At 51.2% G+C, this 56805-nt stretch carries 56 protein-coding genes and 1 tRNA gene (1 of these 57 only partly in view); 30 read left to right on the forward strand and 27 right to left on the reverse strand.

Annotated elements, in window-relative coordinates; all coding sequences use genetic code 11:
- Positions 1 to 530 precede the first annotated feature (530 nt).
- From pepN to zapC, 3 genes are all read left to right on the forward strand, one after another.
- On the forward strand, positions 531 to 3143 hold the full coding sequence (gene pepN / locus J4613_RS00005; RefSeq protein ID WP_023241234.1) for an aminopeptidase N: 2613 nt from the start codon (positions 531 to 533) through the stop codon (positions 3141 to 3143).
- 207 nt (positions 3144 to 3350) lie between these two features.
- Positions 3351 to 4361: a quinone-dependent dihydroorotate dehydrogenase gene (gene pyrD, locus J4613_RS00010; protein WP_000291723.1), complete on the forward strand. Its 1011-nt coding sequence runs from the start codon at positions 3351 to 3353 to the stop codon at positions 4359 to 4361.
- A 165-nt stretch (positions 4362 to 4526) separates the two neighbouring features.
- A complete protein-coding gene (gene zapC, locus J4613_RS00015) occupies positions 4527 to 5069 on the forward strand; it encodes a cell division protein ZapC (protein ID WP_001220671.1) in 543 nt (180 codons plus the stop codon).
- On the opposite strand, the gene J4613_RS00020 is transcribed toward zapC, so the two are convergent.
- Complete coding sequence (locus J4613_RS00020; RefSeq protein WP_000224073.1) at positions 5066 to 6175, reverse strand: YcbX family protein; 1110 nt, start codon at positions 6173 to 6175, stop codon at positions 5066 to 5068. The genes zapC and J4613_RS00020 overlap by 4 nt on opposite strands.
- 98 nt (positions 6176 to 6273) lie before the next feature.
- On the opposite strand from J4613_RS00020, the gene rlmKL reads away from it, so the two are divergent.
- From rlmKL to rmf, 6 genes are all read left to right on the forward strand, one after another.
- Positions 6274 to 8382 carry a bifunctional 23S rRNA (guanine(2069)-N(7))-methyltransferase RlmK/23S rRNA (guanine(2445)-N(2))-methyltransferase RlmL gene (rlmKL, locus tag J4613_RS00025; RefSeq protein WP_111742387.1) on the forward strand — a complete coding sequence of 703 codons (2109 nt, stop codon included), beginning with the start codon at positions 6274 to 6276 and terminating at the stop codon, positions 8380 to 8382.
- A gap of 12 nt (positions 8383 to 8394) precedes the next feature.
- Entirely contained in the window at positions 8395 to 10302 is a 1908-nt protein-coding gene (locus tag J4613_RS00030; protein WP_000053051.1) for an ABC transporter ATP-binding protein, read from the forward strand.
- Positions 10303 to 10316: 14 nt separating this feature from the next.
- Positions 10317 to 11570: a membrane integrity-associated transporter subunit PqiA gene (gene pqiA / locus J4613_RS00035; protein WP_000333153.1), complete on the forward strand. Its 1254-nt coding sequence runs from the start codon at positions 10317 to 10319 to the stop codon at positions 11568 to 11570.
- Between the two features lie 4 nt (positions 11571 to 11574).
- Positions 11575 to 13215 (forward strand): intermembrane transport protein PqiB, encoded by a 1641-nt coding sequence (pqiB, locus tag J4613_RS00040; protein WP_000433416.1) that lies wholly within the window; start codon positions 11575 to 11577, stop codon positions 13213 to 13215.
- Positions 13212 to 13775, forward strand: coding sequence for a membrane integrity-associated transporter subunit PqiC (pqiC, locus tag J4613_RS00045; RefSeq protein WP_111742386.1), 564 nt, complete (start codon positions 13212 to 13214; stop codon positions 13773 to 13775). The genes pqiB and pqiC overlap by 4 nt, the downstream gene beginning before the upstream one ends.
- Before the next feature lie 255 nt (positions 13776 to 14030).
- The gene (gene rmf, locus J4613_RS00050; RefSeq protein ID WP_001537784.1) at positions 14031 to 14198 is read left to right on the forward strand and encodes a ribosome modulation factor; all 168 of its coding nucleotides are present in this window, start codon (positions 14031 to 14033) and stop codon (positions 14196 to 14198) included.
- A gap of 99 nt (positions 14199 to 14297) precedes the next feature.
- Here the strand turns inward: rmf and fabA are convergent, their stop codons facing one another.
- Positions 14298 to 14816, reverse strand: a complete 519-nt coding sequence (gene fabA / locus J4613_RS00055) for a bifunctional 3-hydroxydecanoyl-ACP dehydratase/trans-2-decenoyl-ACP isomerase (protein WP_000227928.1) — start codon at positions 14814 to 14816, stop codon at positions 14298 to 14300.
- A gap of 68 nt (positions 14817 to 14884) precedes the next feature.
- On the reverse strand, positions 14885 to 16645 hold the full coding sequence (locus J4613_RS00060) for a Lon protease family protein (protein ID WP_000156448.1): 1761 nt from the start codon (positions 16643 to 16645) through the stop codon (positions 14885 to 14887).
- A 185-nt stretch (positions 16646 to 16830) separates the two neighbouring features.
- Here J4613_RS00060 and matP point away from each other — a divergent pair, with 185 nt between their 5' ends.
- Positions 16831 to 17283 carry a macrodomain Ter protein MatP gene (gene matP / locus J4613_RS00065; protein WP_000877172.1) on the forward strand — a complete coding sequence of 151 codons (453 nt, stop codon included), beginning with the start codon at positions 16831 to 16833 and terminating at the stop codon, positions 17281 to 17283.
- A 71-nt stretch (positions 17284 to 17354) separates the two neighbouring features.
- Here the strand turns inward: matP and ompA are convergent, their stop codons facing one another.
- Together ompA and sulA are read right to left on the reverse strand one after the other, a co-directional pair.
- Positions 17355 to 18407, reverse strand: coding sequence for a porin OmpA (gene ompA, locus J4613_RS00070; RefSeq protein WP_001670727.1), 1053 nt, complete (start codon positions 18405 to 18407; stop codon positions 17355 to 17357).
- A gap of 356 nt (positions 18408 to 18763) precedes the next feature.
- Positions 18764 to 19273, reverse strand: coding sequence for an SOS-induced cell division inhibitor SulA (sulA, locus tag J4613_RS00075; RefSeq protein ID WP_000288732.1), 510 nt, complete (start codon positions 19271 to 19273; stop codon positions 18764 to 18766).
- 216 nt (positions 19274 to 19489) lie between these two features.
- Between sulA and J4613_RS00080 the strand changes: the two genes are divergently transcribed.
- Complete coding sequence (locus J4613_RS00080) at positions 19490 to 20095, forward strand: TfoX/Sxy family DNA transformation protein (RefSeq protein ID WP_001202375.1); 606 nt, start codon at positions 19490 to 19492, stop codon at positions 20093 to 20095.
- Here J4613_RS00080 and yccS read toward each other — a convergent pair.
- Complete coding sequence (gene yccS / locus J4613_RS00085) at positions 20082 to 22235, reverse strand: YccS family putative transporter (RefSeq protein ID WP_000950876.1); 2154 nt, start codon at positions 22233 to 22235, stop codon at positions 20082 to 20084. The genes J4613_RS00080 and yccS overlap by 14 nt on opposite strands.
- Positions 22236 to 22253: 18 nt before the next feature.
- Positions 22254 to 22700, reverse strand: a complete 447-nt coding sequence (locus J4613_RS00090) for a YccF domain-containing protein (RefSeq protein WP_001617378.1) — start codon at positions 22698 to 22700, stop codon at positions 22254 to 22256.
- A gap of 123 nt (positions 22701 to 22823) precedes the next feature.
- On the opposite strand from J4613_RS00090, the gene helD reads away from it, so the two are divergent.
- Positions 22824 to 24878, forward strand: a complete 2055-nt coding sequence (gene helD, locus J4613_RS00095) for a DNA helicase IV (RefSeq protein WP_058107044.1) — start codon at positions 22824 to 22826, stop codon at positions 24876 to 24878.
- A 35-nt stretch (positions 24879 to 24913) separates the two neighbouring features.
- Here helD and mgsA read toward each other — a convergent pair whose 3' ends face one another.
- Together mgsA and J4613_RS00105 are read right to left on the reverse strand one after the other, a co-directional pair.
- Positions 24914 to 25372 (reverse strand): methylglyoxal synthase, encoded by a 459-nt coding sequence (gene mgsA, locus J4613_RS00100; protein WP_000424187.1) that lies wholly within the window; start codon positions 25370 to 25372, stop codon positions 24914 to 24916.
- 94 nt (positions 25373 to 25466) lie between these two features.
- Positions 25467 to 26129, reverse strand: coding sequence for a DUF2057 family protein (locus J4613_RS00105; protein WP_000847719.1), 663 nt, complete (start codon positions 26127 to 26129; stop codon positions 25467 to 25469).
- A 173-nt stretch (positions 26130 to 26302) separates the two neighbouring features.
- On the opposite strand from J4613_RS00105, the gene J4613_RS00110 reads away from it, so the two are divergent.
- Positions 26303 to 26716 (forward strand): CoA-binding protein, encoded by a 414-nt coding sequence (locus tag J4613_RS00110; protein ID WP_001537782.1) that lies wholly within the window; start codon positions 26303 to 26305, stop codon positions 26714 to 26716.
- A gap of 44 nt (positions 26717 to 26760) precedes the next feature.
- Here the strand turns inward: J4613_RS00110 and hspQ are convergent, their stop codons facing one another.
- Together hspQ and rlmI are read right to left on the reverse strand one after the other, a co-directional pair.
- Complete coding sequence (hspQ, locus tag J4613_RS00115) at positions 26761 to 27078, reverse strand: heat shock protein HspQ (protein WP_000561983.1); 318 nt, start codon at positions 27076 to 27078, stop codon at positions 26761 to 26763.
- 57 nt (positions 27079 to 27135) lie between these two features.
- On the reverse strand, positions 27136 to 28347 hold the full coding sequence (gene rlmI, locus J4613_RS00120; protein ID WP_000140480.1) for a 23S rRNA (cytosine(1962)-C(5))-methyltransferase RlmI: 1212 nt from the start codon (positions 28345 to 28347) through the stop codon (positions 27136 to 27138).
- Between the two features lie 214 nt (positions 28348 to 28561).
- Here rlmI and J4613_RS00125 point away from each other — a divergent pair, with 214 nt between their 5' ends.
- From J4613_RS00125 to yccX, 3 genes are read left to right on the forward strand one after another with little or no spacing between them, the layout of a single operon-like run.
- The gene (locus J4613_RS00125; RefSeq protein ID WP_000859414.1) at positions 28562 to 29110 is read left to right on the forward strand and encodes a YbhB/YbcL family Raf kinase inhibitor-like protein; all 549 of its coding nucleotides are present in this window, start codon (positions 28562 to 28564) and stop codon (positions 29108 to 29110) included.
- Between the two features lie 25 nt (positions 29111 to 29135).
- On the forward strand, positions 29136 to 29915 hold the full coding sequence (locus tag J4613_RS00130; protein ID WP_058145154.1) for a helix-turn-helix transcriptional regulator: 780 nt from the start codon (positions 29136 to 29138) through the stop codon (positions 29913 to 29915).
- Positions 29916 to 29963: 48 nt separating this feature from the next.
- A complete protein-coding gene (yccX, locus tag J4613_RS00135) occupies positions 29964 to 30245 on the forward strand; it encodes an acylphosphatase (protein ID WP_000072884.1) in 282 nt (93 codons plus the stop codon).
- Here the strand turns inward: yccX and tusE are convergent.
- Together tusE and yccA are read right to left on the reverse strand one after the other, a co-directional pair.
- Positions 30242 to 30571 (reverse strand): sulfurtransferase TusE, encoded by a 330-nt coding sequence (gene tusE, locus J4613_RS00140; RefSeq protein ID WP_000904446.1) that lies wholly within the window; start codon positions 30569 to 30571, stop codon positions 30242 to 30244. The genes yccX and tusE overlap by 4 nt on opposite strands.
- Before the next feature lie 86 nt (positions 30572 to 30657).
- Positions 30658 to 31317: an FtsH protease modulator YccA gene (yccA, locus tag J4613_RS00145; protein WP_000374046.1), complete on the reverse strand. Its 660-nt coding sequence runs from the start codon at positions 31315 to 31317 to the stop codon at positions 30658 to 30660.
- A gap of 394 nt (positions 31318 to 31711) precedes the next feature.
- On the opposite strand from yccA, the gene J4613_RS00150 reads away from it, so the two are divergent.
- Positions 31712 to 31799: transfer RNA gene (locus tag J4613_RS00150), tRNA-Ser, on the forward strand.
- 136 nt (positions 31800 to 31935) lie between these two features.
- Here J4613_RS00150 and pipA read toward each other — a convergent pair.
- Together pipA and pipB are read right to left on the reverse strand one after the other, a co-directional pair.
- Complete coding sequence (gene pipA / locus J4613_RS00155) at positions 31936 to 32616, reverse strand: type III secretion system effector protease PipA (protein ID WP_111742385.1); 681 nt, start codon at positions 32614 to 32616, stop codon at positions 31936 to 31938.
- Positions 32617 to 32837: 221 nt separating this feature from the next.
- Positions 32838 to 33713, reverse strand: coding sequence for an SPI-2 type III secretion system effector PipB (gene pipB / locus J4613_RS00160; RefSeq protein WP_023250827.1), 876 nt, complete (start codon positions 33711 to 33713; stop codon positions 32838 to 32840).
- A gap of 217 nt (positions 33714 to 33930) precedes the next feature.
- Here pipB and J4613_RS00165 point away from each other — a divergent pair, with 217 nt between their 5' ends.
- Complete coding sequence (locus J4613_RS00165) at positions 33931 to 34251, forward strand: membrane protein (protein WP_010989012.1); 321 nt, start codon at positions 33931 to 33933, stop codon at positions 34249 to 34251.
- Positions 34252 to 34260: 9 nt separating this feature from the next.
- Here J4613_RS00165 and sigE read toward each other — a convergent pair whose 3' ends face one another.
- Together sigE and sopB are read right to left on the reverse strand one after the other, a co-directional pair.
- On the reverse strand, positions 34261 to 34602 hold the full coding sequence (sigE, locus tag J4613_RS00170) for a type III secretion system chaperone SigE (protein WP_111742384.1): 342 nt from the start codon (positions 34600 to 34602) through the stop codon (positions 34261 to 34263).
- Between the two features lie 16 nt (positions 34603 to 34618).
- Complete coding sequence (gene sopB / locus J4613_RS00175; RefSeq protein ID WP_001166962.1) at positions 34619 to 36304, reverse strand: SPI-1 type III secretion system effector inositol phosphate phosphatase SopB; 1686 nt, start codon at positions 36302 to 36304, stop codon at positions 34619 to 34621.
- A gap of 331 nt (positions 36305 to 36635) precedes the next feature.
- Here sopB and J4613_RS00180 point away from each other — a divergent pair, with 331 nt between their 5' ends.
- Positions 36636 to 36806: a YlcI/YnfO family protein gene (locus J4613_RS00180; RefSeq protein ID WP_001111006.1), complete on the forward strand. Its 171-nt coding sequence runs from the start codon at positions 36636 to 36638 to the stop codon at positions 36804 to 36806.
- Here J4613_RS00180 and J4613_RS00185 read toward each other — a convergent pair whose 3' ends face one another.
- From J4613_RS00185 to hprR, 4 genes are all read right to left on the reverse strand, one after another.
- A complete protein-coding gene (locus J4613_RS00185) occupies positions 36807 to 36917 on the reverse strand; it encodes a hypothetical protein (RefSeq protein ID WP_000174813.1) in 111 nt (36 codons plus the stop codon).
- A gap of 108 nt (positions 36918 to 37025) precedes the next feature.
- Entirely contained in the window at positions 37026 to 38495 is a 1470-nt protein-coding gene (locus J4613_RS00190; RefSeq protein WP_000760235.1) for a C69 family dipeptidase, read from the reverse strand.
- A gap of 172 nt (positions 38496 to 38667) precedes the next feature.
- Entirely contained in the window at positions 38668 to 40032 is a 1365-nt protein-coding gene (locus J4613_RS00195; protein WP_000240033.1) for a heavy metal sensor histidine kinase, read from the reverse strand.
- Positions 40025 to 40705, reverse strand: a complete 681-nt coding sequence (gene hprR, locus J4613_RS00200) for a response regulator transcription factor HprR (RefSeq protein ID WP_000698205.1) — start codon at positions 40703 to 40705, stop codon at positions 40025 to 40027. Before hprR ends, J4613_RS00195 begins: the two co-directional genes overlap by 8 nt.
- A 135-nt stretch (positions 40706 to 40840) precedes the next feature.
- Here hprR and hiuH point away from each other — a divergent pair, with 135 nt between their 5' ends.
- Positions 40841 to 41251 carry a hydroxyisourate hydrolase gene (gene hiuH / locus J4613_RS00205; protein ID WP_000833188.1) on the forward strand — a complete coding sequence of 137 codons (411 nt, stop codon included), beginning with the start codon at positions 40841 to 40843 and terminating at the stop codon, positions 41249 to 41251.
- Positions 41252 to 41583: 332 nt separating this feature from the next.
- Here hiuH and J4613_RS00210 read toward each other — a convergent pair whose 3' ends face one another.
- From J4613_RS00210 to hpaR, 3 genes are all read right to left on the reverse strand, one after another.
- Entirely contained in the window at positions 41584 to 42096 is a 513-nt protein-coding gene (locus tag J4613_RS00210) for a 4-hydroxyphenylacetate 3-monooxygenase reductase subunit (RefSeq protein ID WP_001195556.1), read from the reverse strand.
- A gap of 17 nt (positions 42097 to 42113) precedes the next feature.
- The gene (gene hpaB, locus J4613_RS00215) at positions 42114 to 43676 is read right to left on the reverse strand and encodes a 4-hydroxyphenylacetate 3-monooxygenase, oxygenase component (protein WP_000801496.1); all 1563 of its coding nucleotides are present in this window, start codon (positions 43674 to 43676) and stop codon (positions 42114 to 42116) included.
- A 217-nt stretch (positions 43677 to 43893) separates the two neighbouring features.
- Positions 43894 to 44334 (reverse strand): homoprotocatechuate degradation operon regulator HpaR, encoded by a 441-nt coding sequence (gene hpaR / locus J4613_RS00220; RefSeq protein ID WP_000543922.1) that lies wholly within the window; start codon positions 44332 to 44334, stop codon positions 43894 to 43896.
- A gap of 274 nt (positions 44335 to 44608) precedes the next feature.
- On the opposite strand from hpaR, the gene hpaG reads away from it, so the two are divergent.
- The 9 genes from hpaG to J4613_RS00265 all read left to right on the forward strand — a co-directional run bounded on the left by hpaG (position 44609) and on the right by J4613_RS00265 (position 53659).
- Positions 44609 to 45898 carry a 4-hydroxyphenylacetate degradation bifunctional isomerase/decarboxylase gene (hpaG, locus tag J4613_RS00225; RefSeq protein WP_000679207.1) on the forward strand — a complete coding sequence of 430 codons (1290 nt, stop codon included), beginning with the start codon at positions 44609 to 44611 and terminating at the stop codon, positions 45896 to 45898.
- A complete protein-coding gene (hpaE, locus tag J4613_RS00230) occupies positions 45895 to 47361 on the forward strand; it encodes a 5-carboxymethyl-2-hydroxymuconate semialdehyde dehydrogenase (RefSeq protein ID WP_000723526.1) in 1467 nt (488 codons plus the stop codon). Before hpaG ends, hpaE begins: the two co-directional genes overlap by 4 nt.
- Position 47362: 1 nt before the next feature.
- On the forward strand, positions 47363 to 48214 hold the full coding sequence (hpaD, locus tag J4613_RS00235; RefSeq protein WP_000516978.1) for a 3,4-dihydroxyphenylacetate 2,3-dioxygenase: 852 nt from the start codon (positions 47363 to 47365) through the stop codon (positions 48212 to 48214).
- A gap of 9 nt (positions 48215 to 48223) precedes the next feature.
- Positions 48224 to 48604 (forward strand): 5-carboxymethyl-2-hydroxymuconate Delta-isomerase, encoded by a 381-nt coding sequence (locus J4613_RS00240; protein WP_001119849.1) that lies wholly within the window; start codon positions 48224 to 48226, stop codon positions 48602 to 48604.
- A gap of 143 nt (positions 48605 to 48747) precedes the next feature.
- Positions 48748 to 49551 carry a 2-oxo-hept-4-ene-1,7-dioate hydratase gene (gene hpaH / locus J4613_RS00245; RefSeq protein WP_000884795.1) on the forward strand — a complete coding sequence of 268 codons (804 nt, stop codon included), beginning with the start codon at positions 48748 to 48750 and terminating at the stop codon, positions 49549 to 49551.
- 10 nt (positions 49552 to 49561) lie between these two features.
- A complete protein-coding gene (gene hpaI / locus J4613_RS00250) occupies positions 49562 to 50353 on the forward strand; it encodes a 4-hydroxy-2-oxoheptanedioate aldolase (RefSeq protein WP_023261944.1) in 792 nt (263 codons plus the stop codon).
- Between the two features lie 71 nt (positions 50354 to 50424).
- Positions 50425 to 51801 carry a 4-hydroxyphenylacetate permease gene (hpaX, locus tag J4613_RS00255; protein ID WP_001285804.1) on the forward strand — a complete coding sequence of 459 codons (1377 nt, stop codon included), beginning with the start codon at positions 50425 to 50427 and terminating at the stop codon, positions 51799 to 51801.
- A 9-nt stretch (positions 51802 to 51810) separates the two neighbouring features.
- Positions 51811 to 52707, forward strand: coding sequence for a 4-hydroxyphenylacetate catabolism regulatory protein HpaA (gene hpaA, locus J4613_RS00260; protein ID WP_000336602.1), 897 nt, complete (start codon positions 51811 to 51813; stop codon positions 52705 to 52707).
- A 13-nt stretch (positions 52708 to 52720) separates the two neighbouring features.
- Complete coding sequence (locus J4613_RS00265; RefSeq protein WP_000976562.1) at positions 52721 to 53659, forward strand: MBL fold metallo-hydrolase; 939 nt, start codon at positions 52721 to 52723, stop codon at positions 53657 to 53659.
- Positions 53660 to 54066: 407 nt separating this feature from the next.
- Here the strand turns inward: J4613_RS00265 and J4613_RS00270 are convergent, their stop codons facing one another.
- The 3 genes from J4613_RS00270 to cbpA all read right to left on the reverse strand — a co-directional run bounded on the left by J4613_RS00270 (position 54067) and on the right by cbpA (position 56308).
- Positions 54067 to 54429 carry an anti-adapter protein IraM gene (locus J4613_RS00270; RefSeq protein WP_001537781.1) on the reverse strand — a complete coding sequence of 121 codons (363 nt, stop codon included), beginning with the start codon at positions 54427 to 54429 and terminating at the stop codon, positions 54067 to 54069.
- Between the two features lie 653 nt (positions 54430 to 55082).
- A complete protein-coding gene (cbpM, locus tag J4613_RS00275) occupies positions 55083 to 55388 on the reverse strand; it encodes a chaperone modulator CbpM (protein ID WP_001284251.1) in 306 nt (101 codons plus the stop codon).
- Positions 55388 to 56308 (reverse strand): curved DNA-binding protein, encoded by a 921-nt coding sequence (gene cbpA / locus J4613_RS00280; protein ID WP_000420603.1) that lies wholly within the window; start codon positions 56306 to 56308, stop codon positions 55388 to 55390. The genes cbpM and cbpA overlap by 1 nt, the downstream gene beginning before the upstream one ends.
- A gap of 235 nt (positions 56309 to 56543) precedes the next feature.
- Here cbpA and J4613_RS00285 point away from each other — a divergent pair, with 235 nt between their 5' ends.
- Positions 56544 to 56805 carry the 5' portion of a hypothetical protein gene (locus J4613_RS00285; RefSeq protein WP_001118897.1) on the forward strand. 98 nt of this gene lie beyond the right edge of the window, so only the first 262 of its 360 coding nucleotides appear in the window; it begins with the start codon at positions 56544 to 56546; its stop codon lies beyond the right edge, outside the window.

Consider the following 56805-nt stretch of genomic DNA (forward strand, 5'->3'; position numbering starts at 1 on the left):
AGGGTTGTTATGAATTGTAAACATGTTGTCCTCCCAGACAGAACTAAAGGTACGCCTTTGGCAAGGGATACTTATAATCCCTAAAATCTCAATTATACACGAACTTCACCACAACAGGGGAAGACCCTTGTATACAGTATTTTTGCTTTGGCGGTTTTGTCTGTCAAGGCATGAACCACTTGTTTTTAAATTTTGGGGAACATACTGCGGGCGTGTTTGTTATCGATTTTCCCTGCAGGGCTGATGGGGTCTGGCGTTGACTAAAATTATGTGTGGGGCATGGATGGGGCAAAAGTGGTCTGTGAAGTTCGTTAAAGTTCGTTAATCAAGCTTCATCTCGATCTCGCTCATCCCTTGTTTAAAGCGCTCCTGGACGATCTTTATCGATTTTAAAAACTATGAGTACATGTTATAAAAATGTAGCAAATAGGCCGTTTGTGCCTGAAAAGATGAACATTCTGCGTAGCGCGATTTGCGCAACAGGAATAGACTGGAGTCGACACTCTACACAAAGATGCGAAAGGTTTTTTATGACACAACAGCCACAAGCCAAATACCGCCATGACTATCGCGCGCCGGATTACCAGATTACTGATATTGACTTGACCTTTGACCTCGATGCCGAAAAAACCGTGGTCACCGCAATAAGCCAGGCTGTTCGTCATAGCGCGCCTGATGCGCCTCTTCGCCTTGATGGGGAAGATTTAACGCTGGTATCTATCCACGTCAACGATGCGCCGTGGACAGCATATAAGGAAGAAGAGGGCGCGCTTATCATCAGCGACCTGCCAGAGCGTTTTACGTTACGCATTGTCAACGAGATAAGTCCGGCGGCGAATACGGCGCTGGAAGGATTGTACCAGTCCGGCGATGCGCTCTGTACCCAGTGTGAAGCGGAGGGCTTCCGCCATATTACCTGGTATCTTGACCGCCCGGACGTACTGGCGCGATTTACCACCAAAATTATTGCCGATAAAAGCAAATATCCGTTCCTGCTTTCCAATGGCAACCGTGTTGCGCAGGGTGAACTGGAGAATGGCCGTCACTGGGTTCAGTGGCAAGATCCGTTCCCGAAACCGTGTTATCTGTTTGCGCTGGTGGCCGGTGATTTTGACGTGCTGCGCGATACCTTTACCACCCGCTCCGGGCGTGAAGTCGCATTAGAACTGTACGTTGACCGTGGCAATCTGGATCGCGCGCCGTGGGCAATGACTTCGCTGAAAAATTCCATGAAATGGGATGAAACGCGTTTTGGGCTCGAATATGACCTCGACATCTATATGATTGTCGCGGTGGATTTCTTTAATATGGGCGCGATGGAGAATAAAGGTCTCAATATCTTTAACTCCAAATACGTGCTGGCGCGAACCGATACCGCGACGGATAAAGATTATCTCGATATTGAGCGCGTGATAGGTCATGAGTATTTCCACAACTGGACCGGCAACCGCGTCACCTGCCGCGACTGGTTCCAGTTGAGCCTGAAAGAGGGGCTAACCGTGTTCCGCGATCAGGAGTTTAGCTCTGATTTGGGGTCACGCGCGGTGAACCGCATCAGTAACGTGCGTACCATGCGCGGTTTACAATTCGCGGAAGACGCCAGCCCGATGGCGCATCCTATCCGCCCGGATAAAGTAATCGAAATGAATAACTTCTACACCCTCACCGTTTATGAAAAGGGTGCGGAAGTCATTCGCATGATCCACACGTTGCTGGGTGAGGAAAATTTCCAGAAGGGGATGCAGCTTTATTTTGAGCGCCATGACGGCAGCGCCGCGACGTGTGATGACTTCGTACAGGCGATGGAAGATGCTTCTAATGTCGATTTGTCCCATTTCCGCCGCTGGTACAGTCAGTCCGGCACGCCGATTGTAACGGTAAAAGATGATTATAATCCGGAAACCGAGCAGTACACGTTGACCATCAGCCAGCGCACTCCGGCGACGGCGGATCAGGCGGAGAAGCAGCCGCTGCATATTCCATTCGCCATCGAACTGTACGATAACGAAGGCAACGTCATTCCGTTGCAAAAAGGCGGTCACCCGGTCAACGCCGTGCTGAACGTCACGCAGGCGGAGCAGACGTTTACCTTCGATAATGTTTACTTCCAGCCTGTTCCGGCCTTGCTGTGCGAGTTTTCAGCGCCGGTGAAACTGGAATATAAATGGAGCGATCAGCAGTTGACGTTCCTGATGCGCCATGCGCGCAATGATTTCTCCCGTTGGGATGCGGCGCAAAGTCTGCTGGCCACATACATTAAACTGAATGTGGCGCGTCATCAGCAGGGGCAACCGCTATCGCTTCCGGTGCATGTCGCTGATGCGTTCCGCGCAGTACTGTTGGATGAGAAAATCGATCCGGCGTTGGCCGCAGAAATTTTAACGCTGCCTTCGGCCAATGAAATTGCGGAGCTGTTTGAGGTCATTGACCCGATCGCCATTGCGCAAGTTCGTGAAGCGCTAACGCGTACGCTGGCGGCAGAACTGGCGGATGAGTTCCTTGCTATCTATAACGCCAATCATCTGGATGAGTATCGTGTTGATCACGGCGATATCGGTAAGCGCACGCTGCGCAATGCTTGCCTGCGCTTCCTGGCGTTCGGCGAGACGGAGCTGGCTAATACGCTGGTCAGCAAACAGTATCGCGACGCCAATAATATGACCGATGCGCTGGCGGCCCTGTCTGCTGCGGTGGCGGCGCAGTTGCCGTGCCGAGATACGCTGATGCAGGAGTATGACGATAAGTGGCATCAGGACGGCCTGGTGATGGATAAATGGTTTATCCTGCAATCCACGAGCCCGGCGGAAAATGTACTGGAAACCGTACGCGGCCTGCTCAAACACCGTTCTTTCAGTATGAGCAACCCGAACCGCATCCGTTCATTAATTGGCGCGTTTGCTGGCAGCAACCCGGCGGCGTTCCATGCGCAAGACGGTAGCGGATACCAGTTCCTGGTCGAGATGCTGACCGATCTGAATAGCCGTAACCCGCAGGTAGCATCTCGCCTCATTGAACCGCTGATTCGTCTGAAACGTTATGATGATAAGCGTCAGGAGAAAATGCGTGCGGCGCTGGAGCAGTTAAAAGGACTGGAGAATCTTTCCGGCGATCTGTACGAGAAGATAACTAAAGCGTTAGCCTGACAGTATCCGTTATAAAGAGGTAAGACATGCCCGGTAAGCGTTAGCGCTGCCGGGCATTTTTTTGCCGGACGATGACGCTTCCTGGCGAAACGTGAAGTGAGAATGAAGGAAAACGATTGCTATTTATTGCCGTAGGTCAATTCCCTTTTGCCTTGTTATCGCCCATAATACGCCCCCGGTTTGCACACCGGGAATCCAGGAGAGTTCATGTACTATCCCTTCGTTCGTAAAGCCCTTTTCCAGCTCGATCCAGAGCGCGCTCATGAATTTACATTTCAACAATTACGCCGCATTACAGGTACGCCGCTGGAAGCGCTGGTGCGCCAGAAAGTACCGACAAAGCCGGTTACCTGCATGGGACTTACCTTTAAAAATCCACTGGGGCTGGCTGCCGGTCTGGATAAAGACGGGGAGTGCATCGACGCGTTAGGCGCGATGGGGTTTGGCTCCCTGGAAATCGGCACCGTGACGCCGCGCCCACAGCCGGGTAACGATAAGCCGCGTCTTTTTCGTCTGGTGGATGCTGAAGGTCTGATCAATCGGATGGGCTTTAATAATCTGGGCGTCGATAACCTGGTCGAGAATGTTAAAAAAGCCCATTTTGATGGTATTCTGGGAATTAACATCGGTAAAAATAAAGATACGCCTGTCGAAAATGGCAAAGATGACTACCTGATTTGTATGGAAAAAGTCTATGCTTATGCGGGTTATATCGCCATTAATATTTCTTCGCCGAATACGCCAGGGCTACGTACGCTCCAGTATGGCGATGCGCTGGACGATCTGTTAACTGCCATTAAAAATAAGCAAAACGATCTTCAGGCGATCCACCATAAATATGTGCCGGTGGCAGTAAAGATCGCGCCGGATCTTTGTGAAGAGGAATTGATCCAGGTTGCCGATAGCCTGCTTCGTCATAATATTGATGGGGTGATTGCGACAAATACCACCCTCGATCGTTCTCTGGTACAAGGAATGAAAAATTGCCAGCAAACGGGGGGATTAAGTGGCCGGCCATTACAATTAAAAAGCACAGAAATTATTCGCCGTTTATCCCAGGAGTTAAAAGGACAATTGCCTATTATCGGCGTCGGCGGCATTGACTCAGTTATCGCCGCGCGCGAGAAGATAGCGGCAGGAGCTACGCTGGTACAAATTTATTCCGGCTTTATTTTTAAAGGCCCGCCATTGATTAAAGAAATCGTAACGCACATCTAAACTTTAGCCTTTATCAGACAACCAGGGCTTTATTTCCGGCGCTGGTTGTTTTATATTTCTCCACTGTTGCTTATTTAGACATTTTAGGCTTTTATTATTGGGGTAATAAACGAAGCGGCAAAAGGACAATGCTGTTACGAGTTGCTTAAAAGCGGGAGAGAGGTAATGCGAATTAAACCTGACGATAACTGGCGCTGGTATTATGATGAAGAGCACGATCGTATGATGCTCGATCTCGCCAATGGTATGCTTTTTCGCTCGCGCTTCTCTCGTAAAATGCTTACGCCGGACGCGTTTTGCCCGACCGGTTTTTGTGTGGATGATGCCGCGCTCTATTTTTCCTTTGAAGAAAAATGCCGGGATTTCGAATTAACCAAAGAGCAACGCGCGGAGTTGGTGTTGAATGCGCTGGTGGCGATTCGCTATCTCAAACCGCAGATGCCAAAAAGCTGGCATTTTGTAGCGCATGGCGAAATGTGGACCCCGGGAACGGGCGATGCCGCAAGCGTCTGGTTAAGCGATACGGCGGAACAGGTTAATTTGCTGGTCGTTGAGCCGGGAGAAAATGCCGCGTTGTGTCTGCTGGCACAGCCGGGCGTGGTGATAGCAGGCCGAACCATGCAGCTTGGCGATGCGATTAAAATTATGAACGACAGGCTGAAACCGCAGGTTCACTGTCACAGTTTCAGCCTTGAACAAGCGGTTTAATTTTCCAGTCGTAACGCGGTCTTAGGCACGCAGCTACAGCTCAGAATCGTACCATCGTCACCCATAGCCGATTTTTTCAGCGGACTTACTTCGCCTTCCAGCAAACGTATCCGGCAGCAACCACAGATACCAGCCCGGCAAGAATACGGAATACGAATCCCCTGATTCTCCAACTGTTCAAGTAGTACCTGTTGATTATTCCCGCAGAAGGTTTGCCCCTGCCAGTCGATGGTTACACTCGCGTCCGGGTGTTTATCTGGCGTAACGCTGTCGTCGACCGTTGTGGCGCCATAAGCTTTTGCCGGAGCTGTCGCCAGAATCTCCACTTCATCGCCGACGCGAATGACGCCGCTATTGCGGGCAATCAGATTCTGACCGAAATCCACATCGCCATTGTCCTGGGCGGTACGAAAAGCTTGCAGTGTCGCCAGCGGTTCTCCGGAAGGATGTTTTTGACCCTTTTCAGGGCTGACGGTCGTAAAAATACAGCGGCTACAGGGCTTCACGACGTCAAAAATCACATCGCCAATGCGAAGCACTTTCCAGCTATCTTCCTCCCAGGCCGCTACGCCGGAAACCACTAAGTTTGGGCGAAATTGTTCCATTTGTACGCCTGCCGGACAACGCTGTTGCAGATCGCGCAGCGAGGCTTCGTTGGTCAATAAATACGGGTAGCCATCGGCAAATCCCAGCGGCACCGCGTTATGTCGTTTGACCCGGCGTGTCAACTGCGGCCCAACCCAGCGCAACTGGACATCGCGGGAGAAAAAGCCGCTCAACCATTGATTAATCGCCGTCGGGGCGACGCGAGCGGTAAAATGGTTTCCCCAGACCTCGGTCGGCGCATCCTGCGGGGTGAAATCCGTAAAGCGAACCAGCGCGCTACTGCCGTCTGGCGCGGTCAAATGGAGGCCGTCGTGTAAGGGAGAGGGGGTAAAACGTACCATTTGTGGAAACTGGCGGGCGGTAATAAATGTGCCGTCAGGCTCGGTCACCATGAAGATGCGATCAAAAGCCAGGCCGCTGATATCTGCCAGCGCATGAGTCAGGCCAATGCCGCGCATGGATTTGACCGGATGAATAAAGAGCCGTGATAACGTCGCCACCGTACAGTCCCTCAAATGAAAATAAGCCTTCAACTTTATGACATGGGCGTGAGATTAGCTATAATGCGCAACAATTTTCTTAGCGTAAAAGTGACAATATGAATTCTCTGTTTGCCAGTACGGCCCGCGGGCTGGAAGAGCTGTTAAAAACTGAACTGGAAAAACTGGGCGCCGTAGGGTGTCAGGTTGTTCAGGGTGGGGTCCATTTTCAGGGCGACACGCGGCTTATTTACCAGAGCCTGATGTGGAGCCGCCTGGCCTCGCGTATTATCCTGCCGATGGGTGAGTGCAAGGTCTACAGCGATCTCGATCTTTACCTCGGCGTTCAGGCGATAAACTGGACAGAGATTTTTAATCCTGGCGCGACGTTTGCGGTGCATTTCAGCGGCCTGAACGACACCATCCGTAATAGTCAGTATGGCGCGATGAAAGTTAAAGACGCGATTGTCGATGCGTTTACGCGGAAAAATCTTCCGCGTCCAAATGTGGACCGCGAATCGCCGGACCTCCGTATTAACGTCTGGCTGAATAAAGAAACTGCCAGCATTGCGCTGGATCTCAGTGGTGATGGCCTGCACCTGCGCGGTTATCGCGATCGCACCGGGCTGGCGCCAATTAAAGAGACGCTGGCGGCAGCGATTGTTATGCGTTCCGGCTGGCAGCCAGGTACGCCGCTGCTCGACCCTATGTGTGGTTCGGGGACACTGTTGATTGAGGCCGCGATGTGGGCGACCGATCGCGCGCCGGGCCTGCACCGTGGTCACTGGGGATTTAGCGGCTGGGCGCAGCATGACGAGGCTATCTGGCAGGAAGTGAAAGCCGAAGCGCAGACCCGGGCGCGTAAGGGACTGGCGGAGTATTCCTCTCATTTCTATGGTTCCGACAGCGATGCGCGTGTCATTGAGCGGGCGCGCAGCAACGCCCGTCGCGCCGGTATCGGGGAGCTTATCACCTTTGAAGTGAAAGATGTGGCGCAACTGAGTAATCCATTGCCGAAAGGCCCGTATGGTACGGTGATCAGTAACCCGCCTTACGGCGAACGTCTGGACAGCGAACCGGCGCTGATTGCGTTGCACAGCCTGCTGGGCCGTACCATGAAAAATCAGTTTGGCGGCTGGAACCTGTCGCTGTTCAGCGCTTCGCCCGATCTGCTGGGCAGCCTGCAATTACGTGCCGACAAACAGTTTAAAGCCAAGAATGGCCCGCTGGACTGCGTGCAGAAAAACTATCATATTGCGGAAACCACGGCGGACAGTAAGCCGGCGACGGTGGCGGAAGATTACGCTAATCGCCTGCGTAAAAATCTTAAAAAGCTGGAGAAATGGGCGCGCCAGGAAGGGATTGAATGCTATCGCTTGTATGATGCCGACCTGCCGGAATATAACGTGGCGGTAGACCGTTACGGCGACCGGGCGGTGATTCAGGAATATGCGCCGCCGAAAACGGTGGATGCGCAAAAAGCGCGGCAGCGTCTGTTCGATATTATTGCGGCAACCTTGTCAGTGCTCGGTATTCCGCCGAATAAACTGGTGTTAAAAACCCGTGAACGGCAAAAAGGAAAAAACCAGTATCAGAAAATGAGCGAGAAGGGCGAGTTCCTTGAGGTCAGCGAATATAATGCGCGCTTATGGGTAAATCTGACGGATTATCTCGACACCGGTCTGTTCCTCGATCACCGTATTGCCCGCAGAATGCTGGGAGAAATGAGCAAAGGCAAAGATTTCCTGAATCTCTTTTCTTATACCGGCAGCGCCAGCGTACATGCGGGTCTGGGCGGCGCGCGCAGCACCACAACGGTGGATATGTCCCGCACCTATCTGGAGTGGGCCGAACGTAATTTGCGTCTGAACGGACTGAGCGGCCGCGCGCATCGCCTGATTCAGGCCGACTGCCTGGGCTGGCTGCGCGAGGCGAATGAACAGTTCGATTTGATCTTTATCGATCCGCCGACGTTCTCTAACTCAAAACGTATGGAAGAGTCGTTTGATGTTCAGCGCGATCATGTCGCGTTAATGAAAGATTTAAAACGCCTGCTGCGTAAAGGCGGCACCATCATGTTCTCAAATAATAAGCGCGGATTCCGTATGGATCTGGAAGGGCTGGCGGAACTGGGGCTTACCGCACAAGAAATTACGCAAAAAACGCTCTCCCCGGATTTTGCCCGTAACCGTCAGATTCATAACTGCTGGCTGATCCGCGCCGCTTGAAAGGAAAAGTAAATGTCATTAATCAGTATGCATGGCGCATGGCTGTCGTTCAGCGACGCGCCGCTTCTCGATAACGCAGAGTTGCATATCGAAGATAACGAACGCGTCTGTCTGGTGGGGCGTAACGGCGCCGGGAAATCCACCTTGATGAAGATCCTCAACCGCGAACAGGGTCTGGACGATGGGCGTATTATTTATGAGCAGGATCTGATCGTCGCGCGTCTGCAACAGGATCCGCCCCGTAATATTGCGGGCAGCGTCTATGACTTTGTCGCCGAAGGTATCGAAGAACAAGCGGAATACCTCAAGCGCTATCATGAGATTTCCCGTCTGGTGATGACCGATCCCAGCGAGAAAAACCTCAATGAAATGGCGCGCGTACAGGAACAGCTCGATCATCATAATCTGTGGCAGCTGGAAAACCGTATTAATGAAGTGCTGGAGCAGCTTGGACTCGATCCTAACGCCGCGCTGTCGTCGCTCTCAGGCGGCTGGCTGCGTAAAGCCGCACTGGGTCGGGCGCTGGTCAGCAATCCGCGCGTATTGTTACTGGATGAACCGACTAACCATCTGGATATCGAAACTATCGACTGGTTGGAAGGGTTTCTGAAAACCTTTAACGGAACGATTATTTTTATCTCTCACGATCGTTCGTTTATTCGCAATATGGCGACCCGCATTGTCGATCTCGATCGTGGCAAACTGGTTACTTATCCGGGAAATTACGATCAATACCTGCTGGAGAAAGAAGAAGCGCTGCGCGTAGAAGAATTACAAAACGCGGAATTTGATCGCAAACTGGCGCAGGAAGAAGTCTGGATTCGCCAGGGTATCAAGGCGCGCCGCACCCGTAATGAAGGGCGCGTGCGGGCGTTAAAAGCGATGCGTCGTGAACGCAGCGAGCGCCGGGAAGTGATGGGCACGGCGAAGATGCAGGTCGAAGAGGCGACGCGCTCCGGTAAAATCGTTTTTGAGATGGAAAACGTCGATTACCAGGTAGAAGGAAAACAACTGGTAAAAGATTTCTCCGCTCAGGTACAGCGCGGTGACAAGATTGCGTTAATTGGCCCGAACGGCTGCGGTAAAACCACGCTACTGAAACTGATGCTGGGACAGCTTCAGGCTGACAGCGGGCGCATCCACGTAGGAACGAAGCTGGAAGTCGCCTACTTCGATCAGCATCGCGCCGAACTGGATCCGGAAAAAACCGTGATGGATAACCTTGCGGAAGGCAAGCAAGAGGTGATGGTAAACGGTAAGCCGCGCCATGTACTGGGCTATTTGCAGGACTTCCTGTTTCACCCCAAACGGGCGATGACACCCGTCCGCGCGCTTTCCGGCGGCGAACGTAACCGTCTGTTGCTGGCGCGACTGTTCCTCAAGCCGAGCAATCTTTTAATTCTCGATGAACCAACGAACGATCTTGACGTCGAAACGCTGGAACTATTAGAAGAATTAATTGATGGCTATCAGGGCACGGTACTACTGGTCAGCCACGATCGGCAATTTGTCGATAATACCGTGACGGAATGCTGGATTTTTGAGGGCGGCGGCAAAATCGGACGTTATATCGGCGGCTACCATGATGCGCGCGCGCAGCAAGAGCAGCATCTGGCGACGAAACAGCCGATGGCGAAAAAAAATGAGGAAGTTATTGCCCCTAAAGCAGAAATTGTAAAACGTGGCAGTAGCAAACTAAGCTATAAACTGCAGCGCGAGCTGGAGCAGTTACCCGGTCAGCTTGAAGACCTGGAAGCGAAGCTGGAAGCGCTACAGGCGCAGGTTGCGGATGCGGCCTTTTTTAGCCAACCCCATGAGCAAACGCAAAAAGTTCTGGCCGATTTAAGTCAGGCGGAGCAAGAACTTGAGCAAGCCTTCGAACGTTGGGAGTATCTTGAAGGCCTGAAAAACGGGGCATAACGAAAGGAGCGCCTATGTGTGAACATCACCATGCTGCGAAGCACATATTGTGCCCGCAATGCGACATGCTGGTGGCTTTACCCCGCCTCTCGCATGGGCAAAAAGCAGCATGTCCACGATGCGGCGCAACGTTAACGACCGAGTGGGACGCGCCCCGGCAGCGTCCTACCGCCTATGCGTTAGCGGCACTATTTATGTTGCTGCTTTCTAACCTTTTTCCCTTCGTGAATATGAATGTCGCGGGCGTCACCAGCGAAGTCACGCTTCTGGAAATCCCCGGCGTCATGTTTTCTGAAGATTACGCCAGCCTCGGCACGTTCTTTTTATTATTTGTCCAACTGGTGCCGGCATTTTGCCTGGTGACCATTCTATTACTTGTCAACCGCGCCAGTCTGCCGTTGTCGGTAAAAAAAACGCTGGCAAGGATCTTTTTCCTCCTCAAATCGTGGGGAATGGCGGAAATATTTCTCGCCGGGGTGTTGGTCAGTTTTGTTAAGCTGATGGCCTACGGCGATATCGGCATCGGCAGCAGCTTTATTCCCTGGTGCTTATTTTGTCTCGTTCAACTGCGGGCGTTCCAGTGTGTCGATCGCCGCTGGTTGTGGGATGATATCGCCCCGCAGCCTGTACTGGCGCAGCCGTTAACGCCGGGGATTACCGGTATCCGGCAGTCTTTGCGTTCTTGCGCCTGCTGTACGGCGATCCTGCCTGCGGAGAGTCTCGTCTGTCCGCGTTGCCATACGAAAGGCTATGTCCGGCGTAAAAACAGTTTGCAGTGGACGCTGGCGTTATTATTTACCTCGATCATGCTTTATCTGCCCGCCAATATTTTGCCGATTATGATTACCGACTTACTGGGCTCGAAAATGCCGTCGACCATTCTGGCTGGCGTGATTTTGCTGTGGAGCGAGGGGTCTTATCCGGTGGCGGCGGTTATCTTTCTCGCCAGTATTATGGTGCCGACGCTAAAAATGATCGCCATTGCCTGGCTTTGTTGGGATGCGAAAGGCCACGGTAAGCGCGACAGTGAACGGATGCATTTTATTTATGAAGTAGTGGAGTTTGTGGGGCGCTGGTCAATGATTGATGTCTTTGTCATTGCCGTACTCTCTGCGCTGGTGCGCATGGGAGGGTTAATGAATATTTATCCTGCGATGGGTGCGTTGATGTTTGCTTTAGTCGTCATAATGACAATGTTTTCTGCGATGACCTTTGATCCGCGTCTGTCGTGGGATCGTGAATACGAACCAGGCCATGAGGAGTCCTGATAGCATGGAACCTAAAAAAGGGGAAGCCAAAGTACAAAAGGTGAAAAATTGGTCGCCTGTCTGGATATTCCCGATTGTTACTGCGCTTATCGGAGCCTGGATTCTGTTTTATCACTACAGCCACCAGGGACCGGAAGTTACCTTAATCACCACCAATGCGGAAGGCATTGAAGGCGGAAAAACGACGATCAAAAGTCGCAGCGTGGATGTCGGCGTGGTTGAAAGCGCGACGCTGACTGACGATCTGACCCACGTACAAATCAAAGCGCGGCTCCATTCCGGTATGGAAAAGTTGCTGCATAAAGACTCGGTATTTTGGGTGGTAAAACCGCAGGTGGGGCGTGAAGGCATCAGCGGGCTTGGGACGCTGCTATCAGGCGCGTATATTGAACTACAACCAGGAAGTAAGGGCAGCCAGCCGGAAAGCTATCAGCTTCTTGACTCACCGCCGTTGGCGCCGCCCGATGCCAAAGGTATTCGTGTGATTCTGGACAGCAAAAAGGCCGGTCAGCTCAGTCCTGGCGATCCCGTTCTGTTCCGGGGTTATCGGGTAGGATCCGTTGAAACCAGCTCTTTCGATCCGCAAAAACGGACAATGAGTTATCAGTTGTTCATTAAGGCGCCAAACGATCGATTGGTCACCAGTAATGTCCGATTCTGGAAAGATAGCGGTATCGCTGTGGATCTGACATCGGCGGGAATGCGCGTGGAAATGGGATCGTTGACGACGTTGTTTGGCGGCGGCGTGAGTTTTGATGTGCCGGAAGGACTTGAGCAGGGGCAACCCGTCGCCGAAAAAACGGCGTTTAATCTCTACGACGATCAAAAAAGTATTCAGGATTCGCTGTACACCGATCATATCGATTACCTGATGTTCTTTAAAGATTCGGTGCGCGGATTACAACCCGGCGCGCCGCTGGAGTTCCGCGGTATTCGTCTGGGGACGGTAAGCAAAGTGCCTTTCTTTGCGTCTAATATGCGTCAGGTGTTTAACGACGATTACCGTATTCCTGTGCTGGTGCGCATTGAACCGGAGCGTCTGAAAGCGCAACTGGGAGAAAATGCGGATGTTGGCGCGCATTTGACGGAACTGCTTAAGCGCGGTTTACGCGCTTCGCTTAAAACCGGTAACCTGGTGACCGGGGCGCTGTATGTCGATCTGGACTTTTATCCTAAGGAGCCGCCGATTACCGGGCTACGCGAATTTGATGGTTATGAAATTATTCCCACCGTCAGCAGCGGCCTGGCGCAAATTCAACAGCGACTGGTGGAAACGTTGGATAAGATCAACAACCTGCCGTTGAATCCGATGATCGAACAAGCGACCAATACGCTGTCTGAAAGCCAGCGTACTATGCGTCGGCTGCAAACCACGCTGGATAATATGAACAAGATTACCTCCAGTCAGTCGATGCAGCAGCTTCCGGCGGATATGCAAACGACGTTACGCGAACTTAACCGCAGTATGCAAGGCTTCCAGCCTGGATCGGCGGCGTATAACAAAATGGTGGCGGATATGCAGCGTCTCGATCAGGTGCTTCGTGAGTTACAACCGGTGTTGAAAACTCTGAACGAGAAGAGCAACGCGCTGGTATTTGAAGCGAAGGATAAAAAAGATCCTGAGCCTAAGAGGGCGAAACAATGAAAAAATGGCTAGTCGTGATAATGGCGTTCTGGCTGGCGTCATGTAGCTCCGGCGGAGAGAATAAAAGCTATTATCAGCTCCCGATAGCGCAAAGCGGTGTGCAAAGCACCGCAAGCCAGGGCAACCGTCTCTTATGGGTAGAGCAGGTTTCCGTACCTGACTATCTGGCAGGTAACGGCGTGGTGTATCAAACCAGTGATGTTCAGTATGTGATTGCCAATAACAATCTGTGGGCCAGCCCGCTGGACCAGCAATTACGTAACACGCTGGTGGCGAATCTTAGCGCCCGGCTTCCTGGCTGGATCGTCGCTTCCCAGCCGTTGGGAACCACCCAGGATACGTTAAACGTTACCGTAACCGGATTCCATGGACGTTACGATGGTAAGGTTATCGTCAGCGGGGAGTGGCTATTAAACCACAACGGACAACTGATTAAGCGGCCTTTCCATATCGAAGCCAGCCAGCAGAAAGATGGCTATGATGAGATGGTCAAAGTACTGGCAAGCGCATGGAGTCAGGAAGCGGCCGCTATCGCAGATGAGATAAAGCGGCTTCCCTGAGATAAAAGTAATGTAAATTTACCCGCTTCAGGCCGTGCGCCTGAGGCGGTTTTTTTATTTTTGACGCCGGAAAAATAGTTGTTATGGCTCACATTTTTTGTACAAATGATTTACCGTATAGCTCACAAATATGACATTGGTGTGAATTTTGCGCATTGACGGGCGATCCATTTAGAGGTATTCGTGTAGTGTGATTGCACATTTTGTAATCACTGTTTTCTTTTCCACCAGATACAAATATGAGGGAAACGAGGCATGAAGAGACAAAAACGAGATCGCCTGGAACGGGCACATCAACGTGGATATCAGGCCGGCATCGCCGGACGATCAAAAGAAATGTGTCCCTATCAGACGCTGAATCAACGGTCATACTGGTTGGGAGGTTGGCGACAAGCCATGGAGGACAGGGCGGTAATGGCCTGATTCTGTCTCTTTAGAAAAAGAAACCTCCGCAGTGCGGAGGTTTCGCCTTTATTGGTTTTGCAAGCATGATACCGATAGCGCGGAATATCAATTCAACACTTAGAACGCGGAAGTATCCTGGAACAAACCGACTTTCAAATCGTGTGCGGTATAGATCAGACGACCATCCACCAGAACCTCACCGTCCGCCAGGCCCATGATCAGGCGACGGTTTACGATACGTTTGAAATGAATACGATAGGTGACTTTCCTGGCTGTCGGCAGAACCTGGCCGGTAAATTTCACTTCGCCCACGCCCAGAGCGCGGCCTTTGCCTTCGCCGCCCAACCAGCCCAGGTAGAATCCCACCAATTGCCACATAGCATCCAGACCCAGACAACCGGGCATCACCGGATCGCCGATAAAGTGGCATCCGAAGAACCATAGATCCGGATTGATATCCAGCTCGGCTTCGACATAGCCTTTGTCGAAATTGCCGCCCGTTTCGGTCATCTTAACGACGCGGTCCATCATCAGCATGTTCGGTGCAGGGAGTTGCGGCCCTTTAGCGCCAAACAGTTCACCACGACCAGAGGCAAGAAGGTCTTCTTTTGTATAGGATTCGCGTTTATCTACCATGTTTTATGTAAACCTTATTTTATTGAAGCACGCAGGATAGCTAACACGTGTACGCTGAACAAGTCCGATCAGTTCGGAATAAAAGCGTTCAGCCAACGTAATGGCCACGGGAAACGATGACGGCCTTCCTGTTGCGTCGCCTGCGCGATACGCTCCTGGATAGTCTGCATCAACGTCGTTTGACCTTCGCCATCCCACACCAGATTTAACAGTAGCGGTAAGGCGTCGGTCACGTCGTCTACCGCCCAGATAGTGAACTTCTCTTCTTTAACCGCTTGCAGCAGTTCAGATTTAAGACTGAGATGGCGGACGTTGGCGGCAGGGATAATCACGCCCTGTTTACCGTTTAATTCCCGCTGCTCGCAGATGGCGAAGAAACCTTCAATTTTTTCGTTTAGCCCGCCCACCGGTTGCGCGCGACCAAACTGATCGACCGAGCCGGTAATCGCAATATTTTGATTCACTGGCACATTGGCCAGCGCGCTGATGAGCGCACATAATTCCGCCATTGAGGCGCTATCGCCATCCACTTCGCTGTAGGACTGCTCAAAGGTTAACGAGGCAGAGAAGGGAATTTGTTGCTCCAGCTGCAACTCCGACATCAGGAAGGCCTGCATAATCATCATTCCCTTAGCGTGGATATTCCCGCCAAGTTCAGCCTTGCGCTCAATATCGTTAAATTCGCCATCGCCGATATGCACAACACAGCTAATTCGCGACGGTTCGCCAAAGGCGCGCGGATGCCCGGGAAATTCAATGACGGAAAGCGCATTGATTTGTCCAACGCGTTCGCCTTCGGTTTCAATCAGGATCTGCTCTTGCAGAATCTCATCCTGCATCCGTTCCGCCAGAAAGCCTTCTCGCCATTCGCGTCGGGCAAGCATCAGGCTGAGCGCTTCTGCGCCGCAGGTATCGCCTTCGCATAAAGGCGATGCCTCCTTAAACTGGCGGGCTATCCACAGTGGGCAAAGAGGCAGCGTATCCTGTTCGCCGGTATAGCGCACAGCCTCGCGTATCAGAACGGGCCAGGCATCCGGTGCCGGGGGCGGCAAATTATCGCGTAAAGCGATACGCGTCACCCATTGACACCACAGGGTCATAGCTTCTGCGTCCGCTATCTGTAAATTGTCTTCAAATTCACTGTAGATAGCCTGTTCCGCGAGCTCCGGTTCCATCTCCTGAAAATCAGCCAGTGATTCACGTTCGCCAACCAGAATCACCTTCAGTTTGAGCGGCATTGATGGCACGGAGACCGGTAATGGACGCGACTCGTCAAAGGCCACCCAGTCAAAACGCTCGCGGCTAACGATGGCTTTCAGACGCATCCATAGTAACGGCTGCGCCAGAAGGGTTCGTAAGGAAATAATCAGCACGCCGCCGTTCGCCTGATGAACCAGTCCCGGCTGCAGGATAATGTCGCCGTTATACTGCCGCAGGCAACCAAAGAGCTGTTCGGCTTCGACCCAGTCCGCGCTGACGACTTGTGTGACGGTGGCAAAGTTGTCTTGCGCATTCTGCGCGGCGCGGTAATGAACAGTATGCCCGGAAACGTCATAATGTCCGCCGGTTAATTGTCCGGCATCGGTTTGCAGAGCGCGGACGGCATCTGAAAGTAAAGTGAGATACTCTTGCTCTTCAGGCGCTTTAGTCAGCATAAAAGAGGATGATGCCCACGGCTGTATAAGCTGCTCAAGCGCAAATTGCAGTCGTGGCTGAGTATCACTGAGTAAGGTGTCGTTTTCGTCAGTCGCGTGTGGCTGTGCAAATATCTCCTGATAGCTTTCGCTATCCGGAACCAGATCACGCCATGCAAGTTTCGTAATGGTCAAAGTTGAGGTTTTTTAGTCTGTTGTAAAAGGGGGGATTATAGCCTAACCCGTCACGCTGCACACGCGGAAAGCGAATGCAAAGTAATATGAAGACGTGTAACCATTCACAGGTTCGAGATTCTTTTCTTCAGATGGCTAAAAAACTGATATTCTGATAACAGTTACACGGTAACATTGGGATCACAATGAAATATCAACAACTTGAAAATCTTGAAAGCGGTTGGAAATGGAAATATCTGGTGAAAAAGCACCGCGAAGGGGAGCTGATCACCCGCTACGTGGAAGCCAGTGCTGCCCAGGAAGCCGTCAATTTGTTGTTGGCCCTCGAAAATGAACCGGTGCGGGTAAATGTCTGGATAGACAGGCATATGAATCCTGCCTTGCTTAATCGGATGAAACAAACCATTCGGGCAAGACGCAAACGACACTTCAATGCGGAACATCAGCATACGCGCAAAAAATCTATCGATTTAGAGTTTATGGTCTGGCAGCGTCTGGCGGGCCTTGCGCAGCGACGCGGTAAAACATTATCCGAAACGATAGTGCAACTGATAGAAGACGCGGAGCATAAAGAGAAATATGCCACGCAAATGACCACGTTAAAGCAGGATTTACAGGCGTTATTAGGCAAGAAGTAACGCTGAAAGGCGTTGTCACCCAGACCAGAGCAAAAAACCCCGCGACGCGGGGTTTTTTATCAGACGGAAACTTAAGCCTGCGGCTGAGTTACCACGTCTTTAACGCCTTTAACTTCGATCTCTACGCGACGATCCGGAGCCAGGCAATCGATCAGGGCAGCGCGAGGTTTCACGTTGTCACAGGTGTTGCCGGTAACCGGGTTAGATTCGCCCATACCACGTGCGGAGATTTTGTCAGACGGAATACCTTTGGAGATCAGGTAATCAACAACAGACTGAGCACGTTTCTCGGACAGACCCTGGTTGTAAGCGTCAGAACCGATACGGTCAGTGAAGCCCAGAACGACAACGGAACCGTCTTTCGGATCCAGGTTGCTCAGCTGGCTGTACAGCTGATCCAGAGCCTGCTGGCCTTCCGGCTTCAGGGTAGATTTGTTGAAGTTGAACAGTACGTCAGACTTCAGAGTGAAGTGCTTGGTCTGTACTTCCGGAGCCGGTGCCGGTGCCGGAGCTACTACCGGAGCAGCTTCTTGCTGGCCGAAACGGTAGGAAACACCTACGCTCAGCAGGCCGTTGTCCGGACGGGTGCCGATGGTGTTGGCATCACCGATGTTGTTAGTCCACTGGTATTCCAGACGGGTTGCGATTTCAGGGGTGATGGCATACTCGATACCGCCCGCGAATACCGGGGAAACGCCGGTGTCGTGGTCTTTAGTAGACGGGCCGCCAGGGACGTTAGACTTGGTGTCTGCACGCCATACCATACCACCCAGACGGGTATAAACGTCCAGATCGTCAGTGATTGGATAACCCAGTTTAGCGGTCAACTGAACGCCCTGAGCTTTATAAGCGCCATTGATGTTGTCGCCTTTGTACGGCATACGGCCTAACCAGTCGTAGCCCATTTCAAAGCCAACGTACGGGTTAACCTGGTAACCACCAAAAGCACCTGCGCCCAGTTGGTTTTCATGAGTCGGGCCATCATTGTTAATGAAGCCGGTGTCATGGTACTGAGACCAGCCCAGTTTAGCACCAGCGTACCAGGTGTTATCTTTCGGAGCGGCCTGCGCTACGGTAGCGAAACCAGCCAGTGCCACTGCAATCGCGATAGCTGTCTTTTTCATTTTTTGCGCCTCGTTATCATCCAAAATACGCCATGAATATCTCCAACGAGATAACACGGTTAAATCCTTCACCGGGGGATCTGCTCAATAGTTACTCTACCGATATCTACGGCTTATGCTGAGCACCCCTGGCGATGTAAAGTCTACAACGTAGTTGGAAACTTACAAGTGTGAACTCCGTCAGACATGTGAAAAAAACATGACGGATATACACATCATTTAACAGTTTCAGATGATAAATCGTACAGCAAAAATTGCGGAAACCGCTTCTGACAAGCGTTCTCGCAAAAAAAACGTTAGCACTCAAAGGAGATACGTTCGCGTAAAAAAAAGTCCAGGATAAATCCTAATTTTACTTAATGATACAAATTAGAGTGAATTTTTAGCCCGGAATGCTGTCTCCTGGGTAAAGCGTGCGCACGTACAGGGCGCATGATAAACCCTACCGCATTACCTACCTTCGCTGCTTCAACCAGGCTGGCATGTTCTTCTTCTGTCAGTTCTTCAGTCATCCAACCAATTACCACGCTGTAATTTCCTGTACGCAAAGCGCGGATCATCGACTCCAGCGTATGACGAGGCGCAAGCTGGCTAATTTGCATCACTTTCGTTAATGGCAAACCTGAAGACTGTACCCATTCACGGCTGAGCTTTTGCTGCGGCGTGAGCCAGAGCTGCCAGCGTGATTGTTGGCCTAACTGACGGAGTAAAGGCAAAAGCAGGAGTTGCGCCATCATGGGCTGGTCTTCGTGGTAGACAACTTCACTGACCAGTCCTGCCGCGGCATTTTCCGTAGCGGTGCGCGCAGCGTTGTGGGTAGTGGTAGGAAATGACGAAGAACGATTTGCATAACCTGAAGTGTACATAATCAATCCAGCCCTGTGAGTTACTGTATATTCATACAGTACCCCTGTGGCGATGAAAGATCAACTCTATTTTCGGAAACTGTCTCGCAATTTTTATTCTTAGTGGCGTCAAAAATAAAAATCATCTTGCTCGCGGAGTATAAGTTGCCTATTTTCGTCATTAACGGATCCGTTACTGCAAATCATTCTTTTACTTTATGATTTAAAAGGAATTTTATGAGAGCACTCTCTTATGACAGGATCTATAAATCGCAAGAATATTTGGCCTCTTTGGGGACGATCCAGTATCGATCTTTATTCGGTAGCTATAGTCTGACCGTGGAGGATACCGTCTTTGCGATGGTGGCTAATGGCGAGCTTTATCTCCGCGCCTGTGAAGAAAGCGTACCCTACTGTGTGAAGCATCCTCCCGCCTGGCTCATGTTTATGAAGTGTGGACGTCCCGTTATGCTCAACTATTACCGGGTGGATGAAAGCCTGTGGCGCGATCAGCAGCAGCTGGTGCGTTTATCGAAGTATTCTCTTGACGCGGCAATGAAGGAAAAACACAGCCGTATTTTACAGCACAGACTCAAAGATCTCCCCAATATGACCTTCCATCTGGAAACATTGCTCAATGAGTCAGGGATAAAGGACGAAAATATGTTACGCATACTGGGCGCGAAAATGTGCTGGCTAAGGTTGCGACAAAGCAATCCCTTGCTGACGGTGAAAGTTTTGTATGCCCTGGAAGGCGCAATTGTCGGCGTACATGAAGCGGCGCTCCCGGCGAGTCGTCGCCAGGAGCTTGCCGACTGGGCTCATTCGCTTACGGCTGGGTAATTAATGTAGAAGTCGGCGGTGAAATTTGCCGTTGCAAGCGTCCAATCTCGGGCAGTAAGGCAATGAGCAAACCAATTTGTTGAACAACCAGAGGTTCTTTGCTGTCCGGACGTGTTTCCAGTGACTGAACTCGCTGCTTTAAACCCTCCAGCGCCTGGTGTACGCGCTGTTCGTCTTCAGGTTGATGATGAAGCGCATCATCAACGTAGCAGACCGCGTCATCCAGAAGCCCCAACACGTCCGGATTACTGAGCTTTTCGCGGTGCGCGCCGAGGGCGGAGATATAGCTGGTAAAAGTGTGATTGAGGCAAAGCAGCCTGAACGCCGCCTCCCGGGTTTCAGCCGTGACGTCGGGTTCGCTCGACATATTAGAAACCACGGATGCCAGTTCTGCATCGCGGTTGTGCGCGTCGCGTCTGGCAATGCGATAGGCCAGGCGGTTATCCCGTCCCTGGTGATATTGCTCAAGGATCGCATCAAGGTAGCGGCAATTAGCATCGGTGGCGCGCTGGAGTACCCGGGGAAGGTTGCGAAAGCGCCAGTCCGGCCAAATAAAGCTGACCGCAGCCCAGGCGATAGCGCAGCCAATTAACGTGTCGACGACGCGCGGTAACGCTACCTCAAAGCCTTCGCCCAGGAGGTTAAAGCAGAGTAATACCAGCAGGGTGATGAACATCGTTGCATGGGCATACTGCACATTACGGAATGCGAAGAAAAGCACGCCGGTAATCACCAGCAGAACTAACTGTCCTTCAAGCGAAGGAACAAACCATAAAATCGGCAGGCCGATAGCAACGCCTACCAACGTGCCGATAATCCTGAGCGCAAGGCGATGGCGGGTCGCGTTATAGTTAGGCTGGCAAACAAACAGGCTGGTGAGCAATATCCAGTACCCGTGGCGCATCCCGGTAATTTGGATGAGAGCATAACCGATGCACAATACCAGCGACATGCGTACCGCATGGCGAAAGAGAGCGGACTCCGGGGTAAAATTACGGCTCAGACGCAGCCAGATGTCGCTAAACCCGTGCAGGCTATCATCAGCCAACTGGTTTTCTGACTCATTGCGCGGCATTGCCTGGGCCTGCTCCGACTCGATCGTCGCCAGTTGCGCATCAATGGCGCGTAGGTTGGTTAATAAGAATCCAAGCGTATTCAGCAGCTCTAAAGAAGCGCCGCTGGCGCGCATACGTTCAAGCGCGGCGTCAATGTGGGTAAAGACGCGTTCAAAACGCGGATCATGCTGGTACGGCGTACGCAGTAAGATACAGCGCGCCAGCTGCGTACAGGCCTGCGCCTGCATCGACATCAGACGCTGAAAGCGGAACATGACGTCGCTATGGCGAAAATAATCGCGCAGTGTCTGGTATTGAATATGCGAAGAACTGGCGCGTTCATGAATATCCTGCGCCACAAAATAGTAATGGAGGGTGCGGCGCGTACCGCGTTGACCGCGATCGCCGCGCAGGCGACTCAATAACGACACTTTCGTTTGGTTCAGCGTCGCCATTAACTGCCCGTTCGCTAACGCTAAATCATAGAGCGGCGCCTGGCTTTCATCTTCAATATCAGGATCAAACAGACGTGATTTCAGTTCCAGATAGTGCGCTAACTGTTCGTAACTGCGTGCCAGATTATCCTGCAACGGACGGATCGGGAATAGCAGATGCCCGGTTAGCGTCAGTAGGTTATACCATACTGCGCCTGCCAGCAGGAGCAGTGGTTGCTGATACCAGTGATCGTATAAAGAGGTACCCAGCATCGTATAGATGGCAATGAGTAACGCGCCGAACGCGATGGTGGCATAGCGTTGCCCCAGTCCTCCCAACAAAATAAACCCGCTGGTGGATAACGTTAAGCCCAACGCAAATAGCCACGGCCAGGGAAAGAGCAGCTCCACAGAAGCCGACGCGATAAAAAAGCAAATTAAGGTAATGATTAAATTACGCAAGCGTCCGGCAAGGCGATCGTCGAGATCGGTTAGCGCCGCGGCAACCATACCGAGCGTGAGCGGGATGGTCAGTTTGACGTCGCCCAGCCACCAGGGCAGGGCGGTGGTGCCGCACAGAGCGATAAAAATGCGGATGTAATACAGCCAGGTACTGTTCCAGGTATAACGGCGAATCAACGGACTTAACATAAAGGCTATTTGTCCCGATCATTCAAAATGGCGGCGCGCGTTAGCTTCTCGCGCGGCGCGAGCGGTTTCTACAGAGACGACGCGGCGACCGACAGGCCAAAGCGCAATCGCGGCAATTTTAAAGTTCGCAATACCGACAGGTATCCCGATGATAGTGACACACTGCGCGATACCGGAGGCAATGTGCATCAGGCATAGCCACCAGCCGAAAAAAAGTAACCAGAAAATATTCAGCACGGTACCGCCAGTATTCATTAATACGCTTTTCGCCGCCGGATTAAGTTCGTCAACGTGAATGGCTTCATTACCGTAAGGGAACAGGGACAGTTTGGTTATCTCCCAGCAGGAGCGGGTCAACGGCAGGGTAAAAATAAGCACAATACTGACCAGCGTCGCCAGCAGCCAGGCCAGCGTAGTGGCAAAGCCGCCCAGTACAAAGTTTAAAATATTCAGAACGGTACGCATAAACCCTCAGTTCATTCCGGTTTTCTATCACTGCGGGCAATTGTAACGTTTTTTTAGACTGGAGCACGTTTTCTCTGGCGGTTACACTGATAAGCACATCTTTACGTCTGGATTCGCTGAGTCATGGAACTGAAAGCAACTTCTCTTGGAAAACGTCTGGCGCAACACCCGTATGATCGTGCCGAGATCCTCAACGCTGGGGTGAAAGTGTCTGGCGACAGGCATGAATATCTTATTCCATTCAATCAGTTATTGGCGATTCACTGTAAGCGTGGGCTGGTATGGGGCGAACTGGAGTTTGTCCTGCCGGAGGATAAAGTCGTGCGTTTGCACGGTACCGAGTGGTCGGAAACCCAGCAATTCCATCGCTATCTGGACGCGCACTGGCGTCGCTGGAGCCAGGAGATGAGTGATGTCGCCGCGCAGGCATTACAAGAGCAATGGGCGCGTATTAGTGAGCGAACGGGCGAAAACCAATGGCTTACCCGTGAACGCGTTCGGGGGCTGGAACACGAAATTCGCCAGACGTTTGCCGCTTTGCCGCTGCCGGTCTCACGTCTGGAGGAGTTTGCTCACTGTCGCGAGATATGGCGTAAGTGTCTGGCCTGGTTACAGGATAGCGAGGGAAGTCGGCAGCAGCATAATCAGGCGTATGCTGATGCCATGCTGGAAGCGCATGCCGACTTTTTTACGCAGATAGAATCTTCTCCGCTTAATCCTTCCCAGGCCAGGGCGGTGGTTAACGGCGAATCATCGTTACTGGTACTGGCGGGCGCGGGAAGCGGTAAGACCTCGGTGCTGGTGGCGCGCGCGGGTTGGCTGTTGGCGCGCGGACAAGCAGATGCGGGGCAAATTCTTTTACTGGCGTTTGGTCGCAAGGCGGCAGAGGAGATGGATGAGCGTATCCGCGAGCGCTTACATACGGAAGAGATTACTGCCCGTACGTTCCATTCGCTGGCGCTGTATATTATTCAGCAAGGCAGTAAAAAAGCGCCGGTTATCAGTAAGCTGGAAAGTGACGCCACCGCGCGGCATCAGCTATTTCTGCGCACCTGGCGTCAGCAGTGTAGCGAGAAAAAAGCGCAGGCCAAAGGCTGGCGTCAGTGGCTGGAAGAGGAGATGCAGTGGGTAGTGCCGGAAGGTAATTTCTGGGACGATGAGACATTGCAGCGGCGTCTGGCCCCTCGCCTGGATCGTTGGGTCAGTTTGATGCGTATGCACGGCGGCGCGCAGGCAGAAATGATCGCTGGCGCGCCAGAGGAGTGCCGCGAGCTGTTTGGCAAACGCATTAAGCTGATGGCGCCGCTGCTAAAGGCCTGGAAAAGCGCGTTGAAAGCGGAAAATGCCGTTGATTTCTCCGGGCTGATCCATCAGGCAATGGTGATCCTCGAAAAAGGGCGTTTTATCAGCCCGTGGAAGCATATTCTGGTCGATGAATTTCAGGATATTTCCCCGCAACGGGCGGCGCTGTTAGAGGCGTTGCGCAAGCAGAATAGCCAGACTACGCTGTTTGCCGTTGGCGATGACTGGCAGGCGATTTACCGTTTTAGCGGGGCGCAGCTCTCCTTAACGACGGCGTTTCATCAGACGTTCGGCGAGGGCGAGCATTGCCACCTGGACACCACGTACCGTTTTAACAGTCGGATTGGCGATATTGCCAATCGCTTTGTACAGCAGAATCCGCACCAGCTTAAAAAACCGTTAAATAGTCTGACCCCAGGCGATAAAAAAGCGGTGACGTTATTGGATGAAAGCCAGTTGGACGCGTTACTGGATAAATTATCCGGCTATGCGAAGGAAGATGAACGTATCCTGGTGCTGGCGCGCTATCACCATCTGAAACCCGCGAGTCTACAAAAAGCGGCGACTCGCTGGCCGAAGTTACAGATAGACTTCATGACTATCCATGCCAGCAAAGGCCAACAGGCCGATTACGTGATTCTTGTCGGATTGCAGGAGGGTAACGACGGTTTCCCCGCCCCGGCGCGAGAATCCATTATGGAAAGTGCGCTTCTTCCTCAGGTTGAGGATTTTCCGGACGCTGAAGAGCGGCGTTTGTTATATGTGGCGTTGACGCGCGCGCGTGCGCGGGTCTGGCTGCTTTTCAATAAAGATAATCCCTCGCGCTTTGTGGAGGCGCTTAAACAGCTGGAAGTGCCAGTGGCGAGGAAGCCCTAAAGCGCGGGCGGTACAGCATCCCGCCCGCGTAGCGGTTATTTCAGGCGCTCGGCCAGATAACGCGCATAATCCGGAATAAGAATATCTACAGCGTCATTAAAATGCGGGGACTGGATGATAAAGTCCGCCGTTGAGACGTTAGTGGCGACAGGGATATTCCATACGGTGGCCAGACGCAGTAGCGCTTTGACATCGGGGTCGTGCGGTACCGCGTTAAGCGGGTCCCAGAAGAAAATCAACACGTCGATTTTCCCTTCTGAAATGAGTGCGCCAACCTGCTGGTCGCCGCCCATCGGGCCGCTCAGCATCGCATTAACGTCCATACCGGTTGCGCGCTGGATCAGATTCCCCGTGGTGCCGGTTGCATAAAGAACGTGTTTTTCCAGCAACGGCTGATGGCGTTCCACCCAGTTCATTAACATCTGTTTGCAGTGGTCGTGAGCAACCAACGCGATATGTTTGCGCGTCGGCAAGGTGCGAGTCGTCAGTTCCATAATTCGATTCCGTAGTTAACCTGTCTACAGATTACTGGAAGCGCTTGATGCTGCAAGAGAAAGAGAAAAAAATTGCGCGCTGGGACAACTCATATCAAGAGGGCGGCTGTTTTTCCGCCCATTGCAGAAAATGATGGCGTGTCTGCGGGTCGGCCAGTCGGAACCAATATTTCAGCCGCTGTTCTGTCAGAGTTTGTGATTGCGGCGGTACGGTATCAAGCTCTGAGACGTCGGAAAGTAATGTGCTGTCGTCTGCCATCATCGTGGCGAACTGAGGAAGCGAGGCGCGTTTCGCCGATTTATTATAACGCTCGGTCTCTATTTCATAATCGACCACTTTAGCCGTAGAAGTAATGGCCAGAATATCGAGTTTTACCGGAATGGGCATGGCGTCGCCGTCCAAAAGCGCCAGACGCGGCGCCGCGTTAAAATGCGAGGCTTCGCGCTCGTTTTCCAGCCGCGGGAGCTGGAAATTGACCTGACTTATCAGTTGGGTATCGAAACTTATCACCAGCGGCGGAGAAATATAAAGCCGCTCTTCATTACCGGGCAGGCGGATGGTTTTTTCCACCCGGAAAACGAGTTGATGCGGCCCGTTTTCCAGTTCAATGCTCTCTGCGCCGCGTAATAAAGAGCTGGACACCTTTTTGCCGTCCAGCACCAGCAGATCAACCTCATTAGACAAACGGAGCGTTGTGGCAAAAACAGTCACCGGCAAACAGAGAGCAAGGAAGGTGGCTAGCGCGCCGGTTTTCATAAGGTTCTCCTGTCCAAAGGCCGTCTGGCTAATAATGTATCGAAATTTTTCTTAGATCATGTTTACTAACATATAGACATATTTTGGCGTTTTGCTCTCATACATCGGTATGGGATGAATGGTTGCTATGTCAGGTTTGTCGTACACTTTGCAAAACAGCCAGGAGAAAGATGATGAAAGAGACCGATATTGCTGATGTTTTGACGTCCACTCGCACTATCGCGCTGGTAGGTGCGAGCGATAAACCCGATCGTCCAAGTTATCGGGTAATGAAATACCTGCTTGAACAGGGCTACCATGTGATTCCGGTTGCGCCAAAAGTCGCGGGTAAGACATTGCTGGGGCAACAGGGGTATGCCACGCTGGCGGACATTCCCGAAAAAGTCGATATGGTGGATGTTTTTCGCAACTCTGAAGCTGCATGGGGCGTCGCGCAGGAAGCTATCGCCATCGGCGCAAAAACGCTATGGCTACAGCTTGGCGTGATCAACGAACAGGCGGCGGTGCTGGCGCGGGATGCAGGCATGACCGTGGTGATGGATCGCTGCCCGGCGATTGAGATCCCTCGCCTGGGGCTGGCGAAATAAAAGTTTAAATGGCCGGATATCGCTTTCCGGCCTTTTAAATACAATCAGTTACGTAGTCGCGGCGCCTGAAGCTGCTTGCGAATGGTACGCGCCAGTTCATCCATCGATGGCTGTTCTGGATGCTCGTCCCGCATTTCGCTTCGCAACTGGGCCTCGGCCAGATAAGTATGCACTGGCTGACCATCATCATCTTCCATTACCACGTGGTACCACGGAGCGGCGCGAAGTTCGTCGTTAACCGCCAGTTCATCAGGCGACGGCTCATCAAGCGAATATTCCGGGTCGATATCGACGACCACTCCGAGGTAACCTAACAGGGAATGGCGGACCTGTTGGCCGATACCGAATTTGCTGGCTATCATAGTCACCTCCCGGGAAATAGATACCCTTTATATGAGGATACTATTCCACTTTTCAAGTTACATGACGCGACAGGCAAACCCTTTCAGATACAGCCCTTCCGGGTAGGTGGCGATCACCGGGTGATCGGCGGCCTGACGGAACTGCTCTATAAATTGTACATCACGACCGGCATCTATTGCGGCATCGGCAATGATTTTCTGAAATAAATCGCTGGTCATCAGTCCGGAGCAAGAGAATGTCAGCAGTATGCCGCCTGGATTGAGCAGTTGAATCGCTAACATGTTAATGTCTTTATAGCCCCGGCAGGCGCCCATTAACTGGCTTTTATTTTCAACGAATTTGGGCGGGTCCATGATGATGACGTCGAATTTTTCGCCGTGTTCACGGTAAGCGCGCAGCAACTTAAACACGTCGTCGCGCACGAATTCGGCTTTGCTCAAGTCCAGTTGGTTCAGTTCAACGTTTTGCCTGGCGATATCCAGCGCATCCTGTGAGGTATCCACGCTGACAACCTGGCGACAACCGCCCATTAACGCCGACACGGCAAAACCGCCGGTATAAGAGAAGCAGTTCAGTACCCGCTGATTTTCCACGTAGCGGCGCGTCGCCAGACGACTGTCGCGCTGATCAAGATAATAACCGGTTTTGTGGCCGCCCTGGATATCGACCAGCAATTTCATACCGTGTTCTTCAATTGGCAAAAGCGCAGGCGGCAGTTCGCCAGTGACCGGACCTTGCGTCAGCGCCATCCCTTCTTTTTTCCGCACGGCGACGTCGCTGCGATCGTAAATAGCGCAATCCGGATAGCATGTTTGCAGCGCGCTAATTAATGCGGCGCGTTGATATTCGGCCCCGGCGCTGAGCAGTTGCAGCACCAAAAAATGACCAAAACGATCGATAGTGACGCCAGGCAGGCCATCGGACTCACCGGCGATCAGACGATAGCTATCCAGGCCGTCTTTTTTCGCCAGCCAGTCGCGCCACTGCTGCGCCTGGCGCAGGCGGCGGGTGAAAAACGCAATATCAATGGATTCTGCTTTATCAAATGTCCAGACGCGCGCGCGGATCTGGGAGGCTGGTGACCAGGCGCCGCGTGCTAACCACTTTCCCTGATGGTCGACGATATCGATAGTTTCACCGAGGTTGGCTTTGCCTTCCAGACGGGATACGGCGCCGGAAAAGACCCATGGGTGGCGGCGGAGTAAAGATTTTTCTCGCCCTTTGCTGAGGACTAAACGGGGATATTGCGGAAATGTAGATTCAGTCATGCGGAGTAACCTCTCACAAACAGTGACGCGGGCCGGATGATAGTTCCAGCCTGGGACCGTGAAAACGAAATGGCGCGTAGGGTAGCACAGATGAGAGGGGCAATCACCAGCGTATGGCGGTGAGCGTTTCTGCACAAAATAGAATCGTAAAGGCACAGTTTCTTCAGCGGACGCTTTTTATAGTGTTATTTCTTTACATGAAGAAGGAAATACAATGAAAACAGTCTTCTCTTTGACCGCAGCCGCAATGATGGCATTGAGTGGCGGCGTATCTGCCGCGTCGGCGTTTAGCCTCAGTAGCGCGGATATTCCGGCGGATTTTCGTTTAACGCAACAGCACGTCTTTAAAGGATTTGGTTGTAGCGGAGAAAATATTTCGCCGCAGCTGAGCTGGCGCAATCCGCCTGCCGGAACCAAAAGCTACGCTATTACCGTCTTCGATCCTGATGCGCCCACCGGAAGCGGCTGGTGGCACTGGACGATGGTGAATATTCCTGCGCAGATTCACGACCTGCCGACGGGGGCTGATAAAAAAACGTTACCCGCCGGAGTGGTGCAGGGACGTAATGATTTCGGTTATGCTGGCTTTGGCGGCGCCTGTCCGCCGCCGGGCGATAAGCCTCATCGCTATCAGTTTACTGTGTGGGCGCTGAATACGGCAACACTGCCGCTCGACAGTGAATCGAGTGGCGCGTTGGTAGGGTTTATGCTGAACGCGCATGCGATTGCGAAAGCACAATTCACGGCCACATACGGAAGATAAAACAGAGGACGGCACGGTGCAGGAGATGCATATTCGACATCAGGATCTTACGACGGCAGAGGTGCGTTCCAGTCATCTGCACCGTTTGCATCGTGTTACGCTTTTTTCCGCCGCTATCTGCCATATTACGCAGGGCAGTAAAGTCATCATTCAGGATGATAGCCGCCTTGTCGCCGGGCCGGGCGAGTTGATTATTATTCCGGTGAACACGCCGCTGGAGATTATTAATCAGCCTGCGCAGAACGGTTTTCGCTCCGACCTGTTGTTACTTTCACCGGAGATTATTGCTCGCTTTAAAACGATGTACGTTCAGGATTATCCACCGGCAAACCTGACATCGCTGTGTACCCCGATGAGCCGTAGCCTGACATTTATGTGGGAGAACGTGTTGGATGCTGTGCGCCAGGGCTTACCTGTCGGGCTACAGGAACATCAGGCGATGGGGTTACTGTTAGCGCTTTTGCATGATGGCGCGGCGGGACCGCTGCTTATTGAACGGCGTTACACCCTCACGGAGCAGGTGCGGCAACTGATTATGCTCTCACCTGCTAAGCTATGGACAGCCCAGGAGATAGCCCGCCGTCTTGCTATGGGAACATCGACGCTGCGTCGGCGTTTGCAGCGCGAATCGCAGAGTTATCGGCAAATTATTGAAGAGGTACGCATGTCCTGCGCGCTTTCTCAACTGCAATCGACGACGCTGCCGATCGGCGAAATAGCGCTACGGTGCGGCTACCTGTCGGGGTCGCGATTTACGGCCAGATTCCGCCAACATTATGGGTGTCTGCCTAGTCAGGTACGTTAAGTATGTCCTGTATGCGTCTTCACCGTTGATTATGAAAGGAGAACCATCATGTCGAACGTCTGCATTATCGCCTGGGTTTATGGTCGCGTTCAGGGCGTCGGGTTTCGCTATACCACGCAGCATGAGGCGCAGCGGCTGGGGTTAACCGGCTATGCGAAGAATATGGATGACGGAAGCGTAGAAGTGGTGGCCTGTGGCGACGCGGCGCAGGTAGAAAAGCTCATCAAGTGGCTGAAAGAGGGCGGGCCGCGCTCTGCTCGTGTGGACAAAATCCTCACTGAACCGCACAGCCCTCGCGAGACGTTAACAGGCTTCAGTATTCGGTATTAAATACATTTTACCGGCTTGGGCAGACCGGCGATTTTGGTCGCTTGCTTTGCCGGGCCTTTCGGGAACAGACGATACAGATAGCGGCTGTTGCCTTTTTCTTCGCCGAACTTATTCGCCATCGCTTTTACCAGCATTCGGATGGCGGGAGAGGTATTAAACTCCAGGTAAAATTCGCGCACGAAGCGCACGACTTCCCAGTGTTCCGCAGAGAGCTCAATGCCTTCATTGGCGGCGATAGCGACTGCCAGCGCTTCACTCCACTGCGTCGTCTCTTTCAGATAGCCTTCGCTATCAGTACTGATTTCTTTACCTTCAAAGATCAACATAACGTTTCACTGCGTAATCAACACGGACGGCAGTGTAGCAAAAAATAAAGCCCTGCATAAGCAGGGCTGGAAGAGGGGAATGTCGATTAGTCGCGGCTGGCGAAGCCCAGAATGCTGAGCAGGCTGACAAAGATGTTGTACAGCGAAACGTACAGACTGACGGTCGCACGAATATAGTTGGTTTCACCGCCGTGAATGATGTTACTGGTTTCATACAGGATAGCGCCCGAGGAAATCAGGATAAACACCGCGCTAATCGCCAGGTGCAATGCAGGCAGTTGCAGGAAAATATTCGCCACCATACCAATCAGCACGACGACGATCCCGGCCATTAACATACCGCCCAGGAAAGACATATCCTTACGGGTGGTCAGAACGTAAGCGGAGCAGCAGAAAAATACTAACGCGGTACCACCCAGCGCCAGGCCAATGACATCGCCCATGCCTGCTGACAGATAGGCGTTAAGAATCGGGCCCAGGATATAGCCGAGGAAGCCGGTAAACGCAAAAGCAGACAGGATACCGACCGGCTTATTGGCGGTTTTATAGGTCAGGAACATCAGCCCATACATACCGACCAGCGTCAGAATCAGGCCGGGGGAGGGCAGCATCAGTACCGTACTGGCTGTCGCGGTAATTGCGGAGAAAGCCAGCGTCAGGCTCAACAGAAAATAGGTATTGCGCAGTACTTTGTGCGTACTCAGTAGCGAGCTACGATCACGCGATGATGTAATGATACGATCCATTAGTCACTCTCTTATGACAGATGTAATTAATAAAGGAGAATAATAAAAACAGTCACTGTCACCCAGTGGTTTTACCCATCTTTACGCATTCGTTTACGTTTAGTTTCCTTTAGAGATTTCAGGTGATTACCGTCGTTAAAACGGTCTGCTCATGCCTGGCGCTACGCCATAAAACAGGCGGCAGCGCCAACCACGCGTTACCGATAAAAAAATCGCTAATCACAGCGGTGAAACAGTGGAGGCGATCAATACGTATTCAGCCAGTTTTGTGTTGAAGAAATGGTCAATGTGCCGCTATTTCAGGCAATTAACGAAATTTTGCCTGTTTTTCACGCAAACGAACACATTCGGTCTTTACATGACGCACCGGGATGTTTATAGTGCGCCTCATTCCGGAAGTGTGGCCGAGCGGTTGAAGGCACCGGTCTTGAAAACCGGCGACCCGAAAGGGTTCCAGAGTTCGAATCTCTGCGCTTCCGCCAGATTAAACAAGGGGTTACCGAAAGGTAGCCCCTTTGTTTTTTAGGCGCTTAGAATATAGTTAGAAAATAATGTTAGAATATTTCCCGAAAAAACGGACTACGCGAGTCTTTAGTTTCTTTTCATTTCCCGATGTGTCTATTTATTGAAGATGTAGGCCATTCTGGGAGGTGAAGAATGCCCCATCTCTTTCAGAATAATGTTGGTATATTCGACAACAGGGCCTCTTGGATAATTTTCTTCTTTATCCTGAAGATGGGTCAGTGCATGTACAACTTCATGAATAAATGAACGTTTTGTGTCAAAAAGTTGTCTTCCTTCGTTACTTTCATAATGTTCGGTATATGAATCATCAGAATCGTCCAGATTGAGACAAATAACTTTCCTGCCTTCTGAAAGTTTGAAGTGTTCCTGAGCCACGGTAGTTTCAAAGGCTTCGCCTGCCCCCAGTAGCCAGCGCTGCTCCACATCATGTAGTTCTTTTTCATATGCGTAATTCATCAGTCTGCGGAATGTTTCGCTTTGGGTATACGCATTTTGAAGTACGGAGGATAGTTCATCGTAGCATTCGTCATAAGTGTCGTCATCAATTTCTGTATCAGGGTCTATTCCACCCGCGCCTGAGATAAGGTACTCCACCACACACTCTGGCTCCAGACGGAATTCACTGTTTATGGCAAGGCTGTCATGAGCAAGGCGTAGCCATGAGGGGTTTGGTGCATGTTCGGGAATATCGGGGAAAACAGGTGTATCTGCGGTATTTAATCCATATGTGGATACTCCGCTTTGAGGTATTAATCTGTAGGTGACCGGAAGCATAACTTCTTATTTCCTGACTACAATTATGAATTATTTAAATTAAACAATAATAGTGTTTTTAGTTAATGTGCCACATACAGATAACGCTATGATTCAGACAAAGCCAACAAGTAATACGCTGAAAATGTTATTTATAATGAAACTTAGGGGCGGGGTTTATTTAATAAAACAAGGGGGCCTCTGTTTGAATACTTCTTGTTTATAAAATCCCTTTATCTCGACTAAAATATCGGATGGGGGAAAAGAGTTCTATCATTGTAATCCGGGAGTGGAGTAGGGGTATGTTGACTACCTGTCAGATCGGCTCCTGTTAATGATTTCGCTAAAGTTAGAGCTATCTTATCTAATTTCGCACCATTTAGTTTGGTGTCAGTTAAGTCTGAGCCGAATAGAATTGCAGCGGTTAAGTTTACACCGGACATATTAGCGCAAGTCAGGTCTGCGTGAGTCAGGTTTGCTTTAGTCATGTTTGAACCCATTAGATTTACAGCGTGTAGATTTGCACAACACAAATTTGCACCGACTAAATTTACATTAGATAGATTTGTTTCACGGAAATCTGCATCAGAAGCATCTATGTCTGACAAATCTTCCCCCTGGAAATCTTTATGAGCCAGGTTTACTCCGCGCAGGTTCAGAAAACCATCCTCGGTTATAAGTGAATCAGGCTGTTGTATATTATGTTTACTCATCAGTTTTAACATTCGACATACATTCCAAAATCTCTCACTATCAACTTTATCCGTTACAGTTTTTCCATTTTTGTTCACTTCAATAATGACCATGGGATCCGTATTTTCGGATGCTGCTCCACATGACAGACATATAGTACACCCGTTGACATCCTCCAGAAATATTTTATTACCATCGAAGAAAGCATCTTTATTTACATATAATAATGATGTAGTCAGTTTTCCAATTACCTCCCGAAAGCATCTTTCATTGCTTCTTCTTACTCCACCACAGGTAAAAAAATTGACAAACCATTCCAGTATACCGCGTGGTGAAGTTGCACTTTTCATTGCTTCTTTCGTACCGGTACCGGCCGCATGCAAATATCTTAATATATTTTCTGGGGACGCGTTAGTTATTGGCATTTTGATTCCTTCTTATGGAAGTGAGCCGACTCCTTATAGGTGTGAGTCAAGTCACATTTATACAAGGAATAATAAAAAAAGATATAAGGTGATTTTTGTATTTAGAGCTTTGGTTGAGTATGAGTAGGTGTCTGGCATCTGACAAGAGGCGATGATATCTGCCATAACGGTGAAGCAGAAGTAATATCACCCGTGAATAATAAGATTATCCTTGCTATTGACTTCCTTCATTTCCAGCATAGCTTACGCTTCATCATCATTGAATAAACAATTAAGTTTGTTGAGCGAAAATTTACTTAAAGAAAAAATAATAAGCACTAATATTTTTTGCAGTATTTCAACTTATACCAGAATAAATGCGCGTAGATGGCGTAAAAACCTGATGAGCAGGAATACTTACACACTAAAAATGCTCCCGCAAACAGAGCAAAATGAGAGAGATGAACGTTTGCCCCTTACATTTCCACCAAAGATTCTGGTCTTGTCTCTTGTAAAGGGCATACGTATCGCGTTTTATCTCATTAAGAAAGTATGTTGACGTATTAAATTATGCATAATGCTCTTTCAATTGCTTCACGTTTGAAATGAATAATTCAAAACCAGTGAGCGCCTCTTCTTCGGTACTGGTTTGCGGCAAGCGATAAAGCGCCACTAAAGCAGTATTGTCTGCGTCAGCGCCGATAGTGACGGCGCTGGTGTAGTTCAGACGTAAAAAATGCTGCAAAGTCAGGATGTCGTCAGGCAATGACATAAAGGGACAGCACATTTCCAGTGTATGATCGGATTCATTAAAATAAACCTGTATCCCATCATCAATGATAAGCAGTGGCTCATCTTCTGGCGCATCCAGGCCTAACGCGTCATATAAACGATTTAATAGACTTTCCATATAGTTACCTCAAGACTCAAGATGTGATTAATGAAGAAATGCCTTTTACTGACTGCCAAATATTTTCATCCCCAACTCGTTTTTGATAGGAAAGATTGAGCACCTCTGGCGATAAATTTTTCATTACTTTGTTTCCCGCCCCGCCCGTATTTTGTTTCTGAATCTCCAGGTTACCGCTATTCAGTAATACTTTTTGGAAAATTTTCTGTCCACCGCTATCCGGAAGACTACCAGGCGCACTTAACATATGGGTCTGATGTAAGGAAATGATCTCTCGCTTGATTTCTGAATCCATCATCCCTGTACGATCTTTGCCGCTTTTACAATTCCAGGCGGGTACCGCGTCAATTTCATGGGCTAACATGGCAAGGCGTTGTGCGAGTTTATAGGGTTCGCCGCCATCTTTATGATGTTGGTTATTTTTCCATATATCCTTAATCTGGCGCGCTAATGTATTGACGACCTCATAATTATCCGGGTATTGCGCCAGCCATTCGCCAACCCAGCCACCTGGTCTGGCTTCAGGGCGTAAATCATTGCCTAATAACTGATGTAGCGCCTCGGCATTATAGCTATCCGATGCCTTAAGGCCAAAGCCGAGCTTGAGCGCCAGCTCATTAACACCCACATTAAATGCGGCGACGTCCGGTTTTATTTTTACCGTCTGTAGATCGCCATCTTTATTGCGGATTTTTAAATGAATCATTTTTCCCGGCTGGGTCAACGATTGCCATGCGCGCATTTGGTCCTCGACCATCGTTCCCTCTTTGCCGAAAATATTCGACGCGGTGAGTAACCCGACGGATACCAGTTTCAGGCTTACCGCCTCGCCCGCTAAGGCTTTGTTAAGCAACTCAGGTTTACTAAAAAGTGCCGCAGTTAATACTTCTTTGGCTTTGTTTTCAGCGCCGACGTGACGCAGAAGCGGATCTTTTTCATGATAGGGGGAAAGCACGCCATGACGTATCCCGCAAAAAAGCGTTTTATCTTTACCGTCCTCATGCACACTCACCGTGGACATCCACAAATTATTGGCGTGATGAATATTCTTGGTATCCCAACTGCATACGCCCTTTCCCTCATAAGCACTGGGAAAGATATCTTTTGCGCCGATTTTCATCTCTGCTGCAGGGAGCTGCGTGTTGGTATAGTGATGCCCGTTATGCGTGAGTGTATTTTTTATGGTTTGCCAGGGCTGGTTATTAAGCTGCTTGACCTGAGCATCTCTAAACGCTACTGCCGCAAAGCGATGAGCTTCTTTTGCAGGTAAGCCATCCTGCTGCTGAGTGCGTGCTGCAATAAGTTCGATAAGATTTTTCTTCAATGCTTTTGCCGCGGCTTCTTCTTGTTTTGTTGCTGGCCGGTCCGCTTTAACTTTGGCTAACTCCATTTGGTTTGCCATTGACGTTAGAACCGGGTCTTGTTTACCCAGAACGGTTGCCGCGACGGTAAGAAGATCGCGCTGTAAGTTATAGAGGTTATGCAGCGAGTGGTTAGACGCCTTCTGATGCTGTAGATAATTCCCCCATGTCGCGCCGGGTTCTCGCAGGACAATAATTTCCGGGCGAACGTCGGACGCTTTAGCCGGTGCTTTGCCCTGGCCTGAGAGAATCTGCATTCCGTTGTATAAGGTTTTTTGTAGGCTTTTAAAAGCCTCCTGGGTTTTTAGTGAAGCTGAGTGATAGAAGCTCTGTATTTGCATAGCGTTTTTAATATTCCTGAATAGGGGAGTGGGAACATTCAACAGGGTTAACAACCCTTTAAAAGGATGTGACTTTTATGCACCAGGAACTTTAAAAAAATGTCCTTTTTAATGAGGAAACGCTTCTGATCAGGCGGGGAGGCATCCTGACGTCCATACGTAGTGGCGATCATGGGGGAGATCGGTACATCAAATGTTCATAAAATCTACAAACTTCACAATTTATGGCACAACTTTTATTGAAAACCCACCTTCTTGACTCAGATCAAATTCACCGATTTACTCCTGCGTAAAGTAACGGCGTTACATCAAATGTTATACAGGTGTGTGTATGCCAGCAAAGCCCCGGACAAGTAAGACCGTGACGAAGAATATTCGTTTTTCCTATTCCATGCTTGAACAGATAGAATTCGCGTTGAAATCTGAAAAGACGCGGAATTTTTCAGCATGGGTAAAAGAGGCCTGTCGGGAAAAGTTATGTAACACGGGACATAAGCTGTAGTTATCGTCTTATGTAAGAGGGGGCGGCCATTTTGAAAAGAACAACGTGCTTATATACCTCCTGGGTTTTTGCCGCTTTTGTCTCTCTGCTGATATTTGCCTGGAGTGTCATAAACTATCCTCTCTATGAATCCATAATAATTATTGTCTTTTATATCTGGCTAATTCTGGTACCGCTTTATCTTATTGTGTATGAGTGGCTAATAGATTGTCATTAAATTTATGGTTGCGTACTTGAAAAGTGATATTTCATATCTGTACGGTAAGTCATTGTCGTAATAATATTATTGGTCAGGCGACGGGCGAGCGTCTGCGCATTTTGCATCGTTTTATCTTCAAAATTTTGCAGTAAGCGTTGCGCTTCTTTCGGATGCGACGCATATAATCTCAGATAGCTCTGCTCCATCTTATACTGCTGCTTAGCTGTTTGCTGTTCAAATGTTTTCCAGGCGTGTTGCACATCTGGCGCAAACGCATTGTAGTCCTGCATAACCAGCGTTTGCAGCGTGCGGAATGTCCAGTAGGTAGAGTCGTTGCTCGCCCGATCGGTTCCTTTATCATCTCCGGGTTGATAATGACGCATCCCCTGATAATAGGGGAGATAGACGCTAAGAGATGGCATTCCATAGGCGATGTATTCTACGTTGCCGATAGCCTGCGGTAATTTCGGTCTGACCTGTAAAATATGTGACTCCTGGGTACGAAAAACGGATATAGGTCGCCATGGTTCTTGTGGATTATGACTGGCATAAGGGTCGTGCGACGTTCCCTGATAGTGATTGCGTAGCGCGTTTTTTACTGCCGCCACGCTGATCTTCGTTATTGGCGTTAAAAAAACAGGAAATGTTTCCCCTTCGCTAACGACCGTATCCAGATGCGGATTAAACTGGTGTTGTAGCGTCCAGACGCGCGGATAATTATAGGTGGTATCGTTTTTGTTATCCTGCGAATAGGCTTGATGAAAGTCGAATTCGCCGCGGGCCGGATCATATAATCCCTGCTTTTTCGCAAAGCTTACTAACGTTGGTGACGCCATATAATTCGCGTTATCATTCGGATCGTAATGGCGTAAACGTCCCTGATTGGCGGAAACGAAATAGCTATCTGCCGGAAGTCGTACTGCCAGCCATTGATGACCGCTTCCCGTCTCCAGATACCATATCTCTTTGCTATCAATAAACGCGACGCCGAAACCTTCGCCCGCGCCTTTTTGTTCAATAATGTCTCCCAGTAATTTGGCGCCCTGACGCGCCGATTGCGCCACTGGCAGGATCACGGACTCAATGGCGTCTTCCGTGATTCCTGTTTTTGTCACGTAAGGATCGGCAGCCAGCGCCGCTCTGCCGTTATAAATGGTTTCCGTTGCGCTCATTCCGACGCCCGCCGAATTGAAACCGGCTTCACCCATGGCGTTATCGTTAGTATCAAAGTCATGAATCGCCGTATAGCGCATCGCTGTCTCCGGAAGCGGCCAGCTAAAATTGTTGCGATGTGCTTTATACTCGCCTTGTTGATGAAACGCGACGGGATGAATAACCTTATGCTTGGCGTTATTTGCCGAGCCATCTTCGTTGCGCGCGATAATGAAGGAGCCGTCAGCCGAAGCCTGATTGCCTACCAAAAGGGTAGTACAGGCGATGACTTTACCCATACCCAGCAGCGTAACGGCGAATGCAAGATACTTTTTCATAAAGGTTCCCACTGAATAACGCGTTATGGGATGAATTGACCCTGGATTGGAAACCGAGAAAGTGATCGAGCCAGCAATATTCTTTGCCGGCATCCTTTATTTTCTCTTTATTGAGGTTGTATTGATAACCACAGCCCTGTGGCAGGGAAGGGGAACAGAACCTGTACTGACCTTAGCTATCACCGCTATCGGGCAGACGAACCGAAAAGATATTATGTTCATCGGCATAGCGGTAAGATGCCGAACCACCGTGTAATAGAGCAATCGCGTTAACTAACGATAACCCCAGGCCGAAACCGGCAGTGTGGCGGGCATTATCTCCTCGCCAAAAACGCCGGAAAAGCTTATCCGCATCGGCTGGGTGGCTGCCCGGATTAGCGACCCGAATTTCTGCAACGTTATCATCATAAGCGCTTTCAATACGTATCACGGCGTTTTCATCAGAATAACGGATGGCATTCGTCAGCAGGTTTGAGAGCACTCTTTGTAATAATATTTCGTCAGCCCATACCGTTCCCTGACATTGATTTATAAAACAGATGCGCTTCTCCTCGGCAAGGGGGCTAAGATAATCCAGCATATTTTCGACCAGCGCATTGAGCGAAACAGGCTGTTTTTTTACCGCTATATTCTGGTGCTCCGCGCGTGCCAGAAAGAGAATATTTTCTGTCAGTCGCGACAGTCCCTCCAGCTCTTCAATATTATCGACAAGGGCTTGTTGATACTCTTCGGCGCTGCGTTCCTGACTCAGCATCACCTGATTCTTCCCCAGTAAAATATTAACCGGCGTGCGCAGCTCATGCGCCAGATCGTCGGCAAATTGGTTCAGGCGTTCAAAATCGTCGGAAAGCTTCTGGCGCATGGTATTTAGCGCTTGTCCAAGCGGCCTGAGCTCAACGGGTAACGCCTGTTCCGCCAACGGCTGGCGAAGTGTGCCGCTATCTGTCGCCGCGGTGAGTCGGCTGAGCGACGTAATGGCCCGCAGCCCGTTTCTGATGACTAATGGACTGAGCGCCGAACAGACGAGGATCGCGATAAGGCTCATCAGCAAACTGTTGCGGCGATATTGCGTCAGCATTTGCCGCCTTTCCGTCGCCAGCCTGGCAATAGTAAGGGTCAGCGGGTCATCGCCGCTTCTGGCGTTTACTCGTACCGCGGTAAGTTCCGTGCCTTGTACCGCCTGGCGAAATAAGGTTTCGCGGGTGATGTTTTTAGCCAGCGGAATCTCGTTAAAGCGTTGGTCGGGGATGCCGCTATGATTAATCGCAACATTGTGGCCTGTTGCTGAATGGATCAATAAGATATCCTGCTTCGTATCCACCATCCGATTGAAATAGAGCGGCAGATTTTCCGGCCTGGCGCCATCCAGTAACAGTTGCTGCATTTGCGCCGCCCGATTTATTAGCGTCATATCATCACGATACGTTAATTCTTTGCTCAGCGCGTTATAGAGCGTCCAGCTAATGCCGGTACAGGCGAGGATAAGGATGGCGATAAAAGAAATTGTCAGGCGCAGCGTCATTGATAACTTAACCATTCTGCGACGTTTCCGCCTGTAATCGATAACCCATCCCCCGGACGGTCATAATGAGCTTCTTTTCAAATGGATCGTCTACTTTGGCGCGCAGCCGACGAATCGCGACATCAACGGTGTTGGTTTCACTATCAAAGTTAATTCCCCAAACTTCGCTGGCGATCGCGGTTCGGGGCACGATTTCTCCTGCCCGGGACGCCAGTAACCAGAGGAGCAGGAATTCTTTGCGGGTCAGGGAAATCGGTTTGCCATTTCGTGACACCGATTGCTTTGTGGCATCCATGTCCAGACCATTGATCGTCAGTCGAGTAAAGGCAGGGACATGCTGTCTGAGTTGAGCTCTCACCCGGGCCAGCAGTTCGGCGAAGGAAAAAGGCTTAACAAGGTAATCATTAGCGCCCGCCTCAAGACCTTTGACGCGATCCTCAACCGAGTCGCGCGCCGTCAGGCAAATAACAGGGGACTGATGCGCAGTGCGTAACGCGCGTAAAACCTGCCATCCATCAAGCCCCGGCAGCATAATATCAAGAATAATCAATGAATAATGTTCCTGAAGGGCCAGGTGTAATCCGTCTCGTCCATCACAGGCATAATCAACCACATAGCCTGCTTCCGTGAGTCCCTGACGTACCCACTCAATGGTTTTCTGGTTATCTTCAATCAATAAAATCTTCATCAACGCAGTATGCCATAGGCTTGTTAGCGAATCCGTAAATCTCCAACAAGATGACATAATTGTCATGTCCGTGTAAGGTTAATCCTGGACGCGCCAGATATATTTTCCTGCATCAATACCGTAAAGGAGTGAAGCATGAAACGATATATACTGGCTACCGTGATAGCATCTCTTGTTGCAGCCCCGGCAATGGCGCTGGCCGCTGGCAACAATATTCTCAGCGTACATATTCTCGATCAGCAAACAGGCAAACCGGCGCCCGGCGTGGAGGTGGTACTGGAGCAGAAAAAGGATAACGGATGGACGCAATTAAACACCGGGCATACCGACCAGGATGGACGTATTAAAGCACTGTGGCCCGAAAAAGCTGCCGCGCCGGGGGATTATCGCGTTATTTTTAAAACCGGCCAGTATTTTGAAAGTAAAAAACTGGATACGTTTTTCCCGGAGATTCCCGTCGAGTTTCATATCAGCAAAACGAATGAACACTATCATGTGCCGCTGTTATTAAGTCAGTATGGTTATTCAACCTATCGCGGGAGTTAATTTAGAGCCTATCCCATTAGGGTTATTTTACTTGCCATTTTGGTCCTGGGCAGTGCTCGCCAAAACGCGTTAGCGTTTTGAACGCCGCTTGCGGCGGCCCGAAGGGCGAGCTTAGCGAGTCAAATCTCACGTACTACGTGTACGCTCCGGTTTTTGCGCGCTGTCCGTGTCCAAACTGGCTGCGCCAATAACGCCTGGTGGGATAGGCTCTTAGATTGTATTAATCGCCGCGATTTATGGCGAGCAAACATCGCGGCGGGAATAAAAATCTTCAGCGTATCGACTCTTCTCCCACAAGCGGTGGTTATCCCGCTTGTGGGCATGAGTGACGGTTAAACAGGCGCTTCCATCTCAAGTCTGACCGGATGAAAACGGCGTTTGAAATAAATCAGGCCATGCCCATCCTGGCTAAGAATAATATTTTTGATCGCCACCAGATACACCAGATGCGTGCCAATGGTTTGTACCTCGCTGATCTCGCCTTCAAGACCGGCCAGCGCGCCGTTAAGTACCGGCTGGCCCAGCGGCCCGTTTTGCCAACATGGCTGGTGAAAACGCTCTTCCATCGCCATCCCCGTCATACCGGCAAAGTGGCGCGCCATCAGCTCCTGCTCATGGTTAAGTACATTAATGCACAGCCTGCCGTTGCCCTGAAAGACGGGGTTCATGGCGCTATTGGCATTAATACATACCATCACGGAGGGCGGCGTATCGGTGACGGAACAGACCGCTGTTGCGGTGATACCGCAGCGTCCGGCGTGACCCGCCGTGGTTACGATGTTGACCGCTGCCGCCAGACTTGCCATCGCATCGCGAAAACGCAGACGTTGTTCATCTACTTGCATGAGAACCTCCTGCCGCGTTATTTCAGCAGCTTATCCAGTTGATTGATGTCGTCGTTATTGTGCAAATGCGAAACCGTCCAGCCATTCTGATCGTATTCGGAGAGGCAGCGATCGACCATTGCCATCATCTTATCCATATTGCCGGAGCTCTGGGCCTGACGTAGGCACTGCAGACGAATTTCATCCTGGCTGCCCGAGTAGTTAATCTCGTACAGCTCATGGCGACCGCCAAACTCGCTGCCGATGGCATCCCACATCAATTTAAGAATTTTGATACGTTCAACATGGTCCATTCCGTTAGAGCCGCGTACGTATTTCGCCAGGTACTGGTCGATTTGCGGATTATTCAAATCGCGGGCGCTGGAAGGCAGGTAAATCAGGCCGCTGGTAACGTTACGTTCAATAATATTTTTAATTTTCGCGTAGGCCATTGGGGCCATCACACGGTAGGTTTGCAGCGCGGCGTGGTCCGGTAGCCAGGCGCCATTTACCCACGGGGTTGCTTCAGAACACATAGAATCGCTCAATGCCCAGAACATATTGCGCCACGCCACGACTTCTCCGAGATCGGCCTGCACGCCCCGGAACTCTACGGTACCCGTACATTCGAGCGATTTTTTCAGCAGCGCGGTAATGAAATCAAGTTTAACCGCCAGACGAACACAGGCTTGCAGTGGATACATACGGGCAAAGCCGCCTTCCATCGTCCAGCGACGGCAACGATCGAAATCACGGTAAATCAACACGTTTTCCCACGGGATCAACACCTTGTCCATCACCAGAATGGCATCGTTTTCATCAAAGCGGCTGGAGAGTGGATAATCAAACGGCGAGCCCGTCGCGCCCGCGACCATTTCATACGAGGCGCGCGAAATAAGTTTTACGCCTTCGGCATCCATTGGCGCGACAAACATCAGAGCAAAATCCGGGTTTTCGCCCATCACCTGGGCTGAGCCGAAACCAATCATGTTGTAGTGAGTCAGGGCGGAGTTAGTGGCGACAACTTTCGCCCCGCTGACAATAATCCCGGCGTCCGTCTCTTTCTCCAGCTTGATATAGACGTCTTTCACTTCGTCGGCAGGTTTGTGGCGGTCAATGGGCGGGTTGACGATAGCATGGTTAAAGTACAGGCCAGTCTCCTGAATGCGGGTGTACCAGTTGCGGGCGTTCTGCTCAAACTGGCCGTAGAAGGCTGGGTTAGCGCCCAGAGCGCAGCCAAAGGCGGCTTTGTAATCCGGTGTGCGTCCCATCCAGCCGTAACTCAGGCGTGACCACTCGGCGATAGCATCACGCTGTTGGCGCAGATCGTCTGCGCTTTTCGCCACGCGGAAAAATTTATGCGTATAACCGCCGCTGCCGGTATCGGTATTCCAGCATAGGGTATCTTGCATCGACGGTTTATGTAATGCGTCATACAGTTGTGCGACAGAGGCTGCGGCATTGCGGAATGCCGGATGTGTCGTAACATCTTTAACGCGTTCGCCGTAAATATAAATTTCCCGCCCGTCCTGCAGGCTTTTTAAATACTCTTCGCCCGTTAACGGACGCTTGTTATCAGTACGAAAATCTTCAGGTTTCATTGCGGCCTCTTCCTCGTTAATCGGAATGTTTTGTTAATAATATGTTTCTTATTTGTTGTTTAATTGAATAGGCAGAAGCGTAAACTGTGAAGAGACTTTCAGGACAACGGCGGGTACTTTTCAGATGAACGTCGAAGAAGAAGAGTAAAATGCGATCGCCGTCAACGTTGTAAGCGGGAGGGGATTCCCGTGTCGGCGGCGTGGGAAGGAAAGAATACTATGCTTCCGCTTCGCTATCAGGATGCTGGCGCCCCAGAGCAATAAGATCGTCCAGCAGTAGCATCAATTGCTGTGTTTTTTCGGGCGTGAAATCGGCCTCAATTTTTCGATAAGCCTCTTCTACCTGGCTCCGGGCACGGGCGTACAACGTTTGTCCCTGCTCCGTCAACATGACATATAACTTACGCTGATCGTTAACCGGCTTGAGTCGCAACACCAGTCCGTCTCGCTCCATGCGCGTCAATATTCCGGTCAGACTTGGACGCAAAATGCAGGTACGAAAGGCCAGCTCGTGAAAATCCATAGAGGGGCTATCGGCCAGGATTCGCACAATGCGCCATTGCTGGTCGGTCAGATTGTGGCTTTTAACGATGGGGCGGAAATAGGTCATTGCCGCTTCGCGCGCCTGAAGCAAGGCGATGGTTAATGAATCATGCATAAGCGTTTCTCTTTTGCAGAATTATTAATACCTGAATAATCGTGTTTACCGATGTGAGCTATGACATCTGTTTTATGTCCAAAGTTTAACAGAAACAAAGGCTTTTATTTAACTATTTGATATATATGCATTTAATTATTATTTTGTGAAAATATTGTTAATCACATCACAAATACTTTACTTCAGCTTGCTAAATGTACAGCGAAAGCATAAATCTAATCATTAATATATTAATGAAGTCACAGCCCGTTAAATCGGCCTGAGGAGTTTATGTATGAAGGGTACTGTTTTCGCCGTTGCGTTAAACCATCGCAGCCAGCTTGATGCCTGGCAAGAGGCTTTCTCTCAGCCTCCCTATAATGCGCCGCCTAAAACCGCAGTGTGGTTCATCAAACCGCGTAATACGGTGATTCGTCACGGCGAACCCATTCCTTATCCGCAGGGAGAAAAGGTACTGAGCGGCGCGACAGTGGCGCTCATTGTGGGGAAAGCCGCCAGCCGGATACGCCCTGAAGCGGCGGCGGACTATATCGCCGGGTATGCGCTGGCTAACGAGGTCAGCCTGCCGGAAGAGAGCTTTTATCGCCCGGCGATTAAAGCGAAATGTCGCGATGGCTTTTGCCCGCTGGGTGAAATGGCACCGCTGAGTGATGTGGATAACCTCACCATTATCACGGAAATCAACGGACGAGAAGCGGACCACTGGAATACTGCCGATTTACAGCGTAGCGCCGCACAGCTGCTTAGCGCGTTAAGTGAGTTCGCTACGCTTAACCCTGGCGATGCGATCTTACTCGGTACACCGCAGAATCGCGTTGCGCTGCGTCCCGGCGATCGGGTGCGTATTCTGGCGAAAGGTTTACCCGCTCTGGAAAATCCGGTTGTCGCAGAAGATGAATTCTCCCGCCACCAGACGTTTACGTGGCCGCTGTCAGCGACGGGAACGTTATTTGCGCTGGGGTTGAACTACGCCGATCACGCCAGCGAGCTGGCATTTACGCCGCCGAAAGAGCCGCTGGTATTTATCAAAGCGCCAAACACCTTTACCGAACATCACCAAACGTCGGTGCGCCCGAACAACGTCGAATATATGCACTACGAAGCCGAGCTGGTCGTGGTGATTGGCAAAACGGCGCGTAAGGTGAGCGAAGCCGAAGCTATGGAGTATGTGGCCGGTTACACCGTCTGCAACGACTACGCGATCCGCGACTATCTGGAAAACTACTACCGTCCGAATCTGCGGGTAAAAAGCCGCGACGGCCTGACGCCGATAGGCCCGTGGATTGTGGATAAAGAGGCGGTTTCTGATCCGCATAACCTGACGTTACGCACCTTTGTCAACGGTGAGCTGCGCCAGGAAGGGACGACCGCCGATCTGATCTTCAGCATCCCGTTCCTGATTTCTTATCTGAGTGAATTTATGACGTTGCAACCGGGCGACATGATTGCCACCGGTACGCCGAAAGGGCTGTCCGATGTGGTGCCGGGGGATGAAGTTGTCGTGGAAGTAGAAGGCGTGGGTCGCCTGGTTAACCGAATCGTCAGTGAGGAGAGCGCAAAATGAAGAAAATAAATCATTGGATTAACGGCAAAAACGTTGCAGGTAATGACTACTTCCAGACCACTAACCCGGCGACCGGTGACGTGCTGGCGGAAGTAGCCTCCGGCGGTGAAGCAGAAGTGAACCAGGCTGTCGCGGCGGCAAAAGAGGCGTTCCCGAAATGGGCCAACCTACCGATGAAAGAGCGCGCGCGCCTGATGCGCCGCCTTGGGGACCTGATTGACCAGCATGTGCCGGAAATCGCGGCGATGGAAACCGCCGACACCGGCCTGCCTATTCACCAGACTAAAAACGTGCTGATCCCGCGCGCCTCGCATAACTTCGAATTCTTCGCCGAAGTGTGCCAGCAGATGAACGGCAAGACCTACCCGGTTGACGATAAAATGCTCAATTATACGCTGGTGCAGCCCGTCGGCGTCTGCGCGCTGGTGTCGCCGTGGAACGTGCCGTTTATGACCGCGACCTGGAAAGTCGCGCCGTGCCTGGCGCTGGGCAACACCGCGGTGCTCAAAATGTCCGAGCTGTCGCCGTTGACTGCCGACAGGCTGGGCGAGCTGGCGCTGGAGGCAGGAATTCCGGCAGGCGTGCTGAACGTGGTGCAGGGCTACGGCGCGACGGCGGGCGATGCGCTGGTACGCCACCATGACGTGCGTGCGGTGTCGTTTACCGGCGGTACCGCCACCGGTCGCAATATCATGAAAAATGCCGGCCTGAAAAAATACTCGATGGAGCTGGGCGGCAAATCGCCGGTGCTGATTTTTGAAGATGCCGACATTGAGCGCGCGCTGGACGCCGCGCTGTTCACCATCTTCTCAATCAACGGCGAACGCTGCACCGCCGGGTCGCGCATCTTTATCCAGCAGAGCATTTACCCTGAGTTCGTGAAGCGCTTTGCCGAACGCGCGAATCGCCTGCGTGTCGGCGATCCGACCAACCCGAACACTCAGGTCGGCGCGCTGATTAGCCAACAGCACTGGGAAAAAGTCTCCGGTTATATCCGCCTCGGCATTGAAGAGGGCGCAACGCTGCTGGCGGGCGGTGCGGAAAAACCCACTGACCTGCCTGCGCATCTGAAAGGCGGTAACTTCCTGCGCCCAACCGTGCTGGCCGATGTCGATAACCGTATGCGCGTCGCGCAGGAAGAGATCTTTGGGCCAGTTGCCTGCCTGCTGCCATTCAAAGACGAAGCGGAAGGGTTACGCCTGGCGAACGACGTGGAATACGGTCTGGCCTCTTATATCTGGACCCAGGACGTGAGCAAAGTGTTGCGCCTGGCGCGTGGGATTGAAGCCGGCATGGTCTTCGTCAACACCCAGAACGTCCGCGACCTGCGCCAGCCGTTCGGCGGCGTGAAAGCCTCCGGTACCGGGCGCGAAGGCGGCGAATATAGCTTCGAAGTGTTTGCGGAAATGAAAAACGTCTGCATCTCAATGGGCGACCATCCTATCCCAAAATGGGGAGTTTGATATGGGCAAGTTAGCGTTAGCAGCAAAAATTACCCACGTGCCGTCGATGTATCTTTCTGAACTGCCGGGAAAAAACCACGGTTGCCGTCAGGCAGCCATTGATGGGCATATTGAAATTGGCAAGCGTTGCCGCGAAATGGGCGTTGACACCATTATCGTATTCGACACCCACTGGCTGGTGAATAGCGCTTATCACATTAATTGTGCCGACCATTTCCAGGGCGTCTATACCAGCAACGAATTGCCGCACTTTATTCGCGACATGACCTATGACTATGACGGTAATCCGGAGCTCGGCCATCTGATCGCCGACGAGGCGGTCAAACTGGGCGTGCGCGCCAAAGCGCACAACATCCCGAGCCTGAAGCTGGAGTATGGCACGCTGGTGCCGATGCGCTACATGAACAGCGACAAGCACTTCAAAGTGGTCTCCATCTCGGCGTTCTGTACTGTTCATGACTTTGCCGACAGTCGCAGACTGGGCGAAGCCATTCTCAAGGCGATTGAGAAATATGACGGTACCGTAGCGGTATTCGCCAGTGGTTCTCTGTCGCACCGTTTTATTGACGACCAACGGGCGGAAGAGGGGATGAACAGCTACACCCGCGAGTTCGATCATCAAATGGATGAGCGCGTGGTCAAGTTGTGGCGCGAAGGCAAATTCAAGGAGTTTTGCACCATGTTGCCGGAGTACGCCGACTACTGCTACGGCGAAGGCAACATGCACGACACGGTCATGCTGCTGGGAATGCTGGGTTGGGACAAATACGACGGCAAGGTGGAGTTCATCACCGACCTGTTCGCCAGCTCCGGTACTGGCCAGGTGAACGCTGTTTTCCCGCTGCCTGCGTAAGGGGTGTTTATGCCGCACTTTATTGCTGAATGTACTGAAAATATTCGCGAGCAGGCTGATTTACCCGGCCTGTTCAGCAAGGTAAACGAGGCGCTGGCCGCCAGCGGGATTTTCCCCATCGGCGGTATCCGCAGTCGCGCCCACTGGCTGGATACCTGGCAGATGGCTGACGGTAAGCATGATTACGCGTTTGTGCATATGACGCTGAAAATCGGTGCCGGGCGCAGCCTGGAGAGCCGTCAGGAAGTCGGCGAAATGCTGTTTGGGCTGATTAAAGCCCACTTCGCCGACCTGATGGAGAACCGCTATCTGGCGCTGTCGTTTGAGATTGCCGAGTTACATCCGACGCTCAATTACAAACAAAACAACGTACACGCGTTATTTAAATAGCACACTCTTTCGCCCGGTGGCGCTGCGCTTACCGGGCCTACAAAAAAACGATGCACGAAGCAATACCGAACCGTAGGCCGGGTAAGACGCACCCGCGTCGCCACCCGGCGCAGCAGCACCGAATGACGTAACAGGAAGCAACTATGCTCGATAAACAGACCCATACCCTGATCGCTCAGCGACTTAATCAGGCTGAAAAACAGCGTGAACAGATTCGCGCAGTGTCGCTGGATTATCCCAACATCACTATTGAAGATGCATATGCCGTACAGCGTGAATGGGTCAATATCAAGATCGCCGAAGGGCGCACGCTCAAAGGCCACAAAATCGGCCTGACCTCAAAAGCGATGCAGGCCAGCTCGCAAATCAGCGAACCGGATTACGGCGCGCTGCTTGACGATATGTTCTTCCATGACGGCGGCGATATCCCCACCGACCGTTTTATCGTCCCGCGTATTGAAGTGGAGCTGGCGTTTGTGCTGGCGAAACCGCTGCGCGGCCCTCACTGCACGCTGTTCGACGTCTACAACGCCACGGATTATGTGATTCCGGCGCTGGAACTGATTGACGCCCGCAGCCACAACATCGACCCGGAAACCCAGCGCCCGCGCAAAGTGTTCGACACCATTTCCGACAACGCCGCCAACGCCGGGGTGATCCTCGGTGGTCGTCCCATCAAACCAGACGAGCTGGATCTGCGCTGGATTTCCGCGCTGCTCTATCGCAACGGCGTGATCGAAGAAACCGGCGTCGCCGCAGGCGTGCTGAATCATCCGGCCAACGGCGTGGCGTGGCTGGCGAACAAGCTTGCCCCCTACGATGTCCAGCTTGAAGCCGGGCAGATCATCCTCGGCGGCTCGTTCACCCGCCCGGTGCCGGCGCGCAAGGGCGACACCTTCCATGTCGATTACGGCAACATGGGCGCGATCAGTTGCCGGTTTGTGTAAGGAAAAAACGATGAAAAATGCTTTCAAAGACGCGTTAAAAGCGGGGCGTCCGCAAATCGGTTTGTGGCTGGGGCTTGCCAACAGTTACAGCGCTGAACTGTTAGCGGGCGCCGGCTTCGACTGGCTACTGATCGACGGTGAACACGCGCCAAACAACGTGCAGACGGTGTTGACCCAGTTGCAGGCGATTGCGCCTTATCCCAGCCAGCCGGTGGTGCGTCCGTCATGGAACGATCCGGTACAGATTAAGCAACTGCTCGACGTCGGCGCGCAAACGCTGCTGATACCGATGGTGCAGAATGCCGATGAAGCGCGAAACGCCGTGGCGGCTACGCGTTATCCGCCTGCTGGTATTCGCGGCGTGGGCAGCGCGTTGGCGCGGGCATCGCGCTGGAACCGCATTCCGGACTATCTCCACCAGGCCAACGACGGCATGTGCGTACTGGTGCAGATTGAAACGCGTGAGGCGATGAGCAATCTGGCGTCAATTCTCGACGTGGATGGCATTGACGGCGTGTTTATTGGTCCGGCGGATCTCAGCGCCGATATGGGCTTTGCCGGCAATCCGCAGCACCCGGAAGTGCAGGCGGCGATTGAGAACGCCATCGTGCAGATACGCGCGGCGGGGAAAGCGCCGGGGATTCTGATGGCCAATGAAGCACTGGCGAAACGTTATCTGGAACTGGGGGCGCTATTTGTCGCCGTCGGCGTTGACACTACGCTGCTGGCGCGCGGAGCGGAGGCGCTGGCGGCGCGCTTTGGCGTAGAAAAAAACCTGTCCGGTGCGTCCGGCGTCTATTAAGCCTGGCCCCGTAAGCGCAGCGCTACCGGGCAACCGTAGTACCCTACAAAATTCCCATCAGAGGAAAAAAAATGAGCGACACATCATCTGCACTTCCGGAAAGCCCCGAGTCTGTCAGTTCGCACAACGCGCTCAGCACGGGTCAACAAACCGTCATAAATAAACTGTTCCGCCGACTGATCGTATTTTTATTCGTGTTGTTTATCTTCTCGTTTTTAGACCGTATCAACATCGGTTTTGCCGGGTTGACGATGGGGCAGGATCTGGGGTTAAGCGCCACCATGTTTGGTCTTGCCACGACGCTGTTTTACGCTACCTACGTCATTTTCGGCATTCCCAGCAACGTGATGTTGAGCATCGTCGGCGCCCGCCGCTGGATTGCGACCATTATGGTGCTATGGGGCATTGCATCTACCGCCACGATGTTCGCGGTGGGACCGAAAAGCCTGTATGTGCTGCGAATGCTGGTGGGCATTACCGAAGCGGGCTTTTTGCCAGGAATATTGCTCTATTTAACCTACTGGTTCCCGGCATTTTTCCGCGCCCGCGCCAACGCATTATTTATGATTGCCATGCCGGCCACTACCGCGTTGGGGTCGATTGTCTCCGGCTATATTTTATCGCTGGACGGCATATTCAATCTGCATGGATGGCAGTGGTTATTCCTGTTGGAGGGATTTCCGTCAGTTTTGTTAGGCATTATGGTCTGGTTTTACCTAGATGATACCCCGGCAAAAGCCAAATGGCTGACGGCAGAGGATAAAAAATGTTTGCAGGAGATGATGGATAGTGACCGCCTGACGCTGGTTCAGCCGGAGGGGGCCATCAGCCATAACGCCATGCAGCAGCGTAGTCTGTGGCGCGAAGTATTCACGCCAATTGTACTGATGTATACGCTGGCCTATTTTTGCCTTACCAATACGCTTAGCGCCATTAGTATCTGGACGCCGCAAATCCTGAAAAGTTTTAATGAAGGCAGCAGCAATATCACCATCGGCCTGCTGGCGGCGATCCCGCAGATTTGTACTATTCTGGGCATGATTTACTGGAGCCGCCATTCGGACAAACATCAGGAGCGTAAACATCACACGGCGTTGCCGTTCCTGTTTGCCGCCGCGGGCTGGCTGCTGGCGTCGGCGACCGACCATAACCTGATCCAGCTCCTGGGGATCGTGATGGCATCCACGGGTTCCTTTAGCGCGATGGCGATCTTCTGGACCACGCCGGATCAGTCGATCAGTTTACGCGCCAGGGCGATAGGCATTGCGGTCATCAATGCCACCGGCAATATTGGCTCCGCGCTCAGCCCGTTTATGATTGGCTGGCTAAAAGATATCACCGGTAGCTTCAATAGCGGACTCTGGTTTGTCGCTTCTCTGTTAGTCGTCGGCGCCGCCATTATCTGGCTTATTCCCATGAAAGCATCGCGTCCGCGCGCCACCCCTTGAGGAGAAACTATGTGCCAACGTGCGATCGCCAATATTGATATCAGCAAAGAGTATGACGAAAGCATGGGCAGTAACGATGTGCATTATCAGTCGTTTGCTCGTATGGCGGATTTCTTTGGTCGTGATATGCAGGCGCATCGCCACGACCAGTTTTTTCAAATGCACTTTCTTGATACCGGGCAGATTGAGCTACAGCTCGACGATCATCGCTATTCGGTGCAGGCGCCGCTATTTGTGCTTACGCCGCCCTCGGTGCCGCATGCTTTTATTACCGAATCGGATAGCGATGGCCATGTTCTGACGGTACGCGAAGAGCTGGTTTGGCCGCTGCTGGAAGTGCTTTATCCCGGCACCAGAGAGGCCTTTGGCCTGCCGGGAATCTGCCTGTCGCTGGCGGATAAACCCAACGAGCTGGCGGCGCTCAAACATTACTGGCAGCTAATTGAGCGGGAGTCCACGGAACAACTGGCTGGCTGCGAACATACCCTGGTGCTACTGGCGCAGGCGGTATTTACCTTGCTGTTGCGTAATGCGAAGCTGGACGATCACGCCGCAACCGGGATGCGCGGTGAACTGAAACTTTTTCAGCGCTTTACCCTGTTAATTGACAACCACTTCCATCAGCACTGGACGGTGCCCGATTATGCCTGCGAGCTGCATATTACCGAATCTCGTTTGACCGATATTTGCCGACGTTTTGCTAATCGCCCGCCTAAACGCCTGATTTTTGATCGGCAATTACGCGAGGCGAAACGACTGCTGCTTTTTTCCGACAATGCTGTCAACGAGATCGCCTGGCAATTAGGTTTTAAAGATCCGGCTTATTTTGCCCGTTTCTTTAATCGCCTTGCTGGCTGTTCTCCTTCGCAGTTTCGCCAACGTGAAGTTCCCTCTTTTCTCAACTAAGAAGAGTAAAAACATGATGAAAAAAAGCGTCGCTATGCTGGCGGTGTGTATGCTGGCGCAAAGCCACCTTGCCATTGCTGCCGGTACTCCTGCGCCTCAAGAGATCAACATTGTTTTACTGGGCACCAAAGGCGGGCCTTCTTTGCTCAATACAGCCAGACTACCGCAAGCGACGGCGCTTACTATCGGCGATAAAATATGGCTGATAGATGCCGGCTACGGCGCCAGTCTGCAACTGGTGAAAAATGGCATTCCACTGCGCAACATCAATACTATTTTGCTCACCCATCTGCACAGCGACCACATACTGGATTATCCTTCCTTGCTGATGAATGCCTGGGCGAGTGGTCTGAAAGACCATACCATACAGGTTTATGGCCCGCCGGGAACCCAGGCGATGACGAAGGCTAGCTGGAAGGTCTTTGACAGGGATATCACGCTACGCATGGAAGAAGAGGGGAAACCCGATCCGCGCAACCTGGTTAAGGCGACCGATATTGGCCAGGGCGTCATCTATAAAGATGAACTGGTCACAATAAGCGCGCTGAAAGTGCCTCATTCCCCTTTCCCGGACGGTGAAGCGTTTGCTTACCGTTTTGATACCCAGGGTAAGCGAATCGTCTTCTCTGGCGATACGTCCTGGTTTCCGCCGCTTGCAACGTTTGCCCAGGGGGCGGATATCCTGGTACATGAGGCGGTACATGTCCCCTCGGTAGCAAAACTGGCTAATAGTATTGGCAACGGAAAAACGCTGGCTGAAGCGATTGCGTCGCATCACACCACGATTGAAGATGTCGGTAAGATTGCTCGCGAGTCCCACGTGAAAAAACTGGTGTTAAGTCATCTGGTGCCTGCGACGGTTGCGGATGACGTCTGGCAACAGGAAGCCATGAAAAATTACCCGGGCCCTGTCATTGTCGGTCATGACAATATGACGATAAGCGTACCGTAGGTATCAGAGCAGGGATAAACCCACGGGCTGACATGATGTCAGCCCGTTATGCTTTTGGCGATCAGCATGACGCGCAGAGCTTTTGTCTAAAACATTATTTTTTCTAAACACTACTTGCTGATTTTTATGCACAATAAAGGTAAGATGATTGCTCTGGTGAAATATCACTAAATAAGAATGTCACGGATGGAATTTATACAGTGTTAAAAGCAATGCGTTTCTTTGTCTGCCGGCCATCAGTAATATCCTCTGTACCGGCTCCTCGTTGCCAAAGTGAAGGTTAGATTAAACGAGTCAAAAAATATCCGAACTGTACAATTTTTATATCAAACATATTTAACTGCAAAATACTGCAAACGTGCGCGAATACACTTAATCAGTAGCATGGCTAATGCATACTTTATTTCCTAAACTTTCTTATTATCTATTTGAATATTTCTGGTTAAACCAAATGGACAAACGGATACCAGACACTCGAAAGGATAACTGCAGGCTTCTGGTTTAGGATTGCAGTTACCAGGACAGTGGCTATTTTCTTTAAGCGATTTCCATAGAACAGGATTAAACCTGGTAACGTTGTAAACAGTAACGGGATAAAGTTTATCGTTTATTAAGACCCCCTTATTAAAGGGGATGATAATGCTACCTGGAGGCATGTAAACATCTGCCTGATACCATAAGGTCAATCTAAGATTTTTTAGGCTATGTATGCATGAGAACGACACTCCGGTAGAGGGACTTATAACTGTATCAACGACCTTCCATTCCATTACAGAAACCTTTTAAGTGAAATAGTCAATGGTGTAAATTACATTTTCCGCAAGCCTATTCAGGATAGATGAAAATCTGAGAAACATAACTCGTTGAAAACGATCGTTTTTTATTGACCACTCTATTTATATTGATTTTTTAATAAGTTATTTATTTTATGCTCTTATTTTGTTTACATTCTATTACATTTTTGTATTTTAGGCGTGGTGTAAATATTGGGCGGTAGTGGATGTTATAACGCTCAATTATTAAACTGTAAGTGACTGTTGTATTTCTTATTTATAAATACCGCAACCTGTAAGCGCAGCGGTACATTTTACCCGGCATTGACAGGGAGAAGGTACGTATCAACCAGAGAGTACAAAACAGTGAAAGAATATATTCTTCAGGCAATAAATGATCGCTAACGTGTAAAAATAACCGACGTATCTAAAAAATGTGAACGTGTGGCTGGTCTTTATTTAAACGATGATCTTCGCAATGGCGCATTAATGGCTGACATTGGCGGTTCGTTGATCGGGTTGTGCGCGGTGAAAGGCTATATTTCTTCCGTTGGGGGAAGTATGTCAGAGGCATTCTGGTATTATACCGGGTGCATGTAAATCCGGGGTGGGCAGAAAGCCCACCCTCGGTTTATTGCCTTTATCGTGGATTAGGGATGCGAGATAAAGCGAGAAAGGCGTTGCAGTAGTAACCGGTTTTCTTCGCGCAGCCGTGAATTCTCTTCCAGCAGCGTTAACGCGACCGCGATCCCAGGCCAGTCGAGCGCCAGCTCCTCACGTAAGCGTAGCGCGCGTTGTACCACGCTCGCTGCGCGATCGTCGAATTGCCAGTCGGCGTTATCGTCTTCGTAAGGCTCAATTACGCCAAGTCCGACGATTTCGTTTAGCTCCTCTTCCGTCACGCCGGTGTGCAAACAAAATTCGGTGATGGTAAAGGTGACAGTGATGTTAGCCATTATGCTTTCCCCCATTGCTGGCGTGGGTCAAAGGACGACTGCGCGTCCGCCAGTTGTTGCCACAGGGCAGCTGTTTTCTCGTCAGGTTTCGGCGGCATAACGATTTTGATGATGGCATAGAGATCGCCAGTGTGCTTTTTACTGGCTAATCCTTTTCCTTTGATACGCAGCCGCTGACCTGCCTGGCTACCGGGGGGAATGGTCAGCAAAATACGCTCTTTAAGCGTTGGCACAGACACCTTAGCGCCGAGCGCCGCCTCCCATGGGGCAAGCGGAAGGACGACTTCCAGATCCTGATTGACAATATCAAAGAGCGGATGCGGGGCAATATGGATAACGAGCCATAAATCGCCATTAGGTCCGCCGTTTTCCCCCGGCGTGCCCTGGCCTTTCAGTCTGATTCGTTGCCCGTTGCTGACGCCAGCCGGGATTTTCACATTCAATGTTTTGGGAATTTCCCGCTCCACCAGGCCGAACGCGTTATAAACGGGGACGGAATAGCTAATCGTACGCTGGTGCTCTTCCAGCGTTTCTTCCAGGAATACCGCCACTTCAATTTCGATATCATGACCGCGTGCGGCGTGGCGGTGGTGCGAATGGCGACCGTGCTGACCAAAAATAGACGAGAAAATATCATCAAAATCTTCGGCGTTATACGGCTGGCCTTCGTGTTGCTGGAACTGGCGATTAAATTGTGGATCGTTACGGTGTTGCCATAACTGGTCATACTCGGCGCGCCGTTGCTCATCACTCAGCACTTCCCATGCTTCAGCAACCTCTTTGAAACGGGCTTCGGCATCGGGTTCTTTGCTGACATCTGGATGGTACTTGCGGGCCAGTCGGCGATAGGCGGTCTTAATCGTCTTGAGATCGTCCGTCGGTTTCACGCCCATAATGGCGTAATAATCCTTAAGTTCCATAGCATCATCTCGCTAAATCAATACATACAGAAGGGACCCCAAAAAGGTTTCTCCACTAAGTGTAGGGTAAACCTGAAAAGTGCGTATGAAAACACCAGTTATATCATTAGTAAGAATAAATTACGTTGTTCGACTATCAGAAGGTTGCGCAGCGCGCCGACATAACTTTACAGGGGAAAGGTTGCCAAAACCGCGCCAGTGGCTAAGATAACTCGCGTTAAACAGTGAGGGCGCAATGGCGAAACAACAACGGATGGGCTGGTGGTTTCTTTGCCTTGCATGTGTCGTGGTAATGGTTTGTACCGCGCAACGCATGGCGGGCCTGCACGCCTTGCAGATGCAGGCGGCCTCTGCTGCGGTGGTCAGCGCTCCCTCCTCGACAGATGACGGCTCGCCGGTCACTCCCTGCGAATTAAGCGCCAAGTCGCTGCTGGCGGCGCCTCCGGTACTCTTTGAAGGCGCTATCCTTGCGCTTTGTCTACTGCTTTCCTTACTGG

It is taken from the genome of Salmonella sp. 32020114201800008SM, assembly GCF_017572025.1.
Taxonomy (GTDB): Bacteria; Pseudomonadota; Gammaproteobacteria; order Enterobacterales; family Enterobacteriaceae; genus Salmonella; species Salmonella enterica.

Excerpts from the sequence above, each read along its gene's own strand:
- J4613_RS00080 (WP_001202375.1), top strand. The coding sequence starts at position 19,490 with ATGAGAGCACTCTCTTATGACAGGATCTATAAATCGCAAGAATATTTG.
- J4613_RS00105 (WP_000847719.1), bottom strand. The coding sequence starts at position 26,129 with ATGAAAACCGGCGCGCTAGCCACCTTCCTTGCTCTCTGTTTGCCGGTG.
- pqiC (WP_111742386.1), top strand. The coding sequence starts at position 13,212 with ATGAAAAAATGGCTAGTCGTGATAATGGCGTTCTGGCTGGCGTCATGT.
- pyrD (WP_000291723.1), top strand. The coding sequence starts at position 3,351 with ATGTACTATCCCTTCGTTCGTAAAGCCCTTTTCCAGCTCGATCCAGAG.
- yccS (WP_000950876.1), bottom strand. The coding sequence starts at position 22,235 with ATGTTAAGTCCGTTGATTCGCCGTTATACCTGGAACAGTACCTGGCTG.
- J4613_RS00030 (WP_000053051.1), top strand. The coding sequence starts at position 8,395 with ATGTCATTAATCAGTATGCATGGCGCATGGCTGTCGTTCAGCGACGCG.
- hpaX (WP_001285804.1), top strand. The coding sequence starts at position 50,425 with ATGAGCGACACATCATCTGCACTTCCGGAAAGCCCCGAGTCTGTCAGT.
- helD (WP_058107044.1), top strand. The coding sequence starts at position 22,824 with ATGGAACTGAAAGCAACTTCTCTTGGAAAACGTCTGGCGCAACACCCG.
- J4613_RS00195 (WP_000240033.1), bottom strand. The coding sequence starts at position 40,032 with ATGGTTAAGTTATCAATGACGCTGCGCCTGACAATTTCTTTTATCGCC.
- J4613_RS00185 (WP_000174813.1), bottom strand. The coding sequence starts at position 36,917 with ATGACACTCCAGGCAAATATCAGCAGAGAGACAAAAGCGGCAAAAACC.
- J4613_RS00125 (WP_000859414.1), top strand. The coding sequence starts at position 28,562 with ATGAAAACAGTCTTCTCTTTGACCGCAGCCGCAATGATGGCATTGAGT.
- hpaH (WP_000884795.1), top strand. The coding sequence starts at position 48,748 with ATGCTCGATAAACAGACCCATACCCTGATCGCTCAGCGACTTAATCAG.
- J4613_RS00240 (WP_001119849.1), top strand. The coding sequence starts at position 48,224 with ATGCCGCACTTTATTGCTGAATGTACTGAAAATATTCGCGAGCAGGCT.
- rlmKL (WP_111742387.1), top strand. The coding sequence starts at position 6,274 with ATGAATTCTCTGTTTGCCAGTACGGCCCGCGGGCTGGAAGAGCTGTTA.
- tusE (WP_000904446.1), bottom strand. The coding sequence starts at position 30,571 with ATGTTGATCTTTGAAGGTAAAGAAATCAGTACTGATAGCGAAGGCTAT.
- zapC (WP_001220671.1), top strand. The coding sequence starts at position 4,527 with ATGCGAATTAAACCTGACGATAACTGGCGCTGGTATTATGATGAAGAG.
- fabA (WP_000227928.1), bottom strand. The coding sequence starts at position 14,816 with ATGGTAGATAAACGCGAATCCTATACAAAAGAAGACCTTCTTGCCTCT.
- hprR (WP_000698205.1), bottom strand. The coding sequence starts at position 40,705 with ATGAAGATTTTATTGATTGAAGATAACCAGAAAACCATTGAGTGGGTA.
- J4613_RS00110 (WP_001537782.1), top strand. The coding sequence starts at position 26,303 with ATGAAAGAGACCGATATTGCTGATGTTTTGACGTCCACTCGCACTATC.
- pepN (WP_023241234.1), top strand. The coding sequence starts at position 531 with ATGACACAACAGCCACAAGCCAAATACCGCCATGACTATCGCGCGCCG.
- sopB (WP_001166962.1), bottom strand. The coding sequence starts at position 36,304 with ATGCAAATACAGAGCTTCTATCACTCAGCTTCACTAAAAACCCAGGAG.
- J4613_RS00190 (WP_000760235.1), bottom strand. The coding sequence starts at position 38,495 with ATGAAAAAGTATCTTGCATTCGCCGTTACGCTGCTGGGTATGGGTAAA.
- hpaD (WP_000516978.1), top strand. The coding sequence starts at position 47,363 with ATGGGCAAGTTAGCGTTAGCAGCAAAAATTACCCACGTGCCGTCGATG.
- hpaB (WP_000801496.1), bottom strand. The coding sequence starts at position 43,676 with ATGAAACCTGAAGATTTTCGTACTGATAACAAGCGTCCGTTAACGGGC.
- hpaA (WP_000336602.1), top strand. The coding sequence starts at position 51,811 with ATGTGCCAACGTGCGATCGCCAATATTGATATCAGCAAAGAGTATGAC.
- pipA (WP_111742385.1), bottom strand. The coding sequence starts at position 32,616 with ATGCTTCCGGTCACCTACAGATTAATACCTCAAAGCGGAGTATCCACA.
- J4613_RS00265 (WP_000976562.1), top strand. The coding sequence starts at position 52,721 with ATGATGAAAAAAAGCGTCGCTATGCTGGCGGTGTGTATGCTGGCGCAA.
- J4613_RS00180 (WP_001111006.1), top strand. The coding sequence starts at position 36,636 with ATGCCAGCAAAGCCCCGGACAAGTAAGACCGTGACGAAGAATATTCGT.
- pqiB (WP_000433416.1), top strand. The coding sequence starts at position 11,575 with ATGGAACCTAAAAAAGGGGAAGCCAAAGTACAAAAGGTGAAAAATTGG.
- rmf (WP_001537784.1), top strand. The coding sequence starts at position 14,031 with ATGAAGAGACAAAAACGAGATCGCCTGGAACGGGCACATCAACGTGGA.
- hpaR (WP_000543922.1), bottom strand. The coding sequence starts at position 44,334 with ATGCATGATTCATTAACCATCGCCTTGCTTCAGGCGCGCGAAGCGGCA.
- yccA (WP_000374046.1), bottom strand. The coding sequence starts at position 31,317 with ATGGATCGTATCATTACATCATCGCGTGATCGTAGCTCGCTACTGAGT.
- yccX (WP_000072884.1), top strand. The coding sequence starts at position 29,964 with ATGTCGAACGTCTGCATTATCGCCTGGGTTTATGGTCGCGTTCAGGGC.
- mgsA (WP_000424187.1), bottom strand. The coding sequence starts at position 25,372 with ATGGAACTGACGACTCGCACCTTGCCGACGCGCAAACATATCGCGTTG.
- rlmI (WP_000140480.1), bottom strand. The coding sequence starts at position 28,347 with ATGACTGAATCTACATTTCCGCAATATCCCCGTTTAGTCCTCAGCAAA.
- J4613_RS00270 (WP_001537781.1), bottom strand. The coding sequence starts at position 54,429 with ATGGAATGGAAGGTCGTTGATACAGTTATAAGTCCCTCTACCGGAGTG.
- J4613_RS00210 (WP_001195556.1), bottom strand. The coding sequence starts at position 42,096 with ATGCAAGTAGATGAACAACGTCTGCGTTTTCGCGATGCGATGGCAAGT.
- ompA (WP_001670727.1), bottom strand. The coding sequence starts at position 18,407 with ATGAAAAAGACAGCTATCGCGATTGCAGTGGCACTGGCTGGTTTCGCT.
- sulA (WP_000288732.1), bottom strand. The coding sequence starts at position 19,273 with ATGTACACTTCAGGTTATGCAAATCGTTCTTCGTCATTTCCTACCACT.
- J4613_RS00090 (WP_001617378.1), bottom strand. The coding sequence starts at position 22,700 with ATGCGTACCGTTCTGAATATTTTAAACTTTGTACTGGGCGGCTTTGCC.
- hiuH (WP_000833188.1), top strand. The coding sequence starts at position 40,841 with ATGAAACGATATATACTGGCTACCGTGATAGCATCTCTTGTTGCAGCC.
- matP (WP_000877172.1), top strand. The coding sequence starts at position 16,831 with ATGAAATATCAACAACTTGAAAATCTTGAAAGCGGTTGGAAATGGAAA.
- pipB (WP_023250827.1), bottom strand. The coding sequence starts at position 33,713 with ATGCCAATAACTAACGCGTCCCCAGAAAATATATTAAGATATTTGCAT.
- hpaE (WP_000723526.1), top strand. The coding sequence starts at position 45,895 with ATGAAGAAAATAAATCATTGGATTAACGGCAAAAACGTTGCAGGTAAT.
- cbpA (WP_000420603.1), bottom strand. The coding sequence starts at position 56,308 with ATGGAACTTAAGGATTATTACGCCATTATGGGCGTGAAACCGACGGAC.
- sigE (WP_111742384.1), bottom strand. The coding sequence starts at position 34,602 with ATGGAAAGTCTATTAAATCGTTTATATGACGCGTTAGGCCTGGATGCG.
- J4613_RS00130 (WP_058145154.1), top strand. The coding sequence starts at position 29,136 with ATGCATATTCGACATCAGGATCTTACGACGGCAGAGGTGCGTTCCAGT.
- cbpM (WP_001284251.1), bottom strand. The coding sequence starts at position 55,388 with ATGGCTAACATCACTGTCACCTTTACCATCACCGAATTTTGTTTGCAC.
- hspQ (WP_000561983.1), bottom strand. The coding sequence starts at position 27,078 with ATGATAGCCAGCAAATTCGGTATCGGCCAACAGGTCCGCCATTCCCTG.
- hpaG (WP_000679207.1), top strand. The coding sequence starts at position 44,609 with ATGAAGGGTACTGTTTTCGCCGTTGCGTTAAACCATCGCAGCCAGCTT.
- pqiA (WP_000333153.1), top strand. The coding sequence starts at position 10,317 with ATGTGTGAACATCACCATGCTGCGAAGCACATATTGTGCCCGCAATGC.
- hpaI (WP_023261944.1), top strand. The coding sequence starts at position 49,562 with ATGAAAAATGCTTTCAAAGACGCGTTAAAAGCGGGGCGTCCGCAAATC.